Source organism: Bacillus sp. SH7-1 (genome assembly GCF_008042405.1).
Lineage (GTDB): Bacteria > Bacillota > Bacilli > Bacillales > Bacillaceae_G > Bacillus_A > Bacillus_A thuringiensis_N.
Window position 1 is genome coordinate 1 of sequence record NZ_QNUD01000046.1, and the last position, 43915, is coordinate 43915.

The window sequence follows — 43915 nt, forward strand, 5'->3', positions numbered from 1 at the left end:
GTTTCTCTTCCACTTGTGGGGCCACTGCCACTTGTTGCACTGGTTGTTCTTCTATTTGTTGTACAGGCTTCTTCTCTACTCGTTCACTCATAGAAGATTGCATCGCATTCGTTCTAGCCGCATGTCTTTCCATTAATCTCGCTCTGTCTTGTTTCAACATAACAACATTAAATGGTACATGACGCTTTTTCTCACGTTTTGGTTCTTCTTTTTGTACAACTGGTTGTTCTTCTGCAACCGGTGCTTCTTCTTCAACTCGTTGTTCTTCTTCAACCGGTGCTTCTTCTTCAACTCGTTGTTCTTCCGCAACCGGTGCTTCTTCTTCAACTCGTTGTTCTTCTGCAATCGGTGCTTCTTCTTCAACTGGCTGCTCTTCTGCAATCGGTGCTTCTTCTTCAACTCGTTGTTCTTCTGCAATTAAAGTATTCGCAAAGCTTTGAACATCTTTCTTCGTTTGTTCATCAGCCTCAGCAACATGTAGGAATTCATTCTTTTGTTCAATTGCTTCATTTAACAACATTTCTTGCTGCGTTTCCTCGAATACTACAGGTTCCGCTTCTTCCACTTCTTCTGACTCTTCTGTTTCCGCAATTACTTCTACTTCTTCTAAGCCTTCTGTTTCTGCAATTACTTCCACTTCTTCCGACTCTTCTGTTTCTGCAATTACTTCTACTTCTTCTAAGCCTTCTGTTTCTGCAATTACTTCCACTTCTTCCGACTCTTCTGTTTCTGCAATTACTTCCACTTCTTCTGGCTCTTCTGTTTCCGCAATTACTTCTACTTCTTCTAAGCCTTCTGTTTCTGCAATTACTTCCACTTCTTCTAAGTCTTCTGTTTCCGCAATTACTTCCACTTCTTCTAAGTCTTCTGTTTCTGCAATTACTTCTACTTCTTCTGGTATTTCCACAATAATTGTTTCTTCAAGTTTTTCTTCCGCTTTAACAATCACTGATTCTTCTGGTGCTTGCTTTTCTACTTCAATAGTAGGTTGTTCTATTTCTGTATTACGTTTAATTTCTTCTGATAATATTGTATCCTCGTGCTCTACTTTAGAAGCTACTAATTCTTCTTGTAGATTGTTTTCGTTTAACACCACTACATCTTTTTCTAGCTTAGCACTTTCCATCTGCTCAGCTACTGTTTTATGAAGTAATTCATCCGCTGAAACTTCCTGCGGTGTACTCATTTCTTGAACCACTTCATTTTCTTCTACTATAGGCTCTTGGCGTTCAATTTCATAACCGTTTTTCTCTAGCCATTGATCAACAACTGATTTTTCTTCCTTTTTATCCTGTTGACCAACTGATTCATGACTAGGCGAAGAAGACGTTACTTGTCCTTCTGAGAAATCTGATAATGTATACCCTTTTTTCTCTAACCATGCATCAACAACTGCTTTGCCCTCTACAGATATTTCAAGATCTTCTCTTTCCTTTACTTCCTCCTGCTTTTCTTCCTTTTTCTCTACAGAAGGACGATTATATCCGTAAATTGGTGAAATCATTTCTGTTGGACGAAATGGTCTACGGTTACTTTCTTGCGACGATACAGGTGCCTTTTTAACGATAGACTCTCGCTCCGGTTCATATTGTGCTTCCGGTTCTTCATATGTAGAAACTACCTTTTCCACATACTGTCGTCTACTTCTTTCCACTTTGATTCCTCTTTGAATAGGCTGATTTTCATATGTTACAGCTTGAACAGGTTGTTCTTCAAAATGCCCTGTTTCTATAACATCCTCTTCATCGAACCCATTATCCGGTACTAATGGAAAACGGCATTTACCTGCATTCCTACTTGCCATTTGTGCTTCTCTTGCTTCAGTGTAGTGGTTTACACGAGGAATTTTCGGCTGACTTTCAATTTGCTTTGGTACTTCTTTATTCATCGCTGTTTGTTCTTCCTCTTTGTTAAACAGCTTTTTCATCCAATCTAACATGCTTACCACTCTTTCTACTAAATAGTAACATCCTTTATTGTATCAGCATTCGGCAAAAAGTGCAGGTAAAATTAAGCATGTCATATTTATCCATAATATTCTAATTTACGAGTGTTTTCATATAGAAAAACGCACCCTTACATGTAAGACTGCGTTTAAGCTTTACTCTTCCGATATTCATCTACACTATCCGTTACACTTTGCAATAAAGAATTTACATACTGCGGGTCAGATAATTTCTTATCTTCTTCAGGATTTGACATAAACCCAAGTTCTAATAGTACACCAGGTACTTTGGACCAATTAAATCCAGAAAGATCGTCCCTGAATTTAATTCCATTTACTTTCACTTGATGATTTTCTCTCATTTTATTTACTATCGCTTGAGAGATTTGAAGACTTTCCTTATAAATCTCTTTCGTATACGGACTTCCTTCTGACGGTGTTAATACAGCAAACCCACTTTGATTCGGATTTTCAGAACCATCTGCATGAAGACGTAAAAATAAATTCGCTTTTTGATCATTCGCAAATGCCGCCCGTTCTTTATTACTCATATCAACATCTTGTGACGTTCTCGTCATTAATACTTGTATTCCCTTTGCTTCTAACTTTTCCTTTAATACGAAAGCCATTTCTAATACAAGGACAGCCTCTCTTTTTTTCGTCACAACACCAGTTGTACCATCTGTCACTTTATATTTTTGCGTTGTTGCTCCTGGCCCAATCGGCTCTAAATTTAAATTTGCTTTTTGTTGATGCCCTGGATCAATAACAACGAGAAACTTTCCTTGCTTTTCATTACTCTCTATTTTTTGTTCATTATTTTGCATAAGTTGCTCAGTTGGCTGCACTGGCGTAGCTTCCTCTTTCTTTTCCTCGGCCGGCACTTCCTCCTGCTTTTGCTCCACTTGCTCATTCGTTTGAGCTGCTTGCGGTTCCTCTTTCTTTTCTTGTTCTTCTTGCTGTTTTTCTACCAGTGCGTCTTTCTTTTTATCTTCGCTTGTTTCTTTTATAGAAGATGTTGTCTCTTTTTTCGGTTGTTCTTGTGAGCAACCTCCCATATAAATGCCAATGAATGCAATCATGCTCATTATTTTTATATACTTCATGTTTTCTCCCATCACTTTGCACCGGTCTCAAAGTTTTTCTTATAATTGTTTTATAATCTCATCCATATTTCCAATATGAATGGGTTGCCACGTTTCTGTACCACGCTCTGCAGTATAAACTAGATAAGCATCATCAGCCACATTTACGAAAACTGGATCCCCCATATCTGTTTCATATCCGATAACAATCCATTTCTCTTTCCATTTTCCTTGTTCTTCACTTATTAATGAATTTTTATGTTTATCATATCGATAACCGATTTGTCCTTTTTCTAATTCATTTTCACTAAACAAATAGATTTCATAAGAACCTAACTCGATATCTTGCTGTTTTGAAGTTTCAATTCGTTTCAGAAGTTCTGCGATTTTTAGTTGTTGTTTCATACGTCTATCCCCTTCTATTTTTCTAAATTTTAACTAGATTGTTTATAAAATACAATATAGATTTTGTGAAAAAAGGTGACATCCTCATAATATTAACGATTTTTCAAATTTCTCTATCGTAACTCTAAATATATTAACGATTCGACATAGAATATCGATTTACAAAAAGTAAAAAGAGAGGCCACCCAAAAGGACAGCCTCTCTTTTCTTAACATCAATTAAAATTTAAACTCTTGTCCAACTTCAAAGCTATCTTCTAATACAAGAATACCTTTTTCTTGTGGAGCATCTGGAAGCTCTAATTCACGTGCAGAGCAAATCATTCCAGAAGAAGGAACACCACGAAGTTCAGCTGGCTTAATTAACATACCGCTTGGCATTACAGCGCCGATTTTTGCAACGACAACTTTTTGTCCTGCATCAACGTTCGGTGCGCCACATACGATTTGTAATGTTTCTGTACCGATTTCTACTTTACAGATGTTTAGCTTATCAGCATTTGGATGCTTTTCTTTTTCAGCTACATAACCTACAACAAATTTCGGAGAAAGATCTGCTTCTACTGTTTCTTCAAAGCCGTTCTTCGCTAAAATTCCGTTGATTTCCTCAACAAGTTCTTTCGTTAATGTTAGGTTACCTGTTTCTTTTACTTCTAAGTAAGAAGATGCATTAAAGATGTTGAATCCTGCTGTTTCGTTGCTTTCACGATCGTATACGCGTGCAACATCTCCTTTGCGATCAAAAGTACGGTTCTCTAAAGTAATATCTTGTAAGGCAACAATTAAAGTGTCACCAATTCCTTCAAGGTTGTAAAAAACGTTCACTTCGTTCATCCTTTCTCTTTTCCATCTGTCTTCTTCCGATTCTTCGCTAAAATAAAGATTGGTTCAAAGTCCCCATCTTCATATACGAATGAAAGTGATGTAATCGGAACATGCCCTTCGGCAAAAAATTTCATTGTCATTTGTGCAATAATATCATAACCGATTTCGTTGACGATATCAGCAATAATTAATACATCTTGGTGAGGAACAGCCACAACCATGTCACCAGAAATCTTTTCACGCATCGATTGTAATAACGATTCGTTTAAAATACGAGTCGCATCATACCCATCATTTGTATTTAAAAAGTAGAAGGTATTACCCGCTACTGTGTCTTGTTTAAATTCATAGCCTAATGAGCGAGCGTTGAATAATGCCATTTCACGTACTTGTTGTTCTGTAAGCCCTAATTTTTGTAATAAACGCTCATCAATGAGTCGATACGTTTTATTAGAATCTAGCGCGTAGTAAATACGTGTTTCCGCCGTATGATCCGTCATAATAAACGGATTTCCTTCTTCTGCTTGTTTCGGGAAAGAAGTAGAGCGAATAACAGGTAAAATTTTTGCTGCGCTATTTTCTTCTTTATGCATCGCAATTAACGCTTCTTGTACGTAATAGGCAACCTCTTCAATTGCTTTTTCTTTATGCACTTCCCATTTTGCCACAACACCTGGAAGCGATACGTTAATACCTTTTTTCGAGTCTTTCTGTTCTATACGTAGAACCTCTTTCTCGCTATCATACTGAAAGTCCCATTCCGGGCGAGATAATTTCTTCATTAACTCGTCTTTCATCTTTTTACTTGTCATCTTCATCTCTTTTTCCTCCCTTCCAAAAAAATAACCTCCCCCGCGAAGGTAGAGGTTGTTTTACAATTCAATTGGCAAATTGCCTTATTTTAAACCTTCAATAAACTCTTCGATTTGTTCTTGTGTTTTACGATCTTTGTTTACATAGCGACCTGTTTCTTCACCTTTATTGTACGCTACAAAGCTCGGAATGCCAAATACGTCTAATTTGACGCATAGATCAATAAACTCATCACGATCTACATAGTAAAATGAGAAATCACTATATTTCTCTTCTACTTCTGGCATAAATGGGTCTACAAAACGGCAGTCTGGGCACCATTCTGCTGAGAACATAAAGACTACATTCTCTTCATTTTTTAATTGTTGGAATTGCTCCATGCTTTCTAATGATTTCATCTATATTTCCTCCTCTAACGAGTGCATTTTTTCATGTTATAATCTTTCTTTTATACTACCATACATCGCGCATGGTGCAAGGTTTATGCTTGCTTTTCGTCATACTTATATTGCCCAACAAGTAACTTAACAACGTGTACAAATAATTCCGTGCGATCAACATAATCATCTGTAAAAATACCGATTGCACCTTCGTGACTACGAATATCTTTTCTCTGTACAAACTCTTCCATCACTTCACTTAACTCCTTGCCCTCTTCAAGAGGTGCTAAAAAATCATCCGGTAACGTAATACGTGCCCCGCCGGCAACAAATATTTTACCATCACTTGTTGCTAGCGCGCCCCAATTACACATAAATAAACCGTACTCCGTTTTCATTACGCCGCCTTCTAGCCCAATACCAATTTGAGCTTCTCCTTCATGAAGCGCTCGCTTCGCTCTATTAACAGCTCCTTGCATCGTCTCTTCATCTGAAAACGGCTGGTTTGCTACCCCTGAAGGAACAGAAAGAGATGTAATTTCGGCATCACTCCAAACCTTCTCCACAGCTCCAACTTTCGTTTTATTCTTCGATCCAACTACTACCTTCATTTCGTTCACCTCTATAAAAATTTATCATTTTGTTCTAACATCCGCTTCGGCACGAATTAAGTAACAAGCACTACCACATATCACCGGGTCATCTATTCAACCTAAAAAAAGAAGGGTTTTTCGCCCTTCTTCTCTACGCGTTATTCTTAATTGTCTCTAACGTCGTTTTATCCGTTGCTCTTACAAGCTTCGTAATTAGTTCTTTTGCTGCTGCATAATCATCAACATGTAAAATAGAAGCATGTGTATGAATGTAACGTGCGCAAACACCAATTACTGCTGATGGGATACCTGAGTTACTTGTATGTACACGTCCCGCATCTGTACCGCCTTGTGAAATAAAGTATTGGTACGGAATGTTGTGTGTTTCTGCTGTATCTAAAATGAATTCACGCATTCCTCTATGTGTTACCATCGTACGATCGTAAATACGAAGAAGAGCACCTTTTCCTAATTGACCGAACTGCGTTTTATCACCAGATGCATCGTTTGCTGGACTTGCATCAAGCGCATAGAAAATATCTGGTTGAATCATATTTGCAGCAGTTTGTGCACCGCGAAGACCAACTTCTTCTTGTACAGTCGCACCAGAGTATAATGTGTTTGGTAATGTTTCGTCTTTTAATTCTTTTAGTAATTCGATTGCAAGGCCACATCCGTAACGGTTGTCCCAAGCTTTCGCCATAATTTTCTTTTCGTTTGCCATCGGCGTGAACGGGCAGATTGGCACGATTTGTTGTCCTGGTTTTACACCAATTTCAATCGCATCTTCATAGCTATCTGCACCTATATCAATTAACATGTTTTTTATATCCATCGGTTTTGCACGTTGCGCGTCACTTAATAAATGAGGAGGGATAGAACCAACAACCCCAATAACAGGACCATTCTTCGTCATCACTTGCACGCGCTGCGCTAATAGAACTTGGCTCCACCAGCCGCCTAACGGTTGAAAACGAAGCATTCCGTTTTTCGTAATTTGCGTAATCATGAAACCTACTTCATCCATATGACCTGCTACAAGAACACGTGGGCCAGTTTCGTCCCCTTTTTTCAGACCAAATACGCTACCTAAACCGTCTTGTACAATTTCATCAGCATATTTGCTTAATTCTTGCTTCATAAAACGGCGTACATCATGTTCGAAACCTGATGCACCTTGTAATTCTGTTAACGTACGAAATAATTGTAATGTCTCTTTATTCACGAAGTCCCCTTCTTTCAAACCTTAGTAGAATACCTCTTTTATTGTAACGAAATTTTCGAAATGTTTCTAGTTTCTTCTTTTTTAGCTGTATTTGCTTTATAATTATTATCGGTACACTATTTTTATTTTATAGAATTGAGGTGAATATATGAGCTGGAAAGGTTTAGTAGCAGGTCTTGGCGTTGGGTTCGCAGCTGGTTATTTCGTTGCAAACAAAGTACAAGAACAATCCCATATTTCTTCAGAAAAAGCATTGAAAATGGTGAAACAAGCATTAAGTCATAAAGGTGAAATTACTGGCTCTTGGGTACATATGGTTCCAGAGACATTTGAAAAATATGATGTCGCATACGAAGTTTATCGTGGCGGTCTTACAACGATGTTAGATGATATACAAGAACGATTTGAATTTTTAGTTGATGCTAAAACAGGTACTGTTTTAGAGGTTATAGCAGCATAAAAAGGAGGGTTCCCATTAGGTGAACCTCTTATTTTTTGAAAAATTGCGGATAGTGATCGAAATTATATCAGCGATTTTTTAAATATATCGGCGCAACTCGATTTATATCAGCGATTCCTCAATTATATCGGCGCAACTCAACTGATATCAGCGATTTCCAAAATGTATCGACTTACCAACAAAAGCCGACACTAAAAAGAGGTCGCTCCAGCAAATATTCTGGAACAACCTCCTATTTTTATGCTTCTATACTCGTTTTTCTCTCTATCTTTTCTACGATATGCCCTTCCTCATTCCACTTTACTGCACGATAATACGCGTCATGGTAAAACGTAAACCATGCCTCTTTTTCTGCGCCATACTTCATCCACTTTTGCTTATTTTCAATCGATGTCATCGGATAATCATCATAAGCCATTACCCATAATACATTTTGATGTGCGTGCGTCGGCAATAGGTCTGCTAAATGCAGCATCGTTTCCCCTTTGCTTTCTAAAGCGATGACTGCATGTCCATCACTATGACCGCCTGTATGCGCCATTTTTATTTCATCCGTAATTTCTATTTCTTGCTGAAATGTAACAACTTGCTCTACAATCGGCTCCCAATTTTCCTTCCAATACGTATTACGAGATCTAATATTTGGGTTCCTCATTTCATTCCACTCTGTTTCACTTACATAAACTTTCGCATTCGGAAACGTCGGTACAAGTTGCCCCTCTTTCCATTTCGTTAAGCCAGATGCATGATCAAAATGAAGATGTGTCATTAAAACGTATCGAATATCTTCAGGCTTTAATCCTAATTTGTCTAATGATTCATAAACCGATGATTCTTCCGTTACACCTTGATTTCGTTTCATCTTCTCATTCAATTTACCGTTTCCTATTCCGGAATCAATGAGCATATTACCGTCTTTCGTTTGCAAAAGTAACGGATCTGTTCGTAAATAAATATGATTTGTATCATTATGTTTATATTTACGTGACCAAAGTACTTTAGGTACAACGCCAAACATTGCTCCTCCATCTAAATGTGTATTCCCGCCCTTTAGCCACGTCACTTTTATATCACCAATTTGTAACTGTTCCATTTTTTCATCCCCCTTTTCTTTCAATACTAACATAAAATTCTGATTATTTTAGATACAAAAAAACCTATGCATTACTGCATAGGCTCTGTACGATATTTTGCTTCCACTCGGTAAATACGATGACCTTTACTAGAGAATTTCTCTTCGTACTCAGTCATGATGTTACCTTCAAAGTCGCTGTTATGAAGATCTAAGCTTAAGTAAGTTAGTAACATACCATACTCAGCCATACTCATAATAGAATATTCAAATAAACCTTGGTTATCTGTTTTGAAATGAATTTCTCCGCCTTCTACTAATACTTCTTCATAATTGCGTAAAAACGTTTTATACGTTAAACGACGCTTCGTATGACGTTTCTTTGGCCATGGATCTGAGAAGTTTAAATAAACGCGATCAATCTCACCTTTTGCAAAGAAAACTGTTAAATCTTCAGCATCTTTATTAATTAACTTTAAATTCGGTACTTCTTCTTCAATTAATTTATCAAGTGCATCTACAACAACACTTGTGAATTTTTCAATTCCAATATAATTAATATGTGGATTCGCTTTCGCCATATCATACATAAAGCGGCCACGACCTGTACCTACTTCAATATGAATTGGTTGGTCATTTCCAAATACTTCTTTCCAGTTACCAGCGCACTCCTCTGGGTTTCCGATTACGATATGTGAATACTCATTAATTCGATCCATTGCATATGGTTTATGTCTTAAACGCATAGATGTTTCCCTCTCTTTACATAGCTATTTTAAAGGAATAATTCCTTCTTTCTGTTTTAATCAATCTACCAAACAAAAAACCAAGTACGTACGAGCACTCGGTCCGTTTCTTTCAAGTATAAGATGTACCATTTTGATAAAAACTACATACAGCATTAAACATTCCATGACGAAGCAGCTTTTTCTCTTACATTCCGAGAAGAGAAAAACAATCGAAAGGATGATCCGTTCATGCCAATTAATCAACAACATCAATTAGAAGTGCTGAAAGATATTTTAGTCAATCACCAAAGTGATTGCTGCGGGACAGTTTCTGAATGCGAACAATTAGAACGCCTCATTCAATCGTTACTCGCAAACGATAATATAAGTAGTGATGCTAAAGCAATGCTAAACGATGTATATTCTTATAGTCAATCGGGTAAATCTTCCTCTAATTTGGACAACCACATTTCCAATAATCAAGAACAACTTACTCAGTGGATTGCTGGAATGGACAATTTTTCTTAAATATTACTCTGAAGCAAGTAGTTGCTGTAAATATTGATGCCAATATTCAGCTTCTGCTTGCTGCTTTTTTGTTGTATGCCATTGAATAGACAAAATCGTTTGTGCTATCACATACCATCTCATACGTCTAAGCAGCGATTCATCCATTTCAATATCATAATAACCGAGCCACTCACTCCATTCATAGCGCGGAATGTACCAATATAATAACATACCAAGGTCTAGAGCTGGGTCAGCAATTACAGCTCCATCCCAATCAATTAGAAACAATTCATCTTCATCCGACAATAGCCAGTTGTTATGATTTACATCACAATGGCATACAACGAATTCATTGTATTCAATATCTTTTAATGAACCCATTAAATATTGAAGCCCTCGCTGAATTGTTTCATCATCCCTTATATCTCCTCTTAAAACGAGTTGCAGTTGTTGTAATAACTCTTGTGCGTGAAGCGGCTGCTTCCCAAGTCTTTGAATCATCTGTACAAGTGCTTTAGAGGAGTGTATTTTCTTCAAAAGTTTTGCAACACGTTCTAGTTTCATATCCTCTGGCTCTAGCTTCTGTCCCGGAAGCCATTTTTGAGCAGAAATTACATCACCGTTTGTTACCCTTCTTGTCCAAAGTAATTTTGGAACAATTCCTTCTGCTGACAATACCGCTAAAAAGGGCGATGTATTCCGCTTTAAAAATAACTTCTGTTGTCCGTTTTGCGCAATATATGCATCGCCCGTTACTCCACCAGCCGGTACAAGACTCCACTCTTTTCCTAATAATTGTTCCAACCATTCCATATTCATTACCCGTTAACAAATCCTTATCTTTTATAGTTATGAAAAGAAAAACCGCAACATTTCTACACATGTTGTGGATTCATATATATTTTACTGTAAATGAAAAGAAAATTTGGCATAAGCCAAAAACTCTCTATTATTTTACAAAACCAGTCCTAGAATGACAACTTATCAAAATCGTCACCTTTGTCAATTCTACATTTATTACATTCTCATCGTCAAGTAGCGATTTGTCACATTATCGTCAATATATACGTGCTAATTGGAGCGAGCCTAAGTTCCTTTCCTCTAAATGAAGAAATTGGCTCTATTTTCGCTTGCTTTTCGTTTACTAACACATGCCATGTTTCTTCTTTCGGAAGTTGCACCGTTTTAGCTTCTAAACCGCTATTAAATAAAACGACAATCTCTTTCCACGGTCCAAATGATTCTGCATGCTGCAAATGGTATGCAAGTACTTCTGGAGATGTTTGCAAAAAAGTCATGTACTTTTTTATAAGGTCTGCGCTTTGAAATCGGAATGCTCCGTGCTCTTTACGAATCGCAATTAAACCTTTTATATAGTTAACGGTCTCTATCTCTTTCTCTTTTCGATCCCAATCTAATTGATTAATTTCATCATTTGCATTATAACTATTTTCATTTCCTTGCTTCGTACGATAAAACTCTTGCCCAGCATGTAAGAAAGGGATACCTTGCGACAGAATCACCATTGCAGTTGCTAGCAGGTGACGTTTTTTCAAAATCTCTTCTGACTCTTCATTACTGCGCATTAATTTATCCCACATCGTCATATTGTCATGACATTCTACATAGTTAATACTTTGCACAGGCTCTAGAAACAAACCTGTTTCTTTCATACTTAAAAGGCTTCCTGATGCTATATACTGCAAATGATGACAGTCTACATGCCCACCAAATGCAAAACCACGTTTATTTATATGAAAGGTACTCCCTTTTATCCCATCACGAAATTGATCATTAAATTGCGCAATATACGGCATTTTCTTTGCATTATTTAATGTCGCTTTTTCTTCGGAAGGAAGTGGTGTTTGTAAATCCCATCCTTCTCCTAATAACAATGCATCTTTCTTTATGTTTCGCACTTCTTTTTCTATTATATTTATTGTATCAACATCTAAAATCCCCATTAAATCGAACCGGAATCCATCAACATTGTATTCCGTAAGCCAGTATAAAATAGACTCTACAATGAATTTCCTCATCATTTTCCGTTCAGATGCTATATCATTTCCGACTCCCGTCCCATTAGAAGGCATACCATTTTCACCATGACGAAAATAATATCCTGGGACAAGCTTTTCAAATGATGATAACTCTCTTTCATACACATGATTATATACAACATCTATAATCACCCTAATGCCGTGCTCATGAAATGTTTCAATCAACTGTTTACACTCTATTATCCTGTTATACGGGTCAGTAGGGTTTGTAGCATAAAATCCCGTAGGCGCATTGTAATATAATGGATTGTAACCCCAATTATATGCAGAGGAAGGATTCGCCTCATCTACACCACCGAAACAATATAAAGGCAATAGTTCAACATGTGTAACACCCAAATCTTTTATATGAGACAAACCTGTTAATGTCCCATTTCGCCCTGTTGTTCCTTCTTCCATTAGCCCTTTATATGTTCCTTTTTTACTCACTCCACTGCCCTGATGAATAGTAGCATCACGAATATGCAGTTCATACAATATGACATCTGTCATTGCTTGTAATGGTGGTAATTGCTCTCTTTTTGTTACATTTGTTTTTTCCAAATCGATAACAACGCCGTACTTCCCATTTACAGTCACTGATTTTGCGTAAGGGTCCACTGCTTCATTCCATATTAAATTAATACAAACAAGAAATGTATAATTTGCTCCAGCTAAATCGCCTTGTAACGTATGAGCCCATACCCCATTTCCCCCTCTGTACATTTCATAATCGGTATATTCTTTATCACTTTTATAAATCCTTACTTTCGCAAGCCTCGCAGTTGGAGCCCATACTTTAAATGTAGTTGCTTCTTTTTGATACACGGCCCCTAAATCTGTACCTTCGTAATAATACTTTTCATCAAAAATCGCTGTTCTTATGACAGCACCTATTTGTAAATCTGTTTCTTCATTCCGTTCATCTCGTACTGTATAATACTTCCCCACATCTAGCGGCTCTTCTATAAAGCACTCATACTTCGTTGCATCCGGAAGCGCAATCGTATGAGCAATCGGTAAATCTTTCACGTTACTTCCTTCTTGTAAACGAAATGTCCGACTTGTTCCATACGCATGTGGGAGCAAAATTGTAATTTTATGCATTTCATCTAAATAGGCATCAAATGGACGTTTTACTTTCAACATAAAAAAATCACCATCATTCTTAAAGTTAAAATGAAACGAGCTGCAAATGATAAGGCTTTTCTTATCAGCGAAGCCCTATACAGTAACACATTATTCTCTATAGTATATTCACCTGTATAAAAAACGTTTTCATACATTCTATTTTTGTAATTTTATTTCAGCAATCGCTTTATACTTCGGCGCTTCTTTCACGTGAGATTCGTATAAAGTAATCGTATCCGCTTGAAATGATATTTCAGGCATTTCCTTTATATGTTTTAAATCATACTTTTCTTCTCCTACCCATTTACGAGCAACAGTAATATGCGGATGATACGGGCGCGTTTCTAAAGAAAATCCATTCCCTTCACAAATAGCGTGCACTTGCTTTTGTAATAGAAACAAATTTTGATTCTCGCTTACCTTTGCCCAAAAAATACGCGGCCTATCTTCCATACCGAACGTTGAAAATCCTTGTAACGTGAACGATAGTTCCTTTGTTTCTGTAAGTGTTTGTAATCCATACTTTATTCCTTCTAACTGTTCCTCTGTCGCACTACCTAAAAATGAAAGGGTAATATGGTAGTCTTCTTTATGTACCCATGAACGAAATGGTAATGCCTCTTCCATTTCCTCTTTATAGTTAGACAGCACTTCTTTTATATGATTTGGTAACGTAATCGCGACAAAATAATGCGGCTCCATGTACATCTTCTCCTTCTTTCTATTGTTGCTTTTCTTTCTTATCTCATTCAGGTAAAAAGAAGCCGCCCTCCAAAATAGAGAGCGGTCATTATTTATATATCCATTATTTCGCTAATTCATGAATTGCTTGCGCGTAAATTGCTGTTGCTTTTAATAAGTCTTCAATTTCAATATACTCATCTTTTTGATGCGCAAGTTCTTCCTTTCCAGGGAATAGTGGACCAAATGCAACACCAGCTTTTAAGGAACGAGCGTAAGTACCACCGCCGATTGCTAATAGTTCTGCTTTCTCGCCTGTTTGTTCTTCGTATACACGTTGCAGCGTACGAATTAATACGTGATCTTTATCGACGTGATGCGGACGAGAGTTTGAATAATCCGCCACTTCAAATCCATGAGTACCAACATATTCTTTTAAATTCGTAATCATTTCTTCAAAGTTAGTCGTAACTGGGTAACGTACGTTTAATCCTAAATTACCACCGTTTTCTTTCGTATAAGAAAGGCGACCAACATTCACTGTTAATGGACCGCTAATATCGTCTTTATAAGAAATACCAGCTTTCTCTCCTAAAATATCTCCTGTAAATGTTTCTGTTGCAAACGATGCAAACGAAGCACCTTTTCCATCAAGAGCCACTTTCGTTAAGAAGTTTGCCAGTAATAACCCTGCATTCTCCCCCTTCTCTGGAGTAGATCCGTGAGCTGAAATCCCTTTAATTTGCAATGTTACTGTATTACCTTCTACAATTGCTTCACCTATTTTTTTAGCAGTTTGTAAATACTCTTCATATGCTACTGTAAGTGCATTTACATCTTCTCCTGTAATAATCGCTTCTGCAAAATCAGGAACCATATTTAAACGGCGACCTGATTCAAATGAAACAAGTTCATATGTACCTTTCTTCTCTTCACTACCATTTTGCACAACTTGTATATCAGAAATTCCTTTTTCTGCATTAATAATTGGAAAGTCCGCGTCTGGCGCAAAACCGATTGTTGGCATTTCTTCGTTTTTAAAGTAATGATCTACACATTTCCAATTGCTTTCCTCATCTGTTCCTAAAATCATACGAACACGTTTTGAAAGAGGTAAGCCTAATTCTTTCACAATTTTCATCGCATAATAGGCTGCCATTGTTGGGCCTTTATCGTCAATTGCACCACGTGCAAAAATCTTTCCATCACGAATATCTGCACTATATGCAGGAGTTGTCCAGCCATCTCCTTCTGGTACAACATCAACGTGACAAAGAATACCTACTAACTCTTCTCCTTGTCCCATTTCAAGATGACCTGCATATCCTTCTAAATTTTTAGAAGCAAAACCTTCAGTTTCTCCTTTATGTAACATGAAAGATAAAGCTTTTTCTACACCTTCACCGAATGGTGCGCCTTCTTTCGCCGATTCTTCTTCCCATACACTCTTAATTTGTAAAAATTGTTGTGTATCACGAATTAAATCATCTTTTCGTTTTGCAACTTCTTCTGTCCAATTAATCGCTGACATCACGCATCCATCCTTCACTATATCGTTTCTTTCATCATAACAAACCGAAATCTCTTATGCCATATATGAAAACCAAATACCGAACAATTGTAATATTTCAGATATTTCTCATTAATTTTTCTTTTGTTTTTTCAAAAAAATTTGCAGGAATTTGGCGTTTTACGTAGAATTTTATGTGTTAGTTGACTGACCATATATAAAATGTCAACTACCAATATTTTTCTATATGAATATTTGTTAAACTTTTGTAAAATTTAAGTAGATTAAAGCATGAATTTTATCATGTAGAGTACAATGGTAGTAACGACCTTCTTTCCTGAATGGGGTCAAAAAAACTAGTAGAGGAGCGGTTTTCTCTTGAAACCTACAACTACTCGTATGCTAACACGCATTAAATCAATTTATATGTACATCAATGAAAACGGAACGGTAACGACGAAAGACCTTGTAGATGAGTTCGGGATCACACCGCGAACGATACAACGTGATCTAAATGTGTTGCAGTTTAATGAACTCGTGTATAGCCCTTGCCGCGGTAAGTGGACAACAACAGGAAAGAAAGTGAGAATGACCTCATAACGAAAAATAATTGTATGTAAATAAATACATACCCCTTTCTAACTCATTAGAAAGGGGTCTTTTCTGCGCCTAAAACAGCACTATTTCTCAGTATCTACTTGATATGTTTTTAACATCTCTACTTCTTCATCTGATAGCTCTCGGTATTCTCCAAGTTCTAGCTCTTCATCTAGTACTAACGGTCCCATCTCTGTTCTCTTTAGATAGACTACTTTTTTCCCTACAGCTTCAAACATACGCTTCACTTGATGGAACTTTCCTTCTGTAATGACAAGCTCGATTTCAGAAACATCATCGCTTTTTAATATAGTAAGTGCCCCGGGCTTTGTTTCATAGCCATCATCTAAAATAACACCTTTAGCAAACTCTTTTACATCCTCTTCAGTTACTACTCCTGCAACGTGTGCATAATATTTTTTCGGCACATGCTTTTTCGGAGATAACAATTGATGCGATAACTTCCCGTCATTTGTTATCAATAAGAAACCTTCCGTATCAATATCAAGTCGTCCAACTGGGAACGGATCAAAGATTGCATCTTCTAACTCTAATAGATCTATTACCGTTTCATGATTATCATCTTCTGTCGCTGAAATAACGCCCTGTGGTTTATGCATCATTAAGTAAACAAACTCTTTATATTCCACAACTTCACCGTGAATCATAACCTCTTGTTCTTCTACATTTACATGAACCTTTGCATCTTTCACTGGCGTTCCATCAATTTTCACAACGCCGTCTTTCAATAATTTCTTTACTTCTTTTCTACTTCCATATCCCATATTCGCTAATAATTTATCTAATCTCACGTTTTTCACCTTCTTTATTTATCATAGAAAAGGGGACGTAATTACGCCCCTTTTGATTTCAACTTTATTTTGAATCTATTGCCAAGTTTACGTTGAATTTTTTCTAACGCTTCTCCGCCAAATACTCTTTCAAGTACTCCTGTGCGAATTGCTAATAATCCGTAAACAAGACCACCAATACCCGCACAAACCACAACTGTAATGAGAGCACCCATTCGGCCATCAGGCGAAATCATGAAGGATAGAATCCACTGTGATAGTTTTACAGCAACGACCATTACAAGTGTTAATACTGCAATTTGGAAAGTTCTCTTATATACAACACCGAATGAATAGTGTGCATGTTTTTTGATTTGTCGATTCGTATACCATACGGAAGCTAAGAAGCCAACTGCAGTAGCTAAAATCGCTCCGACTGTACCAAAATAACGAATAAAGATTACGTTACATACAAATTTCAAAATAACACCCATTATAAGCGCAATAATCGCATGCTTTTGCTGGTTAATACCTTGCAGAATTGCCGCTGTTACTGTAAATAAAGCGAATAACAACGCAACTGGTGCATACCACATTAATACTTGTCCACCTAATGGATCTGAGTCATAGAACGCTGTATAAATCGGATAGGCAAGTGTTGAAATACCGACAACTGCTGGCAATGTTAAGAACATATTTGCCTGAAATGTTTGTGTAATTTGTAATTTTAAATAACGATATTGCTTTTCAGTAAATGATTTTGTAATCGCTGGTACAAGCGTTAAACTAAACGCTGTTGCAAGTGATACAGGAATCATAATTAATTTATGCGTCCACATTGTGAAAATACCAAGCGCTCGTTCTGCAATATCTCCTTGACCAATCGCCTGCATAATTGAGTTAAATGTTAATGTATCAATTTGTTGATATAAAGGAATTGTTAATCCAATTACAACGTAAGGAATCGCGTACGCAAACAATTCTTTAAACAATTGAACAGTGCTCACTGTCGATTCTGGTGCAGTTTGTTCAATTAAATATTGATCCAAATGTTTTTTACGTTTTAACCAGTACCAAATTAATACGCCGAGTGCTCCAACCGCTGAAACGAACGCAGCAAATGTCGCTACTCCAACTGCTGTTGCAACTGTACCGCCAAGTACTTTAATAACGATAAAACTACCGGCTAATAAAAAGACGATACGAATAATTTGTTCAATAATTTGCGAAACAGTAGTCGGTCCCATCGATTGGTGACCTTGGAAATAACCACGAATTAAACTCGCTGCCGGTACAACAATAAGCGCAAAACTTACAAGACGAATAATCGTCGTAACTTCTCCTATATTACTGTGTACACTTTGTTTACCAAGCATTGCTTCTGCAAACAACGGCGCCGTCATGTACAGTACTAGGAATGAAAGGACTCCTGTTACTATCATCATAACCATTCCCGAGCGGAACATTCTCCGGCTCGTTTTATAATCACCAAGCGCATTATATTTGGAAACGAATTTTGAAACAGCAAGCGGCACCCCTGCCGTTGCAATACTTAAAAAGATCGTATATGGAATGTATCCATATGTATAGAGCGTTCCGCCTTCTGTCCCTACTAATGCATGAAACGGAAAGACGTAAATCATGCCTAAGAACTTCACTAAAAATGTCCCTAGCGTAACGATGAGCGTTCCGCGCAGAAATTTCGAATCGGACATACAAAAATCCTCCTACATCTACATAAAGTGAAACTATAATTAATTGAACTATTCGAGCATTCGAGAGCTATTAGACTTCCCCTAACTCTTAAGGTTTTAGTCTTATGGCCCACAAATAGCAGGATAGTGCTGAACTCTAACTTTTGTATTGTACCACAATTCTCTCCTTAAGCAGTACTTCACTCTATTTTTCTTTTAAGGGAAAACATGCTATTCTTTTAGGCAGGAAATGTAGAAAATGAGGTCGATATATTATGCATTATGATGTTATTGTCATCGGCGGCGGGCCTTCTGGGCTAATGGCTGCAATCGGTGCTGCAGAAGAAGGCGCAAGCGTCTTACTTCTTGATAAAGGAAATAAACTAGGGCGTAAACTTGCGATTTCTGGTGGTGGTCGTTGTAACGTAACAAACCGTCTACCACTTGATGAGATCGTTAAACATATACCAGGAAATGGCCGCTTCTTATACAGCGCTTTTTCTATTTTTAATAATGAAGATATTATTACATTCTTCGAAAAGCTCGGTGTAAAACTGAAAGAAGAGGATCATGGCCGCATGTTCCCTGTTTCAAATAAAGCGCAATCGGTAGTAGACGCACTTTTAACACGATTAAAAGACTTAGGTGTAAAAATCCGTACGAATACACCCGTTGAAACAATTGAATATGAGAACGGTCAAACGAAAGCAGTTGTACTAAAGACTGGCGAAGTGTTAGAAACAAATCACGTCGTTATCGCTGTTGGCGGAAAATCAGTTCCTCAAACTGGTTCTACTGGAGACGGATATGCTTGGGCTGAAAAAGGTGGTCATACGATTACAGAATTATTCCCAACAGAAGTACCAATCCTTTCAAACGAACCATTTATTCGAGACCGTTCATTGCAAGGACTCGCTTTACGAGACGTAAACTTAAGTGTATTAAACCCAAAAGGAAAAGCTATCATTTCTCACAAAATGGACATGCTCTTCACTCATTTCGGGTTATCTGGTCCTGCTGCCCTTCGCTGTAGTCAATTCGTTGTGAAAGCACTGAAAAAGTTCAAAACGAATACAGTGCAAATGAGCATCGATGCATTGCCAGAAGAAAATAGCGAACAACTATTCCAGCGCATGCTGAAACAAATGAAGGAAGATCCGAAAAAGGGAATTAAAAACGTGTTAAAAGGTTATGTTCCTGAGCGTTACTTCCTATTCTTATTAGAAAAAAATGAAATTGACGGTAGCGAACAAGCTGGACAAGTTTCCCACGAAAAGATTCGTGCACTTGTGAAAGACTTTAAAGAATTTACTGTGAATGTAAATGGTACGCAGTCAATTGAAAAAGCATTCGTTACTGGTGGCGGTGTATCCGTTAAAGAAATTAACCCGAAAGAAATGTCTTCTAAATTTACGAATGGCCTATACTTCTGCGGGGAAGTTCTTGATATTCACGGTTATACTGGTGGCTATAATATTACATCTGCTCTCGTTACTGGAAGAATTGCCGGAACAACAGCTGGAGAAAACGCGAAAATGCAGTATTAAAAAAAGAAACAGGGATTCCTGTTTCTTTTTTTATAGGTATATCAGCGATTCCACAACAACATATATCGACTCACCGACAAATGCTCATTCTCCTTAAATTCCTAGTGCTTTTTTATTGCTTTATATACCTTAGTACCTTTATATTTTATATTGTTGAATATTTGAAAAAGGGTAAGGGGAAAACATATGAGAAAAAAAGTCATGATGTCTTTAATGCTAATGACGTTTCTTTCTGCGGTAGAAGGAACGATTGTTAGTACAGCAATCCCTCGTATAACGAGTGATTTGTCAGGCGTCGAACTTGTTAGTTGGGTATATGCAATTTATATGCTTGCAACAGCTGTTTCGACTCCAATATACGGAAAGCTCGCTGATTTATTCGGTCGTAAAAAAGTTTTACTAATCGGGGCTACAATCTTTTTAGTCGGTTCTGCACTTTGCGGAGTCGTTACATCGATGGAACAATTAATTTTCTTCCGCGCTCTTCAAGGTATCGGTGCTGGTGCTGTTATGCCAATCACAATGACGATTATTGGAGACCTATATAGCGAAGCGAAAGACCGCGCGAAAGCACAAGGCTGGATGAGTGCCGTTTGGGGTGTATCTGGTGTTATCGGACCGTTAGTAGGCGGATTTTTAGTGGATTCTCTTTCATGGCGTTATATTTTCTTCTTAAACGTTCCATTCGGAATTATCGCTTGCTTAATGATTGTCATTTACTACAAAGAATCTATTAAGCCCGCTAAACACCATATCGACTATCTTGGTGCAACAGTCTTCTCACTGAGTACAATCGCTCTACTATATGCATTATTAACAGGTAGCAGCAAGCAAAACTGGGGAGACATAACAATTATCGGCCTATTAATCTTCGCCGTCGTTTCATTCATTATTTTCTTATTCATCGAGAAAAAATCTCCGGAACCATTAATTCCGCTATCACTTTTCTCTAACCGTACATTATCTACGATAAACATATTAACGCTTATTGCTGGCGCAATGATTATTAGTATTACAATGTACCTTCCAATTTGGAGCCAAGGTGTATTAGGAAAAAATGCGACAGAAGCCGGACTTATTTTAATGCCAATCCCGGTTATGTGGACATTTGGTGCTATTTTCTCTGGTAACTTAGTAGGCAAATTAAAAACGAAACAAATCATTTTACTTGGAGCTAGCATTTTATCAGTCGCTACGTTCTTATTATTTACACTATCAACAAATTCACCATCGTTCCTTATTTATGTAGCAGTCGGATTATTCGGCTTAGGAATGGGGCTTGTGACACCGATTTACATGGTAACAATTCAAGCCGCCGTACCAGCTCATACACGCGGAACAGCCGTTGGTTTAAACACATTTATTAATACATTTAGTCAAACGTTAGGTGCTGCAATATTCGGTACAATTTTCAATACGATGATTCACGCACGTGGTATTAAAAACCTTGATCTTGTATCTGGCGGACACGGCGGAGCTACAGCAAACGTAGTAACCGAATCGCAATCCGCATTAGCATCAAGCGTACACGTCATTTATATGAGCACTTTCGTATTAGCAGTATGTACATTAATTATCGCTTGGCTTTTATTAAAGCCAGCTACACAAACAAGTGAGCAATAATAAAGAGGATGACCATTTTGGTCATCCTCTTTTATTATTCATTCTCCACAATATGTTTCAGCATGGATAATTTATTATCCCAAAAACGTTCATAATACGAGAGCCACTGTTGTAATTCCTCTAATGGTTCTGGATGCAAGCGATATATCTTCTCTCTTCCGCTTTTTCTTCCGCTTACTAAATTCGCTTCTGAAAGAATATGAAGGTGCTTTACAACCGCAGTACGACTCATCGGAAAATGATCCGTTATTTTGGAAATCGGTAACTCTTTATCACTTAATAACCGTATTACTTCTCGGCGGGTTGGATCAGCAATTGCTTGAAATACATCATATTTCGCTGCTGATGATGACATTTAGCCTTCGACAACCTTTTTCAGTTTTTCATTTACAATCGCTACCCAGCCTCCGCTCATTCTATCGCGAATAATAGAGCTCTTCGCATTCGCTTTCGGAAGAATTTCATCAGGATGTTTCCAGCCGCCGTGAATTAACGTAAATTCTGTTTTGTTATCTCCTAAGTCTTTCAAATTAAATGAAACGACCCAGCCATCTGTATCCCATGAGAAAGATAGGTGGTTTGGTTCATCAATTTCTAACACTTTACATGGTGATGGTCCAAACGGTGATTGCACATGAAATTCATGTCCCACCTCTAATTTAAAATCATTTGGCATAAACCATGATGAAATTCCTTCTGCAGTTGATACTACATTCCATACTTTTTGAATAGACGCGTTAAAAACGATCGTTTGTTTAATATCATTTAATGTATGTTGTTCCATTTTCATTCTCCTTTATTCGGCACTCAAATATAACACCTTTTGGTTGTATTCAGATAATATAACACCTTTTAGTTTCATGTCAACGCTAATTCTTTTACTGTTGAGAAATTCTCAACATTTTTTCAACAGGACAAACACCCTCTGAGCATTTCTTCATAATATACTCACAAAGGCAACAAAAAATAAAAAATTCTCTCAACATGAAACTCCATCATTCATCTTGAAAGAAGCGCCTTACGTATATCATGCGTATTTCGTCTCTCCTCCTTCCCTCAGGGACACTACGCAAGATATAAAAAATCAGAAGGAATATGCCCACCATTTGAGTAGGTAGTTATTTCTCTTCTCCTCAACATTTCCTTAGGAGCGAAATGACTACCGACTCACTTTTTCAAACAAAAATAAAAAGGAGATGAAAGGCTATGTTCTATTGCATTAACTGCTCTGACATTCACCATGAAAAACATCCGAATGATAAAGTATTCAAAAACGGTTTTTATATTGATCCATTTTTAGGTGATCGTTATCACCTTGGTATGTGTAAAGATGCCCAAAATCATGAAACAGGGGAGCCACTTTTAACGACAACGAAATTAGGCACAACCCAATCTATTATGAGCGTATTACCGACACATGTTGTCCCAACATAAAACATAAAAAAGAGCTGGCTCACCCAGCTCTTTTTTATGCTTTATAAACGATCATTGCTGAAAAACAATAAATTTGGTTTTCGTCATCGTTAATGGAAACACCGACTTGATACTTAATATCTACAAAGTTACTATCATCAATCTTTTTCAAAAAAACATTTACAGCGTCTTCTAAGTCTTTTTCGTGACTTTCATCAAACACTTTTACACGAATCATGTTAACACCATCCTAGATCGCAGCCCTCCGCCGCTTGATTATTGCCACGGTGCGTATCTATGATGCGATAAAATTTTCCGTTTTCATATATATATCCGTCTTCTAACACATATTGTTTACCTTCAGTATAGACATAAAACTTACCTATCATAAATTTACTCGTATATAATTCCAAATAATCTGTTCTAAATTTAGCTACCACTTTATTTGTAATATCAATTTTTATTGTGCGCCCCACCTTCTCTCCCTCCTTTGCAAAGAACGGATTTAGGTATATTGTATTAGCGATTTTACATTTTATGCTTAAAAATAAGTGGATATGCCTTCTTTCTTCACATGTACTATTTTTCTAAAAAATCATCAATAAGTAAGCGCAAAAAAAATACAAATAAAAAAGAGTTTTTACTTATTGACTAGAACATTAATATTATGGTATTATATAAAATTTGACATTTTTACACACTCGTGCTATCATTAAAGATGGTTACCACATATGGAGGTGGATGATTTGTTTCAAATTGGTGATAAAATCGTTTATCCAATGAACGGCGCAGGAGTCATCGAAGCCATTGAAGAGAAAGAAATATTAGGGACTACCCGTCAATATTGTGTAATACGTATCATTAGTAAAGATATGCAAGTAATGCTTCCTATGGATCAATTACAAAAATCAGGTATTCGTTATATCGTAGATAAATGTACGTTAGATGATATACTTCTTGAATTTCAAAACGGGGAATCAGATACATCACTTTCCTGGAAACAAAGATATACAATGAATATGGAAAAAATGAAAAACGGCAATCTGCAAGATAGTGCAGAAGTTGTTCGAGACTTACTTCGCCGTAATAAAGAAAGAGCTTTAAATGCGAGCGAAAAACAAATGTTAGATAATGCACGTAAAATGATGATTAGCGAAGTTGCGCTCGTGCAAAACGTTTCTGAACATCAAGCGACAGAATTTCTTCAAGAAACAATTAATCATTAAATTTAAAATAGCTGGCCGCTATTTTTTTTTGCCAAAAAAAGGACAAAGAGATTAAACTCTTTGTCCTTTTTATTACCCACGCCCAGCTTGAAACGATGGATATAACGTCATTCCACCATCTGCAAATAGCGTAATACCAGTTACATAACTCGCCTCTGATGAAGCTAGCCAAGTTGCTACTGCTGCGATTTCTTCTGGTTTTCCAATGTAGCCCATCGGTATCATACTTTCTACGTCAGCACGTTTTTTAGGATCAGCAAACTTTTCGGCATTAATTGGCGTATTTATTGCACCTGGCCCAATATTATTTACTCGAATACCTTTTGGCGCATATTCCAGCGCTAACGTTTCTGTCATAAGTTTAATACCGCCCTTACTCGCTGCATAGTGCACAAATAATGGCCATGGAATTTTCTCATGAACACTAGACATATTAATGACAGATCCTTTAATATCGTGTTCCACAAAATATTTAATCGCTTCTCGACTTCCTAAAAAAGCTCCTGTTAAATTCGTATTGATTACTTTATTCCAATCTTCAAGCGGCATTTCATGCGATGGTACCGCGTTTTCTATCCCTGCATTATTAATCATAACGTCAAGCGTACCAAACTCTTTTACAGCAGATTGAATGAGATTCACAACATCCGATTCACTCGTGACATCACCTTTTACAGCAATTGCTTCTCCGCCTACTTTTTTAATTTCTTCTAATACATCATGCGCTTCTGACTCCCGTGAGCGATAGTTAATCACTACTTTCGCCTTCTCCGCAGCAAACCTTACTCCCATCGCTCTTCCAAGACCAGTTGCTGATCCTGTAATAACAACAACCTTCCCTGCTAAATCACTATACATTCCAATACCTCCTTTAACTTTTCGCAATACCTAACATAATTCCGGCTGCAATAATAAAAACGATACCAACAACAATCCCCGTTAATTGGCGTTTCGTTTTTCTTTCACCTAATATAAGAATCCCGCCAAGCGTTGAAATAATAATTCCCATTTGTGATAGAGAAAAACTTGTTGCCACTCCGACACGCGGCTGAGAAATGAATAAAAACATATTTCCAGCTGCCCAAATTAACCCTGGAATAATATTCCTTATTGCATATTTATTAAATGGATGATGTTTAAAAGTAAGCAAAATCCCCCCTAACACCATACCAACCGCTTGCGGCAATAAAGCTGACCAGCCATCTACATGAAATAGTCTAATCACTACTACATAAACTAAATAACCGACTGTTGAAATCAATAAAATTATAATGCCCTTTTTAAAATTCCCCGCTTGCTCTGTGCTCTTTTCTTCTTCACTTTGAAGTGATGTTAAAATAACACCGATAATAATACAAACGAGAGCCAAAACACCAAGGACAACTGATATTGTCGTAGACCACTCATGAAATACGATAACTCCAAATAAAGTCGTCGCAACTAATTGAAGTCCTGTTGAAATAGGCATCGTCCTCGAAACGCCCATTAAATCAATACTTTTTAATTGATTCGCCTGACCAAGTGCCCAAAATAAACCTGACACAATTCCAACTCCAATAACAGTAGGAGTTAATACTGGCTTCATAAAAATATAAACAACAATCGAGAAAATAAGTGCGCCAAGTGTTGTACCAAGCGTTTGACTATACGGTCCCCCGCCCAGTTTCACGTTAAATAGCACAATACTTCCCCAAAATATAGCTGGTAAAATCGCTAAAAGTATGTCCATCGCTCATTACCTTTCTTTACGAAATGTCTTCAGTTACCTTTCTACCCCATTAGAATGTGCTTTCATTTTTTCCTTCGCCCGTGCACAAACCTTTTCTGCGATCGCACTAGACACATTTTTTTGTCGCTCAACTTTCTTTATCTTTATGTGATCTAAATTGTCTTCCAAAGTAAGTGTAACTTTGTCGTTGGGCGGGTTATGTGCACCTTGAAATGTGAGAAATTGTAGGGTCACTTCAAATCTAGGAACGAACTCATCTTTCTTACCGAGACGCTCTATATTTATAACGGAATCACATTCATATTGATCTTCTGTCGCTTGCCTTATAACAGAATAATATCGATTTAATAGCGCACTTTCTAAAAGTTGTTCATTCGATTCTTTGGCCAAAGAATAACTTGGCAACAAGGAAAAGATAGAACATATCATTGTTAGCATTACACATAGTTTTTTCATAACGCCCTCCTTGTTCTATACATTAGTGTTCTCAAAACTGCCATAAAAAAACGACTTTCCCCATTCAGGAAAGTCGTTTTAATGAATCCAATATTAACCACCGCTCACTGGTGGGATTAGTGCAACAACATCACCAGATTGAATCGTATCATCTTCATTTGCATATTCTTCATTAATCGCAACCATAATTGGTGCCAATACTGGCACATTATATTCAGTTGCAACAATATCTTTTAACTCTGCAACCGTAATATTTTCTTTCTCTATTTGTAATTCACTTCTTCCTGCTTCTTCTTGCAAGTTTGCAAATAACAATACTCGAATCATACTTATAGCTCCTTCCCAGGCTCTCCCGCCGGATATGGCGTTTTTTCTAATTGATCGCCAATCCAAGAGTCTCCATCTTCCCAAAACTCCTTTTTCCAAATCGGAACAATTTGTTTTATACGTTCCATAATATATTCATTTGCTTCATAAGCCGCTTTACGATGCGGCGTTGAAACAGCAACAACAACCGCGATATCAGAAATTTGCAGTGTACCGATGCGATGCGTAATCGCAACGTGTGTACCTGGCCATTTCTCTTTCACTTCTGATCCGATTTTCTCTAGCATCTTTTCTGCCATCGTTTTATAAGCGACATATTCTAAGTATAATGTACGACGCCCTTTCGTAAACTCTCTAACCGTTCCAATAAATGTTGTAACAGCACCGCATTCGCGGCGAATTACTCTCTTCGCTACCTCTTCAATTGAGATTTCTGTATCAATTACTTCATAATACGTATTTGTCATTTCGCACTCCTTACCGTATGTAAAAACCAGTCTATGTACAATTCTTCTTCTGTTATATGAAATACTTTATATTTTTCTCGTAAGTTTGCAGGAGCATCATACCACGTAATAACAGCTACTATATTCTCTACTTTATGTAAAAGTTCAACGTCTTCTTCAGAACGAAGTAACACCACTTTCGGATAGCTCTCTTTTTTATAGCCCTCAATTAAAATTGTATCCACTTCAAAAAACTCGTATAAGCGGATAATTTCTTGCAAGGACCATTCCTCTCTTAATGACGACAATGAAAGTAATCCAGCGCCTTCTACACTACTTACGACAGCACCGGCCTTTCTATGCCTTTCACTATCTTTTTGCGCTACTTCTGGAAATCCTCCATGCCCGTGATGTTTAATTGTAGCAACTTTCATTTTCCGTTCAGCTAATGCATGCACAATTTTCTCTACAAGTATTGTTTTCCCGCTATTTTGATATCCTACTATTTGTAAGATTGAAGGGGCTTTGCCCATGGCCAATCACTTCCCTCAGCGTGCTCTAGCAATAACACAGACACTTTCATCCCTGCCTCAAATCCTCTCGTTCCTCCAGGCAACACAATAAAAGCATTTGCATCCGCAAGTGAAGATACAGCACTCGATTTATCTAAACCGACCGGCATCGCTTGTAATGCTCCGTCCACGATTATTACCTTTGCTCTTACAAAACGAGTAAACGGATTTGGCTTTGGAAAATCTTTTTGTAAAATAGCATCAGCTCTATATACGTGAGGCTCCTTCTCATATAAATATGTTTTTATAACTGGATGCACAAATAACTCAAAGCCTACGTAGCAAGCTGATGGATTCCCTGATAAACCGAAAAGTAACTTTCCATCAACTTCAGCTACTGTCGTAACACTTCCTGGTCTCATCGCTATTTTATTAAAAAGTACATGCGCCTGTAACCTTTCATAAATAGCTGGCAAGTAGTCATAATCTCCTACCGACACACCGCCTGTTGTAATTAAAATGTCAACCTCATTCATCGCCGATTGAACAGCTGTAAAACATGCATCTAACTCGTCGGCAAGTTGGCCATAATACCGGACTTTCCCTCCGGCTTTCATAATTTGAGCAGCAATCATATAAGAGTTACTATTTCTAATTTTCCCCGGCTGTAACGACTCATGTACTTCTAGCAATTCACTTCCTGTCGTGACAATCCCAACAACGGGCTGTTTTACAACCTTCACAGTACTATATCCAAACGTCGCTAATAAGGCGGCAACACCTGGATTGATTACAGCACCTTTCTTAACGAGAACTTGATTTTGCTTTATATCTTCTCCTTTAAATGACACATTGTCACCACTATGAAAAGGACGCTTTAGCTTCATATATGTTTTTCCGTTCTTCTCAAAGTCTTCCGTCAACTCTAGCATTACAACTGCATTACAATCCGCTGGAATAGCTGCCCCTGTCATAATACGAACCGCTTTAAAAGGCCCTACTTCATCTAAAAAAACAGATCCCGCCCCAATTTCTCCTATTACTTCAAATTCAACTGAATTCTCTTGATTTGCTTCTTTCGTATCTTCTGCTCGAATTGCGAAACCATCGTAAGGAGAACGATCAAAATGAGGAACGTCATGATCAGAGACAACATCCTCTCCAAGAATTCTCCCGTAACTTTCCGTAATAGAAACTTCTTCTACTTCACCATTCTTCGCATATTCCATTACCCTCTCTACTGCCTCGGCAACTTGAATCGGATTTCGTTTTTCTACCATCATTTCTCACCCCATATTTGCAAATTTTTTTATCTCGATTAAACTTTATATATTAAATAGAAATTACTTCAAGGAGGAATTCCATGTCTTTATTCACACATTTTAATGACCAAGGGCGCGCGAAAATGGTTGATATAAGCGACAAAAAAGCAACCGTTCGAACAGCAATTGCGTGCTCTAGCATTGTCGTTACAAAAGAAATTTACGATAAAATCTCTCACAATGAAATCGGGAAAGGTGACGTATTAGCAGTTGCACAAATCGCAGGTATTATGGCTGCGAAACGTACTTCTGATATTATCCCAATGTGCCATCCTTTATTATTAAAAGGTGTTGACGTTTCTTTCGATTGGAAACAATCCGAAGAACAATACCGATTACTTATTGAAGTAAAAGTTAAAACAGAAGGTAGCACCGGTGTTGAAATGGAAGCTTTAACAGCTGCTTCCGCTACCGCTCTTACCGTGTACGATATGTGTAAAGCTGTTGATAAAGGTATGATTATTGGCGAAACGTACTTACTTGAAAAAACAGGTGGAAAAAGTGGAGATTATGCGAGAAAGTCTTAATCCTCTCTCTGTTGAATCTAAAGGGTTTCCCTTTAGGTTCAACCTATATATCTTGCATATAAACGTTTTGCTACATTTATATCATTCGTCCCATGAATAAACGCCCTGCCATCTGTAAATAAAACAAAACGAAATTCCTCTACCGGAAATGATAATAAATACGGAGTAGCTTTTACATCCACACTTCTTTGTAAGCGCTTTTTAATTTCTTCTAATTTAAATTCATTCCGCACACCTGGACGGATTTGTACTGTATTTCGGCCACATAACACTTCTGTTTTCGTTTGTGCTTCAAATGTTAAACTCGGATATGTACGTAATCTTCCGCAAGATAAACATGTTTCTTTTTTCTGCCTATTCACTTTAAATGCCATCTGTTGATTATTCCAAAGATCAAACGATAGCATGGTTTCACGAAGTGCCCCAAAGTCTTCTACTAATATTTTCAGCGCTTCCGTTATTTGATGCGCAACTACTAATTGTACTGCCGGCTGTATAATGCCAGCCGTATCACATGTTGCCCCGCTCGCCGGATGCTCCATTAAACAGCGAAAACACGGTGTTTTTCCTGGTAAAATTGTATACGTTACCCCGTAACTTCCGACACAACCACCATATATCCACGGAATATTATACTTTTGTGAAATATCATTAATAAGAAGTCGCGTTTCAAAATTATCTGTCGCATCTAATATTAAATCTACACCATTCACTAGCTCTTCCATTTCTTGCACTGTTACATCAGTTACAACCGGATTTATTTCCACCTCAGAATTAATCGCTTTTAAATGCTCTGCCGCTGCTACCGCCTTCGGTTTATACTGCTTTGCGTCTTCTTCTGTATATAATTGTTGTCTTTGTAAATTGCTCCATTCTACATAATCACGATCAGCAATTGTTATTTTTCCAACCCCTGCTCTAACAATCGCTTCTGCATTCGCTGCACCGAGAGCACCAGCACCAATAATAAGCACATGCTTCTCTCTAATTTTTCTCTGTCCTTCTTCTCCAACACCAGAAAATAATATTTGTCTCGAATATCGCTCCTGCATACGATATCCCCCTTTCTTATCCTCCTATATAAGACATTTCAATTTTCGGACGATTCTTCGCACTTTCTTCTGTCCGTTCATCCGAATACCTATCTTTTCTATTCATCCATACATCTTGTATAACGCTTATTAACTCATCATCCGAAAGATTTCCTCTAAGAAGTTTCCTTACATCCAATCCTTCTGTCGCAAATAAGCAAGTATAAAACTTTCCATCTGCCGAAATTCTCGCCCTCGTACAAGAGGAACAAAAAGACTCAGAAACAGAAGTAATAAAACCGACTTCGACGTTTGTTCCAACGTAACGATATCGCTTCGCAACTTCACCGAAATAATGTGCTTCAGCTGGCTCAAGTGGATACACGCTATGAATCATCTCAATTAACTCCTGCTTTGTAACAACTTGATCAAAGTTCCATCCATTTGTACTACCAACATCCATAAACTCAATAAACCTAAGCGTGATTCCTTGCTCTTTAAAATATGTAGCCATCGGAAGTACTTGATGAGCGTTCATCCCTTTTTTCACAACCATGTTTACCTTTACGTCAAGACCGGCCTCTTTTGCAGCCATAATTCCCTTTATAACAGGTTTCGTATTGATATTCCGGCCATTAATATCCTTAAATACATCGTCATCTATTGCATCCAAACTAACATTTACTCTATGTAATCCAGCTTCTTTTAATGCTTTTGCTTGTTTCGTTAAATGAATCGCATTTGTCGTTAACCCTATATCTACTAATCCATCAATTTTCACGAGACGTGCAATAAGCTTTGTTAAATCTTTACGAAGTAGTGGCTCGCCACCAGTAAGTCTAATTTTTCGTACACCGATACTAACAAATAGTTTTGCTAAACGCTCAATTTCATCAAACGTTAGTAAAAACTCATCTTTCAAAAAAGCATAATCTGGCCCAAAAACTTCCGCTGGCATACAATATGTACATCTAAAATTGCAACGATCAATGACAGATATGCGCAAATCTTGAAGTGGGCGTCCAAAAAAATCTGTAACCATCTCCTGCATCGCCACCCTCCCTTTCTGCCAAATTTCTCTCTTTTCATTCTATTATAATATATTTTCGAACTGCGATGTTTTTGCTCATGTGAATAAAGTAAAACTTTCCTAATCAATGAGACTACATACAAATAAGGAGATAAAAAACCTTGAAGCATAAAAGCCCCAAGGTTTTCTTCTTATTAACTTAATCTAATAATCGTAAGAGTCGCTCCTGGCGTTGCCGTAGATAATGTAGCTACTGCAACTACTCCAAATAATTGTAAGCTAACAGCAGCTCCAGCAGGCAAGTTAGCAATTATTGTTGCGCTAAATGAGCCAGTAGCCACTGTCGGGGCGTTTATCGTTCCCGCAAGCGGACTGCCATTTACAGTTATACGAGAACTTACAACTAATCCTGCCGTTAAATTAATTGTATACGCTATATAATAGTTCCCTGCATTCGCAACTGTAAATACGGTGTTTCCTCCACTGACGGTAATTCCTGGGCCAATATTTTGATTGTTCGGTAATGGCACATTCGTACCACCTAATAAAACGGAAATAGCGGTTCCTGATGTATTATTTGCAAATGAGTACGTTGCAGTTGTACTAACTCCAGTCGCCCCGGTCGCTCCAGTGGCTCCAGCTCCGGTTGGACCTGTATCTCCAGTTGGACCTTGTGAACCGGTTGCTCCTGTAGCCCCCGTTGGACCTTGGATTCCTTGCGGGCTCCTTGGGGACCTGTCGCTCCGGTTGCTCCTGTTGCTCCCGTTGAACCTTGGATTCCTTGCGGGCCTTGAATTCCTTGGGGGCCTTGAATTCCTTGGGGACCTGTCGCTCCGGTTGTTTGGTTCCCCATGCCCATTAATTCCTTGGGGGCCTTGAATTCCTTGGGGACCTGTCGCTCCGGTTGCTCCTGTAGCCCCCGTTGGACCTTGAATTCCTTGCGGGCCTTGAATTCCTTGGGGGCCTTGTGGTCCGGTCGGACCTATGTCACCTTGCGGACCTTGGATTCCTTGTGGGCCTTGTGCTCCTGTTGCCCCCGTCGCTCCTTGGATTCCTTGCGGACCTTGTGGACCTTGAATTCCTTGGGGGCCGGTTGGACCTATGTCGCCTTGTGGGCCTTGAATTCCTTGTGGACCTTGTGCTCCTGTTGCCCCCGTTACTCCTTGGATTCCTTGCAGACCTTGAATACCCTGTGGACCGGTTGGACCTATCTCTCCTTGCACACCTTGGATTCCTTGCGGACCCTGTAAACCCGTCACTCCGGTTGCTCCCGTTTCTCCTGTCGCTCCTGTCACTCCAGTTGAGCCTGTCGCCCCGGTATCTCCTGTTACTCCTGTCGCACCTGTTGCTCCTGTCGGACCAGGTGGTCCACCTGATGGACCTGTCACTCCTGCCGGACCTGATGGCCCCGTTGGGCCGGTCGGTCCTGCTGGTCCTCCTGACGGGCCTGTCACCCCTGTTGGACCGGTTACTCCTGTTGGACCGGTCGATCCTTCTCCCGTCGCTCCGGTTGCTCCCGTTTCTCCTGTTGCTCCCGTCGGACCTTGTATACCTTGAATCCCTTGTGGTCCTTGCACTCCTTGTGCCCCTGTTGCTCCTTGAATCCCTTGTATACCTTGCACTCCTTGTGCGCCCATCGGACCTGTTGGACCAATCGCCCCTTGTATACCTTGCACTCCTTGGGGCCCCTCTGGACCTGTTGCTCCTATTTCCCCTTGTATACCTTGAATTCCAGTTGCTCCTTGTGCTCCTGTTGCTCCCGTTATCCCTTGCACACCTTGTATTCCCTGTATTCCTTGTGGACCTTGTGGGCCTGTTGCTCCTACCGGTCCTTGAATGCCTTGTATTCCTTGAGGACCCTCTGGACCCGTTGCTCCAACTGGCCCTGGCACACCTTGTATTCCTTGCGGGCCCTGAAGTCCCTCTGGGCCTTCTGGACCTGTTGGACCTATCTCTCCTTGTATCCCTTGGATTCCAGTTGGACCTTGTGGCCCAGTCGGACCTATGTCACCTCGCGGACCTTGGATTCCCTGTGGGCCTTGTGCTCCTGTTACCCCTGTCGCTCCTTGGATTCCTTGAGAACCTTGTGGGCCTTGAATTCCTTGTGGGCCTGTTGGACCTATGTCGCCTTGTGGGCCTTGAATCCCTTGCGGACCTTGATCTCCAGTGGCCCCCGTTACTCCTTGAATTCCTTGGGGACCTTGAACACCTTGGGGACCCGTCGGACCTATCTCTCCCTGCACACCTTGGATTCCTTGTGGACCTTGCAAACCCGTCACTCCGGTTGCTCCCGTTTCTCCTGTCGCTCCTGTCACTCCAGTTGAGCCTGTCGCCCCAGTATCCCCTGTTACTCCTGTCGAACCAGTTGCTCCTGTCGGGCCAGGTGGTCCACCCGATGGACCAGTCACTCCCGCCGGACCTGATGGCCCCGTTGGGCCGGTCGGTCCTGCTGGTCCTCCAGATGGGCCTGTTACCCCTGTCGGACCAGTTACTCCTGTTGGGCCTGTAGTGCCTTCCCCTGTCACCCCAGTTGCTCCCGTATCTCCTGTTGCACCCGTCGGACCTTGAATTCCTTGTATTCCTTGAGCACCTTGCACTCCTTGTGCACCTGTTGGGCCTTGAATCCCTTGTATTCCTTGCACTCCTTGTGCGCCCATTGGACCTGTTGGACCAATCGCCCCTTGAGCACCTTGCACTCCTTGGGGACCCTCTGGACCCGTTGCTCCTATTTCCCCTTGTATACCTTGAATTCCAGTTGCTCCTTGTACTCCTGTTGCTCCCGTTATCCCTTGCACACCTTGAATTCCCTGAATTCCTTGGGGACCTTGTGAGCCTGTTGCTCCTACCGGTCCTTGAATGCCTTGTATCCCCTGTATCCCCTCTGGACCCGTCGCTCCAACTGGCCCTGGCACACCTTGTATTCCTTGCGGGCCCTGAAGTCCCTCTGGGCCTTCTGGACCTGTTGGTCCTATCTCACCCATCGGACCTTGTATCCCTTGAACTCCCTGTAGACCTGTTGCTCCTGATGGCCCTGGTACTCCTTGTATTCCTTGTGGACCTTGATCTCCTGTGGCCCCTGTTTCCCCTTGAGGCCCTATAGCCCCCTGTATCCCTTGCGGACCTTGATCTCCTGTTGCTCCCGTTATCCCTTGAATACCTTGAACTCCTTGAATTCCTTGTTCACCAGTTATTCCTGTCGGACCAGGAATACCTTGAATTCCTTGCGGACCTTCTGGACCTGTTGGCCCAATTGGCCCTTGAATACCTTGTATTCCTTGCAAGCCCTGTGCTCCCGTGCTTCCAGTCGGACCTGTACTTCCCGTTGCTCCTGTTACCCCTGTACTTCCTGTAGCCCCAGTACTTCCCGTTGCTCCAGTCGCACCTGTACTTCCACTCGGTCCGCCACCCGGACCTGTCGCACCAGTTGGCCCTGTCGGACCAGGAGGTCCTCCAGATGGTCCAGTTATTCCAGTTGGACCTGTTATTCCCTGACCAGTCGCTCCGGTTGCTCCTGTATTTCCACTCGGTCCTTGTGGTCCTTGTGGTCCTTGTATCCCTTGTGCTCCTTGTATTCCTTGTGGACCGGTTGCTCCTTGTACTCCTTGCACTCCTTGAATTCCTTGAGATCCCTCAGGTCCCGTCGCTCCAATTGGCCCCTGTAATCCCTGTATCCCTTGTATACCTTGTGCCCCAGTCGCTCCGGTTGGACCAATCGGGCCTTGTAACCCTTGCACACCTTGAGGTCCTGTCGCTCCAGTTTCTCCTTGTGGCCCTCTTAATCCTTGTGGCCCCTGCTGTCCTTCTGGTCCCGTTGCACCTATTGGTCCAACCGGTCCTTGTATCCCTTGCACACCTTGAGGTCCTGTCGGGCCCATCTCCCCCATCGGACCTTGGAATCCCCTTGGTCCTTGTGGGCCAGTCGGGCCTTGCGGACCGGTTGGACCAGTAATTCCAATACCAGTAAATCCCGTTGGAACAGGAGGAAAGGTGGGTCCAATAAGATTTGGTGAAATTCTGAAATTAGAGTTTAATGAATTTTGTTTATCGCGCTCTTTCACACTTTCACCACCTACACACCATCTTTTTTTACTTTTAACAAACCTCTTCTTCTTAATATGTATTTGCAAAAATAATCTCAAAGACTATTTTTATTTTAAATAATAAAAACTCCCTTAATTTCTTAAGGGAGTCCAGCAATTGAATCCATATTATCTGTATTAGGGACAGCTTGTGCTATACCCGATGTGTTTACACTTTGCCCCATGTTTGTTCCTGGTACAGTACCAGCAGGAGTACCTCTTGTATATGTTGTCGTCACCGAATCTCCTGGCTGTAAACAAAGCTTCGTCTCCGTCCCTATTACTGTAACAACATCAATCCAAGTACACCCCATTGAACCACTATACGATTTCGTAGCAGTAAATGAAGTATCACTCAAATTATCACCAGTAAATATATTCCCAGTGTTATTCACAATAACAAACTCTTTTATATGAGCAGGCATAATTACACTCTACCTTTCCTCTATGAACCTAATGTACGTGTACTCGTTGCTAATGGCGGAAGAAACACTGATGTTCTAATTACCGCTTCTGGTTGTCTTTTCCCATTTAAAAAAATAGCCGCACTCGACCCTCCAGCACCTGCATATATTTTTGCTACAGCTAAAGGTGAGATATCATAACAATCGCCGACATTAACAGCCCCTGTATTATTCATAATTTTTACTTTCCGCAAGTTAATCCCCATTTACCTATCCCCCTTTTGTACACTGTATGCAAAAGAAAAAAACTTGAAACAGACTCGTTCCAAGTTTTTAACTATTAACTATTTCGTTTCACCTTCATATTGAAGCATTCCGCCAACCATATTTACTGTTTTAAATCCTTGTTCATTTAAATAATGGCATACATTTTCACTGCGCATTCCCGAACGACAAATAAAGATATATTCATTCTCTTTATCAAAGAAATCTACTTTATTTGGGATATCGCCCATTTTAATATGTACAGCTTCTGGAATCTTTCCTGCTGCTACTTCTTCATCTTCTCTTACGTCTACTAAAAATAACGTTTCTCCATTTTCTAAACGCTCTTGCACTTCTTCTGTTGTAATTGTTTTAACTTCTGTCATATGTCGTTCCTCCTTATATACAATAAAACCTTTAGTTTCTTCTTTAAATAATCATTCCTCATCAATTTTAGCATGCGAAAGAAAGAACGCAAAGAACTGAGAATTTATTTCTCAATTTTCTCGCAAAACTTATTCTTTACAAACATAACTCGTGCATTGTATCCTCAATATACTTGTTTTATGAAAGGAGCCAATGAAAATGACACTTTTTCTTTTCATTACGGGCATCATTTTCTTAATCGCTGCAATTATTGCTCTTAGTATGAAAAATAATAAAAAGATAAAATCGCCACAAGAAATATCATTTTTATTTCTATTACTTAGTATAGCTTTCTTCGGTATAGCAATTGCCACATATATTTTCCGCCTACAAATCATGTAAAAAAAGGTGCCTACTACATACATTGCACCTTTTTCACATCATTTATTTTCTATACAAAACTAGACATTTTCCGATTTAAAAACTCATAAACTTTCTTTTCAAATAAATGAATATCAAACGCTCCCGCCATATGCCCATTTATACTTTCTATCTCATATACTTCCGCATACTTTCCTTGTTTTTGCAACATGTCTACCATTTTATAATTATAACGTGACGGCTGAAGCAAATCTTGTTTACACGGAATCATAAGTACATTTGCTTCTATATTAGACAGTGCCTCTTCTAAAGACGAAAATCCATGCGCAATATCATGTAATAAAACTGCTTTCGCAGTGTACATCCATGAATTTGCATCTACTAAATCTATACTTCTATTTGTCACTTTGTTAATTTCTTTCTCAAATGATGTTAATGCAGAAAATGTTTCATAAGGTTCTTTCTCTATACTATTACGAGGAAATGTCGTTTTATAAAAATGCTCATCAAACGCGTTCATAAACATCATTCTATTTGCTAAATGAAGCCCCTTCATTGGCTGCACTTCTCCATATTTTCCGCCCTTCCAACTTGGATCCAGTTGAATAGCCTCAATTGCGTTTTGCGCTACATTTACCGATGTAATAATTGGATTTTGCGGATTCGTAATCACACCAATCATCCGCTCTACCATATGAGGATAATGAACAGCCCATTGCTGCGCAATCATCCCGCCAGCTGACGGTCCCATTACAGCATGTAGCCTTGCGATTCCCATATCTTTTATTAACTCATATTGCATACGAGCTACATCAAGAAATGTAAAAACCGGAAAGTCCATCACATATTCATCTCCAGTTTTTGGATTAATCGATTTCGGTCCCGTTGTAATTACATAAGGGTTCTTCACCTGCACATTACAAAGATTATCAGTACATATAACAAAGTATTTATTTGTATCAATTGCTTTTCCCGGTCCAATTAAACTATCCCACCAACCAGACTCCTCATCATGCGCTGTATATTTTCCTGCTGCGTGACTAGTTGCACTAAAATAATGACAAACCAAAATCGTATTTGATCTTTCTCTATTTAAAGTACCATACGTCTCATACCCCATTTGAACAGGAATTGTCCTACCATTTTCAAATGTAAACTCCTTTAAAGCAAACTTCTCTTTTTTTACAAATTGCACAGACTCGCCCTCTTCTCGTCATAGTATGTACTGCTTACTAAAGGATTTTTTCTATGCAAACCAATCTCCTCCTTCTTTTCATAAATAAATGAATAATATACAAAATTAGCCACAAAATAGCACTATATTACAAAATCAAAGAGGGCATACATATGATTTGGAATTGGCTACGTAAGAAAAAAAAATCAAATACAAAAGAGAAAAACGAAACAGGTAACTCAGAGCAACACCCTAACAATCAAGAGGATGATAGCAAACAACAGACTAGAAGTATGAAACATAATAAAGATAGCAATGGCGAGCAAAAAAAAGAGGAGCACAAGGAGTCTTCCCAATATAAGCAGCAAAACAAATCGAATCAGAATCAGCAACAAAGTGCTAAACAAGACGAATCTTCTCAAGAGCAACAGCAGCATTCTAAGCAAGACAACTCGGAGCAAGATCAACAGCAACATTCTAAGCAAGACAAATCGATCAACAACAACACTCTAAGCAAAACAACTCGGAGCAGAATCAGCAACAAAGTGCTAAACAAGACGAATCTTATCAAGGGCAACAACAGCAACAACAGCATTCTAAGCAAGACAAATCAGAGCAAGATCAACAACAACACTCTAAGCAAAACAACTCGGAGCAGAATCAGCAACAAAGTGCTAAACAAAACGAATCTTCTCAAGGGCAACAGCAACACTCTAAGAAAGACGACTCGGATCAGAATCAACAACAACACTCTAAACAAAACAACTCGGATCTGGATCAGCAACAAGACTCTAAGCAAGACGAATCTTCTCAAGGGCAACAGCAACACTCTAAAGGTAATAGTATTTATGATTTTACAAAACCAGAAAAAGACCGTATTCATTCTCTACAAAATTTAATAGAGAAGCTGAAAAAGTCTAGTGATTTTGTTAATTACCATACATCTGACGATGAAACGATGCCTTATTGGATTTCTTACTATCGTCCTTCACTTGATGGTGAGAAATTGCAAAAGTACTTAATGCCTACTCTTTTGGAACGACCTAAGGCTTCACTAGAAGAACTGAAAGAACATATTCCGATGAGCGGCATTACAATTACGAACGATTTACAAAAAATTGAGGACATGGTTTTAAAGGGGCATGCGATTGTTCAAGTAAATCAACAAGATCAAAAATGTATGCTCGCAAATATCGCAATTGATAATTATCGTGCGCCAACTCCTCCTTTAAACGAATCGACCGTTATAGGTCCTCAGGAAGGTTTCGTAGAGGATATTGATACAAATATTAATTTAGTTCGAAAACGTCTTCCTGTTTTAGATTTACAAACAAAAGAGATGATTATCGGCGAGTTTTCAAAAACAAAAGTTGTCATGATGTATTTAGACAACCTTGCTGAAAAAGATAATGTAGATTTTCTCGAGGAATCATTACGTGCTCTTGAATATGATCAAATTAATGATAGTGCTTATATACAAGAATTAATGGGTGAAAAGTCGATTTTCCCTCTCTATATCAATACAGAACGCACTGATAGAGTTACAAAAGCACTAATAGATGGAAAAATCGCTATTTTTGTTGATGGTTCTCCAAGTGTTTTACTAACACCTGTATCCTATTTCGATTTTTTCATTTCACCAGAAGACTACAACGTCTCTTGGCTATACGCTACATTTTCAAGGATTTTACGCCTTATCGCCGTTCTATTCTCGATATGCGCAACACCGTTATACGTTGCAGTTTTAAATTATCATTATGAACTCATTCCGAGTGATTTACTTGAAACTTTAATTTTATCAAGGGCACAAGTACCATTCCCGCCTTTAATTGAAGCACTCTTTTTAGAACTCGCAATCGATTTACTTAGAGAAGCTGGGGCGAGGTTACCGATGAAAGTTGGTCAAACACTCGGTATTGTAGGAGGTATCGTAATCGGGCAAGCATCTGTACAAGCTGGTTTAACGAGTAATATTTTATTAATTATCGTTGCCTTATCAGCACTCGCTTCCTTTATTACACCTATTTATAAAATGGGTAATGCTGTTCGATTACTACGTTTTCCATTTCTTATCTTCGCGGAAATAGGAGGTCTCTTTGGGATTTCTCTTGGGTTTATCTTTTTATTTACTCATCTATTTAGACTTACTTCTTTACGCAAGCCGTACGCTTTGTTTTATCCGACAAGACAACAATCCGTTAAGGACTCTTGGATTCGTTTTCCTTTAACAATGATTGATACAAGAGATGTACAAGCAAGACCACAACATGTAAAAAAATCAGCAAAAGGAATTTCAACAAAACATCGATCGGACTTTGATGATTAAGAAATGAGGTGCATTGATGAGTAAAGTTCAAGAAAAATATCAAATATCTCCTGTCTTTGTTTTCTTCTTAATTCACGGTGCACAGTTTGGAGCTGGCGTTCTCGGCTTCGCTCGAATTATTGCAAAGGCTGCTGGATACGACGGCTGGATGGGAGTTGTAATCACAGGACTCTGTATCCATATTCTTATATGGATGATGTATGTCTTATTAAAAGAAACAAATGGAAACTTAATTGATTTACATCGACAAACGTTTGGCAAGTGGCTAGGAAACGGAATTAATATCATCTTTATGGCTTATTTTTTAATCGTCAGTATTTCCGTCATTCGAACATATGTTGAAATCATTCAAGTATGGATGTTTCCTACCGCTTCAACTTGGATGTTAACACTCTTTTTATGCTTAGTTAGCTACTACATTATTTCGTCCGGTTTTCGGGTCATTACTGGTATTTGTGTCATCTCTGTTGGTGGTACATTTGGGTATTTATTTTTGAGCCTATTTGTTTTGAAATACTCTCATTGGGATAATTTACTCCCTATATTCACACATTCTATTTCAGATATTTTAAAATCCGCTCAACTGTCAATCTACAGTATGACCGGTTTTGAGATTTATCTCATGGTTTATCCGTTTGTAAAAAAGCCTATGCAGTCTCATAAATTTGCTCAATACGGAGCACTATTTTCAAATCTTCTATATTTATTTAGTACCCTTTTAGCCTTTTCTTTTTTTAGCGAAAAACAATTGTTAAAAACGATATGGTCACAACTTTCTATGACTCAAGTCATTCAATTACCATTTATAGAAAGGCTCGAATATATTGCAATTTCTGCTTATGCACTCGTTATTATTTCAAGTTTTATCCTTCCCTTATGGGCGGCAATGAGAGGCACTCACGAAATATTCCGTGTAAAACAACGAGGTATTTTAATTGCTTTTTTCTTTATCACTCTTATTGTTTCACAACTTTTAACAAACAGGCACGATATTAACAATTTTATTAGTAATGCATCAAAAGTTAGTTTTTGGCTCATTTATGTATACATCCCAATTCTATTTATTATTGTGTGGGTGAAAAGAAAATGGAAAAAATCAAAAGCACAAGCAAATTAATACTTATTTCTTGTATAACATTTTTCAGTCTAACTGGATGTTTACAAAAAAATATTATCGATGATGTACAACTGATTCAAGGAACCGTATTTGACGTTGCAAAAGATAATAAAGTAAAAGTGACATTCGTTTGTCCCATTCAGAAAAAAGGAAATAAAGTTCAAGTTTTTGAAGGAACTGCAAATGCAGTAAAACAAGTAAAAGCAGACACATCGTTAGAGTCTTCTCAACCTTTTGCTAGTGGACAAATGCGTATCGCTCTATATACGATAAGACTTGCGAAAACAGGAATGTCTACTTCATTCGACACATTACTTCGAGATGTAAACATAGGGAACGCTTTATATGTTGCTTTATTAGAGGGGAATGGTACTGAACTTTTAAAAGGTAAATATTCGACTTCATACAACGTTGCAATTTATATGAAAAAATTGCTAGAACATAATATGGAGACCGGTCCTTTACCAATGGATAATCTGCATGTAGGAGCATTCCGTTATTATCAAGAAGGGCAAGACTACTATATTCCCATTCTGAAGAAACATGGTGATAAAATAAAAATCAACGGAATTGGCCTTTTTAAAAAGGATAAATATATCGGTAAAATTGCGGAAAAAGATATGTTCATATTTAAAGGATTGTTAGAGAAACATAAATTAGATTCACATGAATTTAAAACAGACTCTGCGTACGTAATGATTAATAATATTCGTTCTGTTCCAACTTACGATATAAAAATTAAAAACGGGAAGCCTTCCTTTTTCATTCACGTTCGTCTTGATGCACGTATTCAAGAACTATCAAAACAAATTAACTTAGAAAATAACAAGAACACAAAAAACATTGAAAAAGATGTCCAAAAACAATTAGATAAACAAGCTGCTAAGTTAATTAAGCAACTTAAATCTTTAGGCGTCGATCCTCTCGGGTTAGGTGCAAAGTATAAGCAACATTATCGCCCATTCAAATTAGAAGAATGGAGACAAATGTATAAAGATGTTCCGGTTCATATAAAATACACCGTAAATATTACAAATTCTGGTGTAATTGAATGAGAAATGATTGAACTCCTCTCTCCAGCATGATACAACGGAAAGAGGAGTTTTTATTTTAGATAGAGAGAGAAGATATTTATGGGGGAGCTTATGTCTAAAAAATTAGTAAAGCCTATTTTAAATGGTATTTTATTTCTCGGCGTCTTTTTATTTGCTCATACATACTTAAAAAATGTTTCCTTCACACGTTATTTACTTGTCGTTATACCAATGTTGCTCGTTGGTATGTTTGGCATCGACCTTATTTTATCCATTTTAATAAAAGAAGAAAAATAACGAGCAGGGCCGTCCCAAAATTATTCTGGGATGGCTTTCTTTTATGAATAGGTTATGTTATGTTTTACCGTTAAATCGATATAACCTTTTACTATCACTATCTTAACTAAAAGATAAAACTTTTAGACAGTCCCTTTTCATTTCATAATCACCCTATGTTACAATGAGATTCGGACAAAGCGAGAAAGGATGAAACAACATGACAAACGAAAAAGGTTTAGATAAAGGGTACGAACTTGTTGCGAAAATGCATGAAGTATTCGGACATCCTGTGACAAATACTCCAACAAAATTAACAGAAGAACGTGCAAAAATCCGTGCTAGCTTTATGCAAGAAGAGCTAGAAGAATTTCTAGAAGCAACGACTGTTGAAGATCAATATGATGCACTAATTGACCTTATTTACTTTGCATTCGGCACGTTTGCCGAAATGGGCGTACGTCCTGATAAAGGATTTGAAATTGTAAATAACGCAAACATGGCAAAGCTATTCCCTGATGGAAAACCTCGCTTCCGCGAAGGCGACGGCAAAATTCTAAAACCAGAAGGCTGGCAAGCTCCAGAGCCACAACTTCGTGCTGAAATCGAACGCCAGCGCCAAGAAGCTGAAAAAAACTGCTAGGATTTCCTAGCAGTTTTTTATTATGTCTTTTTTTCTGCCAATCATTAATGACCCACGTGTCCCGCATGTCCTGCTGCTCCACTAATACTAGCCGCTCCCGCTGCTGCCCCTGCTCCTCCTGTTCCCATTCCACCTGTCCAAGGAGAAGATTGTTGTTGGTATTGTTGATATTGTTGATA

General features: G+C 38.6%; 45 protein-coding genes and 3 pseudogenes. 14 read left to right on the forward strand and 34 right to left on the reverse strand.

The genetic code is table 11. The features are described from left to right. The 8 genes and pseudogenes from DN390_RS27245 to DN390_RS27280 form a co-directional block, all read right to left on the reverse strand. Window positions 1-1939, reverse strand: a pseudogene (locus DN390_RS27245) (DNA translocase FtsK); the annotation flags it as partial. A 155-nt stretch (window positions 1940-2094) separates the two neighbouring features. Beyond that, a complete protein-coding gene (locus DN390_RS27250; protein WP_147808996.1) occupies window positions 2095-3051 on the reverse strand; it encodes an N-acetylmuramoyl-L-alanine amidase in 957 nt (318 codons plus the stop codon). A gap of 39 nt (window positions 3052-3090) precedes the next feature. After that, the gene (locus tag DN390_RS27255) at window positions 3091-3435 is read right to left on the reverse strand and encodes a thiamine transporter (RefSeq protein ID WP_097950415.1); all 345 of its coding nucleotides are present in this window, start codon (window positions 3433-3435) and stop codon (window positions 3091-3093) included. A 218-nt stretch (window positions 3436-3653) separates the two neighbouring features. Then, a complete protein-coding gene (gene ytpR / locus DN390_RS27260; RefSeq protein WP_147808997.1) occupies window positions 3654-4268 on the reverse strand; it encodes a YtpR family tRNA-binding protein in 615 nt (204 codons plus the stop codon). Further along, window positions 4265-5077: a DUF1444 domain-containing protein gene (locus DN390_RS27265; RefSeq protein ID WP_147808998.1), complete on the reverse strand. Its 813-nt coding sequence runs from the start codon at window positions 5075-5077 to the stop codon at window positions 4265-4267. The genes ytpR and DN390_RS27265 overlap by 4 nt, the downstream gene beginning before the upstream one ends. Before the next feature lie 78 nt (window positions 5078-5155). Further along, a complete protein-coding gene (locus tag DN390_RS27270; protein ID WP_000838193.1) occupies window positions 5156-5470 on the reverse strand; it encodes a thioredoxin family protein in 315 nt (104 codons plus the stop codon). A gap of 83 nt (window positions 5471-5553) precedes the next feature. Beyond that, window positions 5554-6063: a DUF84 family protein gene (locus DN390_RS27275; protein ID WP_060632582.1), complete on the reverse strand. Its 510-nt coding sequence runs from the start codon at window positions 6061-6063 to the stop codon at window positions 5554-5556. Window positions 6064-6196: 133 nt separating this feature from the next. Then, entirely contained in the window at window positions 6197-7270 is a 1074-nt protein-coding gene (locus tag DN390_RS27280; RefSeq protein ID WP_002170155.1) for a M42 family metallopeptidase, read from the reverse strand. Window positions 7271-7418: 148 nt separating this feature from the next. Between DN390_RS27280 and DN390_RS27285 the strand changes: the two genes are divergently transcribed. Continuing rightward, window positions 7419-7730 carry a PepSY domain-containing protein gene (locus DN390_RS27285; protein WP_000118537.1) on the forward strand — a complete coding sequence of 104 codons (312 nt, stop codon included), beginning with the start codon at window positions 7419-7421 and terminating at the stop codon, window positions 7728-7730. Between the two features lie 238 nt (window positions 7731-7968). On the opposite strand, the gene DN390_RS27290 is transcribed toward DN390_RS27285, so the two are convergent. Together DN390_RS27290 and trmB are read right to left on the reverse strand one after the other, a co-directional pair. Then, complete coding sequence (locus DN390_RS27290) at window positions 7969-8823, reverse strand: YtnP family quorum-quenching lactonase (RefSeq protein ID WP_060632583.1); 855 nt, start codon at window positions 8821-8823, stop codon at window positions 7969-7971. 71 nt (window positions 8824-8894) lie between these two features. Continuing rightward, on the reverse strand, window positions 8895-9548 hold the full coding sequence (gene trmB, locus DN390_RS27295; RefSeq protein ID WP_147808999.1) for a tRNA (guanosine(46)-N7)-methyltransferase TrmB: 654 nt from the start codon (window positions 9546-9548) through the stop codon (window positions 8895-8897). A gap of 231 nt (window positions 9549-9779) precedes the next feature. Here trmB and DN390_RS27300 point away from each other — a divergent pair, with 231 nt between their 5' ends. Next, the gene (locus tag DN390_RS27300; RefSeq protein WP_001122234.1) at window positions 9780-10058 is read left to right on the forward strand and encodes a YtzH-like family protein; all 279 of its coding nucleotides are present in this window, start codon (window positions 9780-9782) and stop codon (window positions 10056-10058) included. 3 nt (window positions 10059-10061) lie between these two features. Here the strand turns inward: DN390_RS27300 and DN390_RS27305 are convergent, their stop codons facing one another. The 4 genes from DN390_RS27305 to pepV form a co-directional block, all read right to left on the reverse strand. Further along, window positions 10062-10859, reverse strand: coding sequence for a phosphotransferase family protein (locus tag DN390_RS27305; protein WP_147809000.1), 798 nt, complete (start codon window positions 10857-10859; stop codon window positions 10062-10064). Between the two features lie 227 nt (window positions 10860-11086). Next, window positions 11087-13228, reverse strand: a complete 2142-nt coding sequence (gene pulA / locus DN390_RS27310) for a type I pullulanase (protein ID WP_147809001.1) — start codon at window positions 13226-13228, stop codon at window positions 11087-11089. Between the two features lie 138 nt (window positions 13229-13366). Beyond that, window positions 13367-13912, reverse strand: a complete 546-nt coding sequence (gene thpR / locus DN390_RS27315; protein WP_147809002.1) for an RNA 2',3'-cyclic phosphodiesterase — start codon at window positions 13910-13912, stop codon at window positions 13367-13369. Between the two features lie 103 nt (window positions 13913-14015). Beyond that, window positions 14016-15422, reverse strand: a complete 1407-nt coding sequence (gene pepV / locus DN390_RS27320) for a dipeptidase PepV (RefSeq protein WP_147809003.1) — start codon at window positions 15420-15422, stop codon at window positions 14016-14018. 357 nt (window positions 15423-15779) lie between these two features. On the opposite strand from pepV, the gene DN390_RS27325 reads away from it, so the two are divergent. Next, window positions 15780-16001 (forward strand): DeoR family transcriptional regulator, encoded by a 222-nt coding sequence (locus DN390_RS27325; protein WP_000805512.1) that lies wholly within the window; start codon window positions 15780-15782, stop codon window positions 15999-16001. An 80-nt stretch (window positions 16002-16081) separates the two neighbouring features. Here the strand turns inward: DN390_RS27325 and DN390_RS27330 are convergent, their stop codons facing one another. Next, window positions 16082-16810: a pseudouridine synthase gene (locus DN390_RS27330; protein WP_060632590.1), complete on the reverse strand. Its 729-nt coding sequence runs from the start codon at window positions 16808-16810 to the stop codon at window positions 16082-16084. Between the two features lie 41 nt (window positions 16811-16851). Further along, window positions 16852-18504, reverse strand: a complete 1653-nt coding sequence (locus DN390_RS27335; protein ID WP_097950407.1) for a putative polysaccharide biosynthesis protein — start codon at window positions 18502-18504, stop codon at window positions 16852-16854. Between the two features lie 254 nt (window positions 18505-18758). Between DN390_RS27335 and DN390_RS27340 the strand changes: the two genes are divergently transcribed. Further along, complete coding sequence (locus DN390_RS27340; RefSeq protein WP_098608223.1) at window positions 18759-20030, forward strand: BaiN/RdsA family NAD(P)/FAD-dependent oxidoreductase; 1272 nt, start codon at window positions 18759-18761, stop codon at window positions 20028-20030. Window positions 20031-20216: 186 nt separating this feature from the next. Next, on the forward strand, window positions 20217-21653 hold the full coding sequence (locus DN390_RS27345; RefSeq protein WP_097950406.1) for an MDR family MFS transporter: 1437 nt from the start codon (window positions 20217-20219) through the stop codon (window positions 21651-21653). Between the two features lie 34 nt (window positions 21654-21687). Here DN390_RS27345 and DN390_RS27350 read toward each other — a convergent pair whose 3' ends face one another. Both DN390_RS27350 and DN390_RS27355 read right to left on the reverse strand, forming a co-directional pair. Beyond that, window positions 21688-22008 (reverse strand): ArsR/SmtB family transcription factor, encoded by a 321-nt coding sequence (locus DN390_RS27350; RefSeq protein WP_060632594.1) that lies wholly within the window; start codon window positions 22006-22008, stop codon window positions 21688-21690. Then, window positions 22009-22443, reverse strand: a complete 435-nt coding sequence (locus DN390_RS27355; RefSeq protein WP_060632595.1) for an SRPBCC family protein — start codon at window positions 22441-22443, stop codon at window positions 22009-22011. A 416-nt stretch (window positions 22444-22859) separates the two neighbouring features. On the opposite strand from DN390_RS27355, the gene DN390_RS27365 reads away from it, so the two are divergent. Further along, on the forward strand, window positions 22860-23087 hold the full coding sequence (locus tag DN390_RS27365; RefSeq protein ID WP_046956155.1) for a DUF3973 domain-containing protein: 228 nt from the start codon (window positions 22860-22862) through the stop codon (window positions 23085-23087). A 34-nt stretch (window positions 23088-23121) separates the two neighbouring features. Here DN390_RS27365 and DN390_RS27370 read toward each other — a convergent pair whose 3' ends face one another. Together DN390_RS27370 and DN390_RS27375 are read right to left on the reverse strand one after the other, a co-directional pair. Further along, window positions 23122-23304, reverse strand: a complete 183-nt coding sequence (locus DN390_RS27370; RefSeq protein WP_000621751.1) for a sporulation protein Cse60 — start codon at window positions 23302-23304, stop codon at window positions 23122-23124. Window position 23305: 1 nt separating this feature from the next. After that, a complete protein-coding gene (locus DN390_RS27375) occupies window positions 23306-23542 on the reverse strand; it encodes a DUF2553 family protein (RefSeq protein WP_060632596.1) in 237 nt (78 codons plus the stop codon). A gap of 255 nt (window positions 23543-23797) precedes the next feature. On the opposite strand from DN390_RS27375, the gene DN390_RS27380 reads away from it, so the two are divergent. After that, window positions 23798-24292 carry a CarD family transcriptional regulator gene (locus DN390_RS27380; RefSeq protein WP_060632597.1) on the forward strand — a complete coding sequence of 165 codons (495 nt, stop codon included), beginning with the start codon at window positions 23798-23800 and terminating at the stop codon, window positions 24290-24292. A gap of 72 nt (window positions 24293-24364) precedes the next feature. Here the strand turns inward: DN390_RS27380 and DN390_RS27385 are convergent, their stop codons facing one another. The 7 genes from DN390_RS27385 to moeA form a co-directional block, all read right to left on the reverse strand. Further along, a complete protein-coding gene (locus tag DN390_RS27385) occupies window positions 24365-25150 on the reverse strand; it encodes a glucose 1-dehydrogenase (RefSeq protein ID WP_147809004.1) in 786 nt (261 codons plus the stop codon). Window positions 25151-25163: 13 nt separating this feature from the next. Then, entirely contained in the window at window positions 25164-26021 is an 858-nt protein-coding gene (gene glcU / locus DN390_RS27390) for a glucose uptake protein GlcU (protein ID WP_147809005.1), read from the reverse strand. Between the two features lie 33 nt (window positions 26022-26054). Next, entirely contained in the window at window positions 26055-26477 is a 423-nt protein-coding gene (locus DN390_RS27395; protein WP_147809006.1) for a DUF3888 domain-containing protein, read from the reverse strand. A gap of 93 nt (window positions 26478-26570) precedes the next feature. After that, a complete protein-coding gene (moaD, locus tag DN390_RS27400; RefSeq protein WP_000621786.1) occupies window positions 26571-26804 on the reverse strand; it encodes a molybdopterin converting factor subunit 1 in 234 nt (77 codons plus the stop codon). A gap of 2 nt (window positions 26805-26806) precedes the next feature. Continuing rightward, entirely contained in the window at window positions 26807-27271 is a 465-nt protein-coding gene (moaE, locus tag DN390_RS27405) for a molybdopterin synthase catalytic subunit MoaE (RefSeq protein WP_000185935.1), read from the reverse strand. Continuing rightward, window positions 27268-27783, reverse strand: a complete 516-nt coding sequence (gene mobB / locus DN390_RS27410) for a molybdopterin-guanine dinucleotide biosynthesis protein B (RefSeq protein WP_147809007.1) — start codon at window positions 27781-27783, stop codon at window positions 27268-27270. The genes moaE and mobB overlap by 4 nt, the downstream gene beginning before the upstream one ends. Continuing rightward, the gene (moeA, locus tag DN390_RS27415) at window positions 27753-29042 is read right to left on the reverse strand and encodes a molybdopterin molybdotransferase MoeA (protein ID WP_147809014.1); all 1290 of its coding nucleotides are present in this window, start codon (window positions 29040-29042) and stop codon (window positions 27753-27755) included. The genes mobB and moeA overlap by 31 nt, the downstream gene beginning before the upstream one ends. 83 nt (window positions 29043-29125) lie before the next feature. Here moeA and moaC point away from each other — a divergent pair, with 83 nt between their 5' ends. Then, a complete protein-coding gene (moaC, locus tag DN390_RS27420; protein WP_147809008.1) occupies window positions 29126-29611 on the forward strand; it encodes a cyclic pyranopterin monophosphate synthase MoaC in 486 nt (161 codons plus the stop codon). A gap of 38 nt (window positions 29612-29649) precedes the next feature. On the opposite strand, the gene DN390_RS27425 is transcribed toward moaC, so the two are convergent. The 6 genes and pseudogenes from DN390_RS27425 to DN390_RS27455 form a co-directional block, all read right to left on the reverse strand. After that, entirely contained in the window at window positions 29650-30663 is a 1014-nt protein-coding gene (locus DN390_RS27425) for a molybdopterin-synthase adenylyltransferase MoeB (RefSeq protein WP_147809009.1), read from the reverse strand. A gap of 16 nt (window positions 30664-30679) precedes the next feature. Beyond that, window positions 30680-31693, reverse strand: coding sequence for a GTP 3',8-cyclase MoaA (moaA, locus tag DN390_RS27430; RefSeq protein WP_098289059.1), 1014 nt, complete (start codon window positions 31691-31693; stop codon window positions 30680-30682). 173 nt (window positions 31694-31866) lie between these two features. Then, window positions 31867-35730: pseudogene (locus tag DN390_RS27440) on the reverse strand (BclA-related collagen-like exosporium protein). 122 nt (window positions 35731-35852) lie between these two features. Further along, window positions 35853-36176, reverse strand: a complete 324-nt coding sequence (locus tag DN390_RS27445; RefSeq protein ID WP_097950397.1) for a hypothetical protein — start codon at window positions 36174-36176, stop codon at window positions 35853-35855. A gap of 20 nt (window positions 36177-36196) precedes the next feature. Then, window positions 36197-36421 carry a spore germination protein gene (locus DN390_RS27450; protein ID WP_000512467.1) on the reverse strand — a complete coding sequence of 75 codons (225 nt, stop codon included), beginning with the start codon at window positions 36419-36421 and terminating at the stop codon, window positions 36197-36199. Between the two features lie 78 nt (window positions 36422-36499). Next, the gene (locus tag DN390_RS27455) at window positions 36500-36805 is read right to left on the reverse strand and encodes a rhodanese-like domain-containing protein (protein WP_000141212.1); all 306 of its coding nucleotides are present in this window, start codon (window positions 36803-36805) and stop codon (window positions 36500-36502) included. Window positions 36806-37004: 199 nt separating this feature from the next. Between DN390_RS27455 and DN390_RS27460 the strand changes: the two genes are divergently transcribed. Further along, on the forward strand, window positions 37005-37187 hold the full coding sequence (locus tag DN390_RS27460) for a hypothetical protein (protein ID WP_016085879.1): 183 nt from the start codon (window positions 37005-37007) through the stop codon (window positions 37185-37187). A gap of 49 nt (window positions 37188-37236) precedes the next feature. On the opposite strand, the gene DN390_RS27465 is transcribed toward DN390_RS27460, so the two are convergent. Further along, a complete protein-coding gene (locus DN390_RS27465; RefSeq protein ID WP_147809011.1) occupies window positions 37237-38361 on the reverse strand; it encodes a homoserine O-acetyltransferase family protein in 1125 nt (374 codons plus the stop codon). A gap of 152 nt (window positions 38362-38513) precedes the next feature. On the opposite strand from DN390_RS27465, the pseudogene DN390_RS27470 reads away from it, so the two are divergent. From DN390_RS27470 to DN390_RS27490, 5 genes and pseudogenes are all read left to right on the forward strand, one after another. Further along, window positions 38514-40666, forward strand: a pseudogene (locus DN390_RS27470) (spore germination protein). Between the two features lie 16 nt (window positions 40667-40682). Continuing rightward, window positions 40683-41783 carry a spore germination protein gene (locus tag DN390_RS27475; protein ID WP_147809012.1) on the forward strand — a complete coding sequence of 367 codons (1101 nt, stop codon included), beginning with the start codon at window positions 40683-40685 and terminating at the stop codon, window positions 41781-41783. Then, window positions 41753-42838, forward strand: coding sequence for a spore germination protein GerHC (gene gerHC / locus DN390_RS27480; protein WP_147809013.1), 1086 nt, complete (start codon window positions 41753-41755; stop codon window positions 42836-42838). The genes DN390_RS27475 and gerHC overlap by 31 nt, the downstream gene beginning before the upstream one ends. 90 nt (window positions 42839-42928) lie before the next feature. After that, the gene (locus DN390_RS27485) at window positions 42929-43114 is read left to right on the forward strand and encodes a hypothetical protein (protein WP_000038782.1); all 186 of its coding nucleotides are present in this window, start codon (window positions 42929-42931) and stop codon (window positions 43112-43114) included. 199 nt (window positions 43115-43313) lie between these two features. Next, window positions 43314-43736 carry a pyrophosphohydrolase domain-containing protein gene (locus tag DN390_RS27490; RefSeq protein ID WP_000180554.1) on the forward strand — a complete coding sequence of 141 codons (423 nt, stop codon included), beginning with the start codon at window positions 43314-43316 and terminating at the stop codon, window positions 43734-43736. Window positions 43737-43915 lie beyond the last annotated feature (179 nt).

What these genes read in the sequence shown, in the direction of transcription:
- DN390_RS27250 (WP_147808996.1), bottom strand. Translation starts at nt 3,051, where the DNA reads ATGAAGTATATAAAAATAATGAGCATGATTGCATTCATTGGCATTTAT.
- DN390_RS27255 (WP_097950415.1), bottom strand. Translation starts at nt 3,435, where the DNA reads ATGAAACAACAACTAAAAATCGCAGAACTTCTGAAACGAATTGAAACT.
- ytpR (WP_147808997.1), bottom strand. Translation starts at nt 4,268, where the DNA reads ATGAACGAAGTGAACGTTTTTTACAACCTTGAAGGAATTGGTGACACT.
- DN390_RS27265 (WP_147808998.1), bottom strand. Translation starts at nt 5,077, where the DNA reads ATGAAGATGACAAGTAAAAAGATGAAAGACGAGTTAATGAAGAAATTA.
- DN390_RS27270 (WP_000838193.1), bottom strand. Translation starts at nt 5,470, where the DNA reads ATGAAATCATTAGAAAGCATGGAGCAATTCCAACAATTAAAAAATGAA.
- DN390_RS27275 (WP_060632582.1), bottom strand. Translation starts at nt 6,063, where the DNA reads ATGAAGGTAGTAGTTGGATCGAAGAATAAAACGAAAGTTGGAGCTGTG.
- DN390_RS27285 (WP_000118537.1), top strand. Translation starts at nt 7,419, where the DNA reads ATGAGCTGGAAAGGTTTAGTAGCAGGTCTTGGCGTTGGGTTCGCAGCT.
- DN390_RS27290 (WP_060632583.1), bottom strand. Translation starts at nt 8,823, where the DNA reads ATGGAACAGTTACAAATTGGTGATATAAAAGTGACGTGGCTAAAGGGC.
- trmB (WP_147808999.1), bottom strand. Translation starts at nt 9,548, where the DNA reads ATGCGTTTAAGACATAAACCATATGCAATGGATCGAATTAATGAGTAT.
- DN390_RS27300 (WP_001122234.1), top strand. Translation starts at nt 9,780, where the DNA reads ATGCCAATTAATCAACAACATCAATTAGAAGTGCTGAAAGATATTTTA.
- DN390_RS27305 (WP_147809000.1), bottom strand. Translation starts at nt 10,859, where the DNA reads ATGAATATGGAATGGTTGGAACAATTATTAGGAAAAGAGTGGAGTCTT.
- pulA (WP_147809001.1), bottom strand. Translation starts at nt 13,228, where the DNA reads ATGTTGAAAGTAAAACGTCCATTTGATGCCTATTTAGATGAAATGCAT.
- thpR (WP_147809002.1), bottom strand. Translation starts at nt 13,912, where the DNA reads ATGGAGCCGCATTATTTTGTCGCGATTACGTTACCAAATCATATAAAA.
- pepV (WP_147809003.1), bottom strand. Translation starts at nt 15,422, where the DNA reads ATGTCAGCGATTAATTGGACAGAAGAAGTTGCAAAACGAAAAGATGAT.
- DN390_RS27335 (WP_097950407.1), bottom strand. Translation starts at nt 18,504, where the DNA reads ATGTCCGATTCGAAATTTCTGCGCGGAACGCTCATCGTTACGCTAGGG.
- DN390_RS27340 (WP_098608223.1), top strand. Translation starts at nt 18,759, where the DNA reads ATGCATTATGATGTTATTGTCATCGGCGGCGGGCCTTCTGGGCTAATG.
- DN390_RS27345 (WP_097950406.1), top strand. Translation starts at nt 20,217, where the DNA reads ATGAGAAAAAAAGTCATGATGTCTTTAATGCTAATGACGTTTCTTTCT.
- DN390_RS27350 (WP_060632594.1), bottom strand. Translation starts at nt 22,008, where the DNA reads ATGTCATCATCAGCAGCGAAATATGATGTATTTCAAGCAATTGCTGAT.
- DN390_RS27355 (WP_060632595.1), bottom strand. Translation starts at nt 22,443, where the DNA reads ATGAAAATGGAACAACATACATTAAATGATATTAAACAAACGATCGTT.
- DN390_RS27365 (WP_046956155.1), top strand. Translation starts at nt 22,860, where the DNA reads ATGTTCTATTGCATTAACTGCTCTGACATTCACCATGAAAAACATCCG.
- DN390_RS27370 (WP_000621751.1), bottom strand. Translation starts at nt 23,304, where the DNA reads ATGATTCGTGTAAAAGTGTTTGATGAAAGTCACGAAAAAGACTTAGAA.
- DN390_RS27380 (WP_060632597.1), top strand. Translation starts at nt 23,798, where the DNA reads ATGGAGGTGGATGATTTGTTTCAAATTGGTGATAAAATCGTTTATCCA.
- DN390_RS27385 (WP_147809004.1), bottom strand. Translation starts at nt 25,150, where the DNA reads ATGTATAGTGATTTAGCAGGGAAGGTTGTTGTTATTACAGGATCAGCA.
- glcU (WP_147809005.1), bottom strand. Translation starts at nt 26,021, where the DNA reads ATGGACATACTTTTAGCGATTTTACCAGCTATATTTTGGGGAAGTATT.
- DN390_RS27395 (WP_147809006.1), bottom strand. Translation starts at nt 26,477, where the DNA reads ATGAAAAAACTATGTGTAATGCTAACAATGATATGTTCTATCTTTTCC.
- moaD (WP_000621786.1), bottom strand. Translation starts at nt 26,804, where the DNA reads ATGATTCGAGTATTGTTATTTGCAAACTTGCAAGAAGAAGCAGGAAGA.
- moaE (WP_000185935.1), bottom strand. Translation starts at nt 27,271, where the DNA reads ATGACAAATACGTATTATGAAGTAATTGATACAGAAATCTCAATTGAA.
- mobB (WP_147809007.1), bottom strand. Translation starts at nt 27,783, where the DNA reads ATGGGCAAAGCCCCTTCAATCTTACAAATAGTAGGATATCAAAATAGC.
- moeA (WP_147809014.1), bottom strand. Translation starts at nt 29,042, where the DNA reads ATGGTAGAAAAACGAAATCCGATTCAAGTTGCCGAGGCAGTAGAGAGG.
- moaC (WP_147809008.1), top strand. Translation starts at nt 29,126, where the DNA reads ATGTCTTTATTCACACATTTTAATGACCAAGGGCGCGCGAAAATGGTT.
- DN390_RS27425 (WP_147809009.1), bottom strand. Translation starts at nt 30,663, where the DNA reads ATGCAGGAGCGATATTCGAGACAAATATTATTTTCTGGTGTTGGAGAA.
- moaA (WP_098289059.1), bottom strand. Translation starts at nt 31,693, where the DNA reads ATGCAGGAGATGGTTACAGATTTTTTTGGACGCCCACTTCAAGATTTG.
- DN390_RS27445 (WP_097950397.1), bottom strand. Translation starts at nt 36,176, where the DNA reads ATGCCTGCTCATATAAAAGAGTTTGTTATTGTGAATAACACTGGGAAT.
- DN390_RS27450 (WP_000512467.1), bottom strand. Translation starts at nt 36,421, where the DNA reads ATGGGGATTAACTTGCGGAAAGTAAAAATTATGAATAATACAGGGGCT.
- DN390_RS27455 (WP_000141212.1), bottom strand. Translation starts at nt 36,805, where the DNA reads ATGACAGAAGTTAAAACAATTACAACAGAAGAAGTGCAAGAGCGTTTA.
- DN390_RS27460 (WP_016085879.1), top strand. Translation starts at nt 37,005, where the DNA reads ATGACACTTTTTCTTTTCATTACGGGCATCATTTTCTTAATCGCTGCA.
- DN390_RS27475 (WP_147809012.1), top strand. Translation starts at nt 40,683, where the DNA reads ATGAGTAAAGTTCAAGAAAAATATCAAATATCTCCTGTCTTTGTTTTC.
- gerHC (WP_147809013.1), top strand. Translation starts at nt 41,753, where the DNA reads ATGGAAAAAATCAAAAGCACAAGCAAATTAATACTTATTTCTTGTATA.
- DN390_RS27485 (WP_000038782.1), top strand. Translation starts at nt 42,929, where the DNA reads ATGTCTAAAAAATTAGTAAAGCCTATTTTAAATGGTATTTTATTTCTC.
- DN390_RS27490 (WP_000180554.1), top strand. Translation starts at nt 43,314, where the DNA reads ATGACAAACGAAAAAGGTTTAGATAAAGGGTACGAACTTGTTGCGAAA.